Origin of the sequence: Rhizobium sp. WYCCWR 11152, from assembly GCF_013087615.1 — a bacterium.
GTDB classification, from domain to species: domain Bacteria; phylum Pseudomonadota; class Alphaproteobacteria; order Rhizobiales; family Rhizobiaceae; genus Rhizobium; species Rhizobium indicum.
The window spans coordinates 1-55,157 of sequence record NZ_JABFCP010000004.1; the positions used below are offsets into that span (position 1 = coordinate 1).

Annotated in this window: 57 protein-coding genes and 1 pseudogene (1 of these 58 running past the window's edge); 24 read left to right on the forward strand and 34 right to left on the reverse strand. The window is 61.1% G+C overall.

All coding sequences use genetic code 11. The features are described 5' to 3' along the window. Nucleotides 1-361: 361 nt before the first annotated feature. The gene (locus G9X67_RS04650) at nt 362-829 is read right to left on the reverse strand and encodes an Lrp/AsnC family transcriptional regulator (RefSeq protein ID WP_138334738.1); all 468 of its coding nucleotides are present in this window, start codon (nt 827-829) and stop codon (nt 362-364) included. Between the two features lie 124 nt (nt 830-953). Between G9X67_RS04650 and G9X67_RS04655 the strand changes: the two genes are divergently transcribed. Both G9X67_RS04655 and G9X67_RS04660 read left to right on the forward strand, forming a co-directional pair. Beyond that, complete coding sequence (locus G9X67_RS04655) at nt 954-2,165, forward strand: argininosuccinate synthase (RefSeq protein ID WP_171598247.1); 1,212 nt, start codon at nt 954-956, stop codon at nt 2,163-2,165. A 354-nt stretch (nt 2,166-2,519) separates the two neighbouring features. Continuing rightward, complete coding sequence (locus G9X67_RS04660; RefSeq protein WP_003540843.1) at nt 2,520-2,693, forward strand: hypothetical protein; 174 nt, start codon at nt 2,520-2,522, stop codon at nt 2,691-2,693. A 36-nt stretch (nt 2,694-2,729) separates the two neighbouring features. Here the strand turns inward: G9X67_RS04660 and G9X67_RS04665 are convergent, their stop codons facing one another. After that, nucleotides 2,730-3,113, reverse strand: a complete 384-nt coding sequence (locus G9X67_RS04665) for a VOC family protein (protein WP_246705363.1) — start codon at nt 3,111-3,113, stop codon at nt 2,730-2,732. Nucleotides 3,114-3,514: 401 nt separating this feature from the next. Between G9X67_RS04665 and G9X67_RS04670 the strand changes: the two genes are divergently transcribed. Continuing rightward, nucleotides 3,515-4,291, forward strand: a complete 777-nt coding sequence (locus tag G9X67_RS04670; protein WP_171598248.1) for a phosphodiester glycosidase family protein — start codon at nt 3,515-3,517, stop codon at nt 4,289-4,291. 58 nt (nt 4,292-4,349) lie between these two features. Here G9X67_RS04670 and G9X67_RS04675 read toward each other — a convergent pair whose 3' ends face one another. The 3 genes from G9X67_RS04675 to G9X67_RS04685 form a co-directional block, all read right to left on the reverse strand. Next, the gene (locus tag G9X67_RS04675; protein ID WP_171598249.1) at nt 4,350-4,946 is read right to left on the reverse strand and encodes a demethoxyubiquinone hydroxylase family protein; all 597 of its coding nucleotides are present in this window, start codon (nt 4,944-4,946) and stop codon (nt 4,350-4,352) included. Nucleotides 4,947-5,400: 454 nt separating this feature from the next. Continuing rightward, nucleotides 5,401-7,281: an ABC transporter ATP-binding protein gene (locus G9X67_RS04680; RefSeq protein ID WP_171598250.1), complete on the reverse strand. Its 1,881-nt coding sequence runs from the start codon at nt 7,279-7,281 to the stop codon at nt 5,401-5,403. Nucleotides 7,282-7,451: 170 nt separating this feature from the next. After that, on the reverse strand, nt 7,452-8,018 hold the full coding sequence (locus tag G9X67_RS04685; protein WP_171598251.1) for a nuclear transport factor 2 family protein: 567 nt from the start codon (nt 8,016-8,018) through the stop codon (nt 7,452-7,454). An 89-nt stretch (nt 8,019-8,107) separates the two neighbouring features. Between G9X67_RS04685 and G9X67_RS04690 the strand changes: the two genes are divergently transcribed. Next, nucleotides 8,108-9,121, forward strand: a complete 1,014-nt coding sequence (locus tag G9X67_RS04690) for a LysR family transcriptional regulator (protein ID WP_246705364.1) — start codon at nt 8,108-8,110, stop codon at nt 9,119-9,121. 95 nt (nt 9,122-9,216) lie between these two features. Next, a complete protein-coding gene (locus tag G9X67_RS04695) occupies nt 9,217-9,618 on the forward strand; it encodes a GFA family protein (protein WP_171598252.1) in 402 nt (133 codons plus the stop codon). A 78-nt stretch (nt 9,619-9,696) separates the two neighbouring features. Here the strand turns inward: G9X67_RS04695 and G9X67_RS04700 are convergent, their stop codons facing one another. The 3 genes from G9X67_RS04700 to G9X67_RS04710 all read right to left on the reverse strand — a co-directional run bounded on the left by G9X67_RS04700 (nt 9,697) and on the right by G9X67_RS04710 (nt 12,052). Further along, nucleotides 9,697-10,170 carry a VOC family protein gene (locus G9X67_RS04700; RefSeq protein ID WP_138334747.1) on the reverse strand — a complete coding sequence of 158 codons (474 nt, stop codon included), beginning with the start codon at nt 10,168-10,170 and terminating at the stop codon, nt 9,697-9,699. A gap of 266 nt (nt 10,171-10,436) precedes the next feature. After that, nucleotides 10,437-11,441 (reverse strand): carbon-nitrogen hydrolase family protein, encoded by a 1,005-nt coding sequence (locus G9X67_RS04705; RefSeq protein WP_171598253.1) that lies wholly within the window; start codon nt 11,439-11,441, stop codon nt 10,437-10,439. 221 nt (nt 11,442-11,662) lie between these two features. Beyond that, the gene (locus tag G9X67_RS04710) at nt 11,663-12,052 is read right to left on the reverse strand and encodes a VOC family protein (protein WP_171598254.1); all 390 of its coding nucleotides are present in this window, start codon (nt 12,050-12,052) and stop codon (nt 11,663-11,665) included. Nucleotides 12,053-12,245: 193 nt separating this feature from the next. Here G9X67_RS04710 and G9X67_RS04715 point away from each other — a divergent pair, with 193 nt between their 5' ends. Continuing rightward, nucleotides 12,246-12,461, forward strand: a complete 216-nt coding sequence (locus tag G9X67_RS04715; protein WP_171598255.1) for a hypothetical protein — start codon at nt 12,246-12,248, stop codon at nt 12,459-12,461. A 131-nt stretch (nt 12,462-12,592) separates the two neighbouring features. After that, nucleotides 12,593-13,363 carry a 4-hydroxy-tetrahydrodipicolinate reductase gene (dapB, locus tag G9X67_RS04720; RefSeq protein WP_171598256.1) on the forward strand — a complete coding sequence of 257 codons (771 nt, stop codon included), beginning with the start codon at nt 12,593-12,595 and terminating at the stop codon, nt 13,361-13,363. 15 nt (nt 13,364-13,378) lie between these two features. On the opposite strand, the gene G9X67_RS04725 is transcribed toward dapB, so the two are convergent. The 3 genes from G9X67_RS04725 to G9X67_RS04735 form a co-directional block, all read right to left on the reverse strand. Then, a complete protein-coding gene (locus G9X67_RS04725; RefSeq protein ID WP_171598257.1) occupies nt 13,379-14,299 on the reverse strand; it encodes an ornithine cyclodeaminase family protein in 921 nt (306 codons plus the stop codon). Nucleotides 14,300-14,397: 98 nt separating this feature from the next. Continuing rightward, nucleotides 14,398-14,904 (reverse strand): GNAT family N-acetyltransferase, encoded by a 507-nt coding sequence (locus G9X67_RS04730; RefSeq protein WP_171598258.1) that lies wholly within the window; start codon nt 14,902-14,904, stop codon nt 14,398-14,400. Nucleotides 14,905-15,043: 139 nt separating this feature from the next. Continuing rightward, nucleotides 15,044-15,589: a hypothetical protein gene (locus G9X67_RS04735; RefSeq protein ID WP_171598259.1), complete on the reverse strand. Its 546-nt coding sequence runs from the start codon at nt 15,587-15,589 to the stop codon at nt 15,044-15,046. A gap of 312 nt (nt 15,590-15,901) precedes the next feature. Here G9X67_RS04735 and G9X67_RS04740 point away from each other — a divergent pair, with 312 nt between their 5' ends. Then, nucleotides 15,902-17,305, forward strand: a complete 1,404-nt coding sequence (locus G9X67_RS04740; RefSeq protein ID WP_171598260.1) for an aspartate aminotransferase family protein — start codon at nt 15,902-15,904, stop codon at nt 17,303-17,305. Nucleotides 17,306-17,379: 74 nt separating this feature from the next. Continuing rightward, nucleotides 17,380-17,700, forward strand: coding sequence for a low molecular weight protein tyrosine phosphatase family protein (locus tag G9X67_RS04745; protein ID WP_138387352.1), 321 nt, complete (start codon nt 17,380-17,382; stop codon nt 17,698-17,700). A gap of 91 nt (nt 17,701-17,791) precedes the next feature. Here G9X67_RS04745 and G9X67_RS04750 read toward each other — a convergent pair whose 3' ends face one another. Further along, nucleotides 17,792-18,268 (reverse strand): GNAT family N-acetyltransferase, encoded by a 477-nt coding sequence (locus G9X67_RS04750; RefSeq protein WP_171598261.1) that lies wholly within the window; start codon nt 18,266-18,268, stop codon nt 17,792-17,794. Between the two features lie 154 nt (nt 18,269-18,422). Here G9X67_RS04750 and G9X67_RS04755 point away from each other — a divergent pair, with 154 nt between their 5' ends. After that, entirely contained in the window at nt 18,423-19,208 is a 786-nt protein-coding gene (locus tag G9X67_RS04755; protein WP_171598262.1) for a class I SAM-dependent methyltransferase, read from the forward strand. Nucleotides 19,209-19,275: 67 nt separating this feature from the next. Here the strand turns inward: G9X67_RS04755 and G9X67_RS04760 are convergent, their stop codons facing one another. Together G9X67_RS04760 and G9X67_RS04765 are read right to left on the reverse strand one after the other, a co-directional pair. After that, a complete protein-coding gene (locus G9X67_RS04760) occupies nt 19,276-19,698 on the reverse strand; it encodes a TIGR02594 family protein (protein ID WP_138334759.1) in 423 nt (140 codons plus the stop codon). A gap of 501 nt (nt 19,699-20,199) precedes the next feature. Further along, nucleotides 20,200-21,375 carry an MFS transporter gene (locus G9X67_RS04765; RefSeq protein WP_171598263.1) on the reverse strand — a complete coding sequence of 392 codons (1,176 nt, stop codon included), beginning with the start codon at nt 21,373-21,375 and terminating at the stop codon, nt 20,200-20,202. A gap of 432 nt (nt 21,376-21,807) precedes the next feature. Between G9X67_RS04765 and G9X67_RS04770 the strand changes: the two genes are divergently transcribed. Together G9X67_RS04770 and G9X67_RS04775 are read left to right on the forward strand one after the other, a co-directional pair. Beyond that, nucleotides 21,808-22,230, forward strand: a complete 423-nt coding sequence (locus tag G9X67_RS04770) for a hypothetical protein (protein ID WP_171598264.1) — start codon at nt 21,808-21,810, stop codon at nt 22,228-22,230. A 304-nt stretch (nt 22,231-22,534) separates the two neighbouring features. Next, nucleotides 22,535-24,436, forward strand: coding sequence for a potassium transporter Kup (locus G9X67_RS04775; RefSeq protein ID WP_171598265.1), 1,902 nt, complete (start codon nt 22,535-22,537; stop codon nt 24,434-24,436). A 99-nt stretch (nt 24,437-24,535) separates the two neighbouring features. Here G9X67_RS04775 and G9X67_RS04780 read toward each other — a convergent pair whose 3' ends face one another. Then, nucleotides 24,536-26,119 (reverse strand): Na+/H+ antiporter, encoded by a 1,584-nt coding sequence (locus G9X67_RS04780; RefSeq protein ID WP_105006575.1) that lies wholly within the window; start codon nt 26,117-26,119, stop codon nt 24,536-24,538. Nucleotides 26,120-26,686: 567 nt separating this feature from the next. On the opposite strand from G9X67_RS04780, the gene G9X67_RS04785 reads away from it, so the two are divergent. The 5 genes and pseudogenes from G9X67_RS04785 (at nt 26,687) to G9X67_RS04800 (ending at nt 29,889) form a co-directional block, all read left to right on the forward strand. Further along, nucleotides 26,687-27,442, forward strand: coding sequence for an SDR family oxidoreductase (locus G9X67_RS04785; RefSeq protein WP_171598266.1), 756 nt, complete (start codon nt 26,687-26,689; stop codon nt 27,440-27,442). A gap of 51 nt (nt 27,443-27,493) precedes the next feature. After that, complete coding sequence (locus G9X67_RS04790; protein ID WP_171598267.1) at nt 27,494-27,898, forward strand: cupin domain-containing protein; 405 nt, start codon at nt 27,494-27,496, stop codon at nt 27,896-27,898. A gap of 169 nt (nt 27,899-28,067) precedes the next feature. Next, nucleotides 28,068-28,817 (forward strand): SDR family oxidoreductase, encoded by a 750-nt coding sequence (locus G9X67_RS04795; RefSeq protein ID WP_171598268.1) that lies wholly within the window; start codon nt 28,068-28,070, stop codon nt 28,815-28,817. 85 nt (nt 28,818-28,902) lie between these two features. Beyond that, nucleotides 28,903-29,097: pseudogene (locus G9X67_RS34840) on the forward strand (hypothetical protein); the annotation flags it as partial. 15 nt (nt 29,098-29,112) lie between these two features. Beyond that, nucleotides 29,113-29,889 carry a protocatechuate 3,4-dioxygenase gene (locus G9X67_RS04800; RefSeq protein WP_171598269.1) on the forward strand — a complete coding sequence of 259 codons (777 nt, stop codon included), beginning with the start codon at nt 29,113-29,115 and terminating at the stop codon, nt 29,887-29,889. A gap of 42 nt (nt 29,890-29,931) precedes the next feature. Here the strand turns inward: G9X67_RS04800 and G9X67_RS04805 are convergent, their stop codons facing one another. The 3 genes from G9X67_RS04805 to G9X67_RS04815 form a co-directional block, all read right to left on the reverse strand. After that, nucleotides 29,932-30,708: a molybdopterin-binding protein gene (locus tag G9X67_RS04805; protein WP_171598270.1), complete on the reverse strand. Its 777-nt coding sequence runs from the start codon at nt 30,706-30,708 to the stop codon at nt 29,932-29,934. Continuing rightward, nucleotides 30,705-31,547 (reverse strand): cytochrome b/b6 domain-containing protein, encoded by an 843-nt coding sequence (locus G9X67_RS04810; RefSeq protein ID WP_171598271.1) that lies wholly within the window; start codon nt 31,545-31,547, stop codon nt 30,705-30,707. The genes G9X67_RS04805 and G9X67_RS04810 overlap by 4 nt, the downstream gene beginning before the upstream one ends. An 86-nt stretch (nt 31,548-31,633) precedes the next feature. After that, nucleotides 31,634-31,918 carry a pentapeptide MXKDX repeat protein gene (locus tag G9X67_RS04815; protein WP_171598272.1) on the reverse strand — a complete coding sequence of 95 codons (285 nt, stop codon included), beginning with the start codon at nt 31,916-31,918 and terminating at the stop codon, nt 31,634-31,636. A 234-nt stretch (nt 31,919-32,152) separates the two neighbouring features. On the opposite strand from G9X67_RS04815, the gene G9X67_RS04820 reads away from it, so the two are divergent. The 3 genes from G9X67_RS04820 to G9X67_RS04830 all read left to right on the forward strand — a co-directional run bounded on the left by G9X67_RS04820 (nt 32,153) and on the right by G9X67_RS04830 (nt 33,763). After that, nucleotides 32,153-32,701 carry a sigma-70 family RNA polymerase sigma factor gene (locus G9X67_RS04820; RefSeq protein ID WP_171598273.1) on the forward strand — a complete coding sequence of 183 codons (549 nt, stop codon included), beginning with the start codon at nt 32,153-32,155 and terminating at the stop codon, nt 32,699-32,701. Next, nucleotides 32,698-33,342, forward strand: a complete 645-nt coding sequence (locus tag G9X67_RS04825) for an NrsF family protein (RefSeq protein WP_171598274.1) — start codon at nt 32,698-32,700, stop codon at nt 33,340-33,342. Before G9X67_RS04820 ends, G9X67_RS04825 begins: the two co-directional genes overlap by 4 nt. Before the next feature lie 139 nt (nt 33,343-33,481). Next, nucleotides 33,482-33,763, forward strand: a complete 282-nt coding sequence (locus G9X67_RS04830; protein ID WP_138334774.1) for a nodulation protein — start codon at nt 33,482-33,484, stop codon at nt 33,761-33,763. 63 nt (nt 33,764-33,826) lie between these two features. Here the strand turns inward: G9X67_RS04830 and G9X67_RS04835 are convergent, their stop codons facing one another. The 9 genes from G9X67_RS04835 to G9X67_RS04875 form a co-directional block, all read right to left on the reverse strand. Then, nucleotides 33,827-35,320, reverse strand: coding sequence for a right-handed parallel beta-helix repeat-containing protein (locus tag G9X67_RS04835; protein ID WP_171598275.1), 1,494 nt, complete (start codon nt 35,318-35,320; stop codon nt 33,827-33,829). A 467-nt stretch (nt 35,321-35,787) separates the two neighbouring features. Continuing rightward, nucleotides 35,788-37,275, reverse strand: a complete 1,488-nt coding sequence (locus G9X67_RS04840; RefSeq protein WP_171598276.1) for a right-handed parallel beta-helix repeat-containing protein — start codon at nt 37,273-37,275, stop codon at nt 35,788-35,790. 525 nt (nt 37,276-37,800) lie between these two features. Then, nucleotides 37,801-38,772, reverse strand: coding sequence for a DMT family transporter (locus tag G9X67_RS04845; protein WP_138334777.1), 972 nt, complete (start codon nt 38,770-38,772; stop codon nt 37,801-37,803). Between the two features lie 111 nt (nt 38,773-38,883). After that, nucleotides 38,884-40,086, reverse strand: a complete 1,203-nt coding sequence (locus G9X67_RS04850; RefSeq protein ID WP_171598277.1) for an ABC transporter permease — start codon at nt 40,084-40,086, stop codon at nt 38,884-38,886. A gap of 4 nt (nt 40,087-40,090) precedes the next feature. Next, on the reverse strand, nt 40,091-41,230 hold the full coding sequence (locus G9X67_RS04855; RefSeq protein ID WP_171598278.1) for an ABC transporter permease: 1,140 nt from the start codon (nt 41,228-41,230) through the stop codon (nt 40,091-40,093). Beyond that, nucleotides 41,227-41,931 (reverse strand): ABC transporter ATP-binding protein, encoded by a 705-nt coding sequence (locus tag G9X67_RS04860; protein WP_171598279.1) that lies wholly within the window; start codon nt 41,929-41,931, stop codon nt 41,227-41,229. The genes G9X67_RS04855 and G9X67_RS04860 overlap by 4 nt, the downstream gene beginning before the upstream one ends. Continuing rightward, on the reverse strand, nt 41,928-43,175 hold the full coding sequence (locus G9X67_RS04865) for an efflux RND transporter periplasmic adaptor subunit (RefSeq protein WP_171598280.1): 1,248 nt from the start codon (nt 43,173-43,175) through the stop codon (nt 41,928-41,930). Before G9X67_RS04865 ends, G9X67_RS04860 begins: the two co-directional genes overlap by 4 nt. 210 nt (nt 43,176-43,385) lie before the next feature. Continuing rightward, the gene (locus G9X67_RS04870) at nt 43,386-44,459 is read right to left on the reverse strand and encodes an AraC family transcriptional regulator (RefSeq protein ID WP_171598281.1); all 1,074 of its coding nucleotides are present in this window, start codon (nt 44,457-44,459) and stop codon (nt 43,386-43,388) included. 247 nt (nt 44,460-44,706) lie between these two features. Then, nucleotides 44,707-45,687 carry an SDR family oxidoreductase gene (locus G9X67_RS04875; protein WP_171598282.1) on the reverse strand — a complete coding sequence of 327 codons (981 nt, stop codon included), beginning with the start codon at nt 45,685-45,687 and terminating at the stop codon, nt 44,707-44,709. A 265-nt stretch (nt 45,688-45,952) separates the two neighbouring features. On the opposite strand from G9X67_RS04875, the gene G9X67_RS04880 reads away from it, so the two are divergent. Together G9X67_RS04880 and G9X67_RS04885 are read left to right on the forward strand one after the other, a co-directional pair. Then, nucleotides 45,953-46,129, forward strand: a complete 177-nt coding sequence (locus G9X67_RS04880; RefSeq protein WP_171598283.1) for a hypothetical protein — start codon at nt 45,953-45,955, stop codon at nt 46,127-46,129. An 8-nt stretch (nt 46,130-46,137) separates the two neighbouring features. Continuing rightward, nucleotides 46,138-46,512 carry a VOC family protein gene (locus tag G9X67_RS04885; protein WP_171598284.1) on the forward strand — a complete coding sequence of 125 codons (375 nt, stop codon included), beginning with the start codon at nt 46,138-46,140 and terminating at the stop codon, nt 46,510-46,512. A gap of 97 nt (nt 46,513-46,609) precedes the next feature. Here the strand turns inward: G9X67_RS04885 and G9X67_RS04890 are convergent, their stop codons facing one another. Beyond that, on the reverse strand, nt 46,610-47,191 hold the full coding sequence (locus tag G9X67_RS04890) for a dienelactone hydrolase family protein (RefSeq protein ID WP_171598285.1): 582 nt from the start codon (nt 47,189-47,191) through the stop codon (nt 46,610-46,612). A gap of 251 nt (nt 47,192-47,442) precedes the next feature. Beyond that, nucleotides 47,443-48,963, reverse strand: coding sequence for an FAD-dependent monooxygenase (locus G9X67_RS04895; protein ID WP_171598286.1), 1,521 nt, complete (start codon nt 48,961-48,963; stop codon nt 47,443-47,445). Between G9X67_RS04895 and G9X67_RS04900 the strand changes: the two genes are divergently transcribed. Beyond that, nucleotides 48,962-49,210, forward strand: coding sequence for a hypothetical protein (locus G9X67_RS04900; protein ID WP_171598287.1), 249 nt, complete (start codon nt 48,962-48,964; stop codon nt 49,208-49,210). The genes G9X67_RS04895 and G9X67_RS04900 overlap by 2 nt on opposite strands. A 50-nt stretch (nt 49,211-49,260) precedes the next feature. On the opposite strand, the gene G9X67_RS04905 is transcribed toward G9X67_RS04900, so the two are convergent. Genes G9X67_RS04905 through G9X67_RS04915 form a run of 3 tightly spaced genes read right to left on the reverse strand, consistent with a single transcriptional unit; the run spans nt 49,261 to nt 52,931 of the window. Beyond that, nucleotides 49,261-51,249, reverse strand: a complete 1,989-nt coding sequence (locus tag G9X67_RS04905; RefSeq protein WP_171598288.1) for a primary-amine oxidase — start codon at nt 51,247-51,249, stop codon at nt 49,261-49,263. A gap of 60 nt (nt 51,250-51,309) precedes the next feature. Continuing rightward, entirely contained in the window at nt 51,310-51,483 is a 174-nt protein-coding gene (locus tag G9X67_RS04910) for a hypothetical protein (RefSeq protein WP_171598289.1), read from the reverse strand. Continuing rightward, nucleotides 51,480-52,931 carry an APC family permease gene (locus G9X67_RS04915; protein WP_171598290.1) on the reverse strand — a complete coding sequence of 484 codons (1,452 nt, stop codon included), beginning with the start codon at nt 52,929-52,931 and terminating at the stop codon, nt 51,480-51,482. Before G9X67_RS04915 ends, G9X67_RS04910 begins: the two co-directional genes overlap by 4 nt. Nucleotides 52,932-53,052: 121 nt before the next feature. Between G9X67_RS04915 and G9X67_RS04920 the strand changes: the two genes are divergently transcribed. Continuing rightward, on the forward strand, nt 53,053-54,090 hold the full coding sequence (locus G9X67_RS04920) for an AraC family transcriptional regulator (protein WP_138334787.1): 1,038 nt from the start codon (nt 53,053-53,055) through the stop codon (nt 54,088-54,090). A 303-nt stretch (nt 54,091-54,393) separates the two neighbouring features. Here G9X67_RS04920 and G9X67_RS04925 read toward each other — a convergent pair whose 3' ends face one another. After that, nucleotides 54,394-55,086 carry a substrate-binding domain-containing protein gene (locus G9X67_RS04925; RefSeq protein ID WP_171598291.1) on the reverse strand — a complete coding sequence of 231 codons (693 nt, stop codon included), beginning with the start codon at nt 55,084-55,086 and terminating at the stop codon, nt 54,394-54,396. A gap of 43 nt (nt 55,087-55,129) precedes the next feature. After that, nucleotides 55,130-55,157: the 3' portion of a cytochrome C oxidase subunit IV family protein gene (locus G9X67_RS04930; protein WP_138334789.1), read on the reverse strand. 338 nt of this gene lie beyond the right edge of the window; the window shows 28 of its 366 coding nt (coding positions 339-366); the start codon falls outside the window, past its right edge — the gene reads right to left on this strand; the stop codon is at nt 55,130-55,132.

Sequence of the window (55,157 nt, forward strand, 5' to 3'; positions counted from 1 at the left end):
CAGCCCCAACAACACGGTTGCTGAGGCGCGCAGCCCGAAGGGCGAAGCCTCGAAGGACACGCCGCAGCACTGCATCCTGCATCCATCAAACGCCGAAACACCAGCCACGCCGGGTGGCAGGGAAGGTGCAAGTGGCGCTGCATGCCGATATCGCCGGATGAGACGCCGGTGGCCGGCCCCGTCCTTCGAGGCCCCTCCGGGGCACCTCAGGATGAGGCCGGAGGGAGGGCCGTACGACCGCGCAAACCACGCTCGATTACATCACCCATGCCGTGATGATCCTGCTCCTGGTCACAGGCCTCGTCTGGCTGGCAAGGAACCGGAACGCCTCTCCCCTGGGATAGGGATCGAGCTACGACGCCTATCTCAACGGCAGTTCGAAGCTTCGCTTGAGCGTTTCCATCGGCACGTCGGTTTTGACGCTGAGGACACTCGGAATGCGCGTCAGGTGATCGGCCTGAAAACGCCAGTAGCTGTGCAGATCGGCGGTGACGATCCGAAGCACGGCGTCGCACTCCCCTGTCGTTAGGTAGCATTCCATCACCTCGGGAAACCGCCTGACGGCTTGGGCGAACCGGAGCGTGACCTCGGCGTCCTGGGTCTTGAACCACACGCGGGCAAAAACCGTCAGTCCCGCCCCGACCTTTGCAGGGTCCAGTACGGCGACGTAGCGATCGATGATCCCGGCCTCTTCCAGCAGCCGCACGCGACGCAGGCACGGCGACGGTGACAGGCCTACCTCCTTCGCCAGATCGACATTCGAAATACGCCCGTCACGCTGAAGCACGCGCAGAATATGGCGATCGATCGGATCCAAGGCGACTGGCATTTCATAGCTCCTACTCGGGCTGTAATGGCATGACATGCTAAATTTTTGCAATTTTACGGATGCTTCGCAAGCTCATTGCGTAGGACTTGGCCTATCGTTCCAGCATCGAGATGGAGATGGGTTGATGACGAAGATAGAGAAAATTGTGCTTTCCTATTCGGGCGGGCTGGATACCTCGATCATCCTCAAATGGTTGCAGGAGGTCTACGGATGCGAAGTGGTGACGTTCACCGCCGATCTCGGCCAGGGCGAGGAGCTCGAGCCGGCGCGCGCCAAGGCGGAGATGTCAGGGGTCAAGGACATCCGCATCGTCGATCTGCGCGAGGAGTTCGTCAGCGATTTCGTCTTTCCGATGCTACGGGCGAACGTGCTCTATGAGGGGCAATATCTGCTGGGCAGTTCCATTGCACGGCCGCTGATTGCCAAGCGTCTGGTCGGCATAGCCGGGGAGGTTGGCGCGGATGCCATCGCCCACGGCGCGACAGGCAAGGGCAATGACCAGATCCGGTTCGAGCTGGCCATCAATGCGCTCGATCCGTCGCTTAAGGTCATCGCTCCCTGGCGCCAATGGAACATCCGCTCCCGTACGCAGCTTCTGGAATATGCCGAGAAGCATCACATCCCGGTGCCAAGCGACAAGCGCGGCGAGGCGCCGTTCTCGATCGACGCCAACCTGCTGCACACCTCAACCGAAGGCAAGATCCTCGAAAATCCGGCGGAGGTCGCGCCCGATCATGTCTATCAGCGCACGGTTGATCCGCTCGATGCTCCTGACGCCCCCGAGATCATCACCATCGGTTTCGAGGCAGGTGACCCGGTTTCGGTGAATGGCAAGTCCATGACACCGGCCGCATTGCTGAGCGAACTCAATGGACTGGGCGGCCGGCATGGTGTCGGACGCCTCGATCTGGTCGAAAACCGCTTCATCGGCATGAAGTCGAGGGGAATATACGAGACGCCGGGAGGGACGATCCTCCTCGCCGCCCATCGCGGCATTGAATCGATCACGCTCGATCGCGCCGCGGCGCATCTGAAGGACGAGATCATGCCCCGTTACGCCGAGCTCATCTACAACGGCTTCTGGTTCGCGCCGGAGCGGGAAATGCTGCAAGCCTTGATCGACCAAAGCCAGGCTTTCGTCAGCGGCGAAGTGACTGTGAGGCTCTACAAGGGAAGCGCCTCGGTCATCTCGCGCACCTCTCCCTGGTCACTCTACTCCGCCGACCTCGTCACCTTTGAAGAAAGCGCCATCGCCTTCGATCATCACGACGCGGAAGGTTTCATCAGGCTCAACGGCTTGCGGCTCAGGAGCTGGGCCGCCCGCAACGGCAGATGACCGCCCGATCTTACGCAGCCAGCGCACCTAACGCTCACGACGCTCCAAACGCCTTCCCCTCCGCATTTCGACCTGCGGGAGCCGGACGAAACGGGCCGGTTCGGATCTCATAAGCTGCGAGGGTCAATGGTCGGATAGGTCAATGCCCACATTGACGGCATCTACCCTCGCGGCTGGCCGAAGCAGTCAAGGCTTCCATGGAGAAGCCCCGAATCCAATTTCAAACGATTTTTAAAATCGCCACTCCGAAAGCTAATCGATTTTAATTTTATCGTTAAAATTTTCTTGTTGCAGCGCAAAAGAATTTAGACATTAATTTGTGCGGATGCTCAGTTTATTCGTTGGAGAACTCGCATGACTGTGACATTTCCGCTAACCGAAAAGCGCGACGCCGAGACATTGCTGAAACACTTGACGTCGCACAATCTCAGCGTTCCGGGAAACTGCGTCGTGTCGCTTAAGGCGCACGTCGCCCAGGTCTCATCCTCTCATACGACCGCGCTCGGCACCGCCCGTACCGCTTGGTAGTCCCCGAGACGTCGAATTGCGGCAATCAAACTGGCCTCAGCCGTCGTAGACGACAGCAATCTTGTTTCCGGTGGGGTCGCGCACGTAAGCGGAATACCAGTTCGGCCCGTAGTGCGGACGTAGACCGGGCGCGCCGTCGTCCGTTCCGCCGTTTGTCATGGCCGCATCGTAAAAAGCGTCCACCTCGGCATGGGACTTGGCCATGAAACCCACCATCGAGCCATTTCCGGCGCTCGCCGGCTCGCCGTTGATCGGCTTGCAAACCCATAGAACGAAACCGTCACCCTTCCCGCCTTCGGAATAGGCGCTCCATCCGGGAAATTCCCGATGTTTGCTCCATCCGATCGTTGCCAAGGTCGCACCATAAAACCCATTCGATTTGGCGGAATCGATTGCACCGACTGTTGCGTAGACACTCATGATCTTTCCTTCCCTGCTCCAAGATCGGAAGAATCCATATCGCAAGCATGTGAACATAACAAGAACATCAGTTTGCGGTTTGTGCGAAAAATTAGCGGATCGCGACAGCAGGTCAAAACTAACTAGGGCGGCGATAGTGGATCTCTTTGCTATTTGCGGGCTCGAAACCCCTCCCCTCAAGGGGAAGGGGCTGAACCGCAGCGACCGCCTTCCATCCCATCGCCTCAGGGAAATCGTGTGACGAGCGAGCGGCTTGGGTAAGTCCCTCCCCCTTGTGGGGAGGGGTTGGGGAGGGGTTTCAAGCCCGCCACGCCGGTCACTGCCCTGCTCGCCGCACCAAACTATTGCAATCTCACAGATAAACGCTTCATTGGCGATATGAACGAGAGGCCCCGGCAACCATGACCTATCTGAAACACGGCGTGCTCGCCGCCGCCATGATGCTGGCAGCAATAATGACATCCCAGCATCAAGCGCATGCCGCACAGTGTGAGAAGGAGACCTTCGAAGAGGCGAAATACGTCGTCTGCACGCTAAAACCGGGCAAAGCCGACCTGCGATTATTCTGGAAGAACGCCGAAGGCGCACCGTACCGCACTTTTTCAAGCCTTGCCGAAGCCGTTCGTGCCGAGGGTCGAACGCTGACCTTGGCCGTCAACGCCGGGATGTACCGGGCCGATTTTTCGCCGATGGGACTTTATGTCGAGAACGGCAGGGAATTGAAACCCGCCAATACGACAAAGGCCGAAAGCTCCGCCGGTCAGGTGCCGAATTTCTATAAGAAGCCGAACGGCGTGTTCTTTCTGGGTGAAGCAAGCGCCGGCATACTCCCGACCGATGAATTTCTGAAGCGTCGGCTCAACGTGCGGTTCGCCACCCAATCCGGTCCGATGCTTGTCATCGCCAACAAATTGAACCCGATCTTCATCGTCGGCTCGACAGACCGGACCCGCCGCAGCGGTGTCGGAACCTGCGAGCGCGGCGCGGTTCGCTTCGCGATCAGCGAAGACGGGGTGAATTTCCACGATTTCGCACGGCTCTTCCGCGACCATCTGAAATGCTCCGATGCCTTGTTTCTCGATGGCGGACGAGGCGTCGGATTTTACAATCCGGCAATGGGCCGCAACGACTGGTCCTGGCACGGCGGCTACGGCCCTATCTTCGGGCTCGTCGAATAGCGCGCTCGCATTTGGCCAAAGGCCCGACAGCAGCAAGTCACCGTTTGCGCGGTGGAGACTAGCCTCTCCCCACACGCGCCATTTCGGCGCGCATCCAGCTCGAATCTCCCCAGGTCGAGAGCCAGATCATCAGGTCGGTCAAGGCACCAACGACGGGCAGCAACAGGGCGTGGCTCAAGCCTCGTCTTTTCTGGCTGTTTTCGGCCTTCCTGAGATGCGCCAGTTCCTGCTCCTGAATTGACGCGATGAGGGCATGAAGCTCGGGATCGCGTTTCTGAAGGAAAGCCAATTGATCTTCGAGATGGCGATGGACCGTGCTTTCGACCGCCTCGGTACAGATCCAGATCATGTTGCGCCCACTAAGTGCCGTCAGGAGGCCGAGCGCAGAACCGCCGAGGCTCCAGAATGACATGACGCGACAAGGCTTGGCGACCCTTGCAGGCATCGCCTCGCGAAACAGGCGGCAATGGTCGATCTCGTCCCGACGCATCTCTTCAAGCGTCGGCACGATCTCGGGAAACAGCCGCCGGGCCACCAGGATCTGGGCGCCATAGATCCTGATAGCGCCGAACTCGCCCGCATGGTTGACCTTCAGAATGCGACGGATGGTGACATCGGGGTCGCGCGTGCCCGACCTGCTCGACGGATTGATCATGACCACCCTGCCCCGGTTCCCTTGCCGGCAATAGGCAGGACGGCCGCCGCCATCGTCAAGGGGTGCGGCGATGGAGAAGGTGCTGATCCCGTACGCGGATGCATCATGCCTGAGAGGGCGAGCTTTCAAAAACCGCCTGCTTCGCATAGCTCCCGGCCTGCGCATCTCCTCCCCTCCCTCATTCCTGTGCTCGTCACAGGAATCCAGTGCGCTCAAGTCTTGGGCGCGAGAGACTTTTCAACCGTAGCATTGAGTCGTTCACCGCGCGGACGCGCGGTGGCTGGATTCCTGTGACGGGTACAGGAATGAGGGAGAGTAAGTATGGCGGCGCCCGTAGCAACACAGGCGCATGTGGCACCGTCACCCCGCCATCCGGGTACAATGCGGGCATTTCAACCTACAGGGCAAAGGTCTTCCGAAGGGAGGCCTCGCGTCGCCGTCATAGGCCACTCGGTCAGATCACAGGCGAGGCCGGTAAGGGCTCATCGATGTCTTCAGGAATGAAACCACCGGTCTGGCGTTTCCATAGTCGCGCGAACAAGCCGTCTTGTTCGACCAGTTCGTCCGGCCTGCCCTCCTCCACGATGCGCCCGTGATCGATCACTACGATCCGATCCATTCTGGCGATAGTCGACAGGCGGTGGGCGATGGCGATCACCGTCTTTGCCTCCATGACGAGGTTGAGCCTTTCCTGGATGGCGGCTTCGGATTCGCTGTCGAGGGCGGAGGTCGCCTCGTCGAGCACCAGGATCGGCGCGTCCTTCAGGAGAACACGGGCGATGGCTACGCGCTGGCGCTGGCCGCCTGACAGTTTGATGCCGCGGTCGCCGACGAAGGCCTCATAACCGCTGCGGCCTTCGCCGTCGGAAAGATCGGCGATGAAGGCATCGGCGCTTGCCATCTTCGCCACCGCTTCGATCTCGTCCTTCGTCGCCTCCGGCCGACCGTAACGGATATTGTCGCCGACCGAACGGTGCAGCAGCGCGACGTCCTGCGCGATGACCCCGATGGAGCGGCGAAGGCTTGCCTGGGTGACGGCGCGGATATCCTCCCCGTCGATGAAGATCGCGCCGTCCTTGATGTCGTAGAAGCGCAGAAGCAGGTTGGCGAGCGTGGTCTTGCCGGCGCCCGAGAGGCCGACAAGGCCGACCTTTTCACCGGGCAGGACCGTCAGCGACAGATCATCGATGACAGGCTTGCCGGACTTGTAGGCGAAGCGGACATGGTCGAAACGGATCTCGCCGCTGCTGACAGCGAGGTCTGCCGCACCCGGCCGGTCGGTGATGGTGGGCGGTGTCGTCATAACAGGCATGGCATCCTTGATCGTGCCGATTGCCTGGAAGATCTGTTGGCCCATCTGCAGGAAGACGAAGATCTGCGACGACAGTCGGTTGAGAATGTAAACCGAGCCGACGAATTCGCCGATCGTGAGAAAGCCTTTGACGAGGCCGGAAAATCCAATCGCCAGCATGGTCAGCCACAGCAGCGTGTTGAGAACCACGACCGTCAATTCCGACGAACGATAGATGCGCTGTTCGCTGTGCTGCGTCTGCACAGCCTTTCCTATGATGCGGCGGATCGCGCCTGCCTCGCTATCTTCAGCCGCAAACTGCTTGATCATCTGCATGTTGGTATAGAGATCGGTGATGGCGCCGGCGACCAGGCTGCGCTGCTTCGCAGTGCGGCGCGAGCGCTCGACGAAGGTAGGCACGATCCTGGCGGTGAATACGACATTGAGCACGATCCAGATGACGACAGGCAGGGCAAGCTGCCACGCGAGCGCACTCAGCAGGATCACGGAGCCAACCAGCTGCATCAGGAAGCGTGGGATGGACTGGAAGGCGGCGAGGATCTGCTGCTGGACGGCGGAAGAGACCTGCTGCAGCCGTGAGGAAACCTGGCCGGCATAGAGATCATGGAAGAAGGCAAGGTCCTGCCGCTCGACAGCCTTATGGCCCTGCCACTGAATGGCAGCCGGCATGCCGATACCGAGCGTGTGCGAGTTCAGCGTATTGAGCATGAAGGACATGATCGGCATGACCGGAAAAATCAGGAAGCCGAGAATGGTCAGCAGCAGCCATTCATCGCGCAGGAAGGCGGGAGCGCCGTGTTGCGTCACGCCATCGACGATGACCGAAAGTCCCCAGACGATTGTCAGGTTGATCGCCTCGAACACCATAGAGCAAAATGCCAGCGCAATCAGCACACCCCGAAACATCGAGATGAAATGCAGGAGTACCGCCACCGGCCCCTTCGACGGCAGCGGCCGGTAGGGGATATCGAGCGGCCGGATCAGGCTTTCGAAAGGGCGATAGATCGCATCTGAAATCGACATGGGCCACTCGGATTAAAATCGGGAGGAGGCGTGGACTCAGCTACGCAAGGTCGCAGAAAATCATCTCCAGACTGCAATCTCAATTATAAATTTCAGAAAATCTATGAAAGGGGCGTTGCCGCGAGAGCCGAGCCCACGGCAAGGCGATCGTTTTCAAATCCGGACGGACTTCATTCGCCCCGGGCCAGGGCCGCGGCCTGTTCCAGCAAGATCTTCCCAACCAGGGGGTCGGCATGACGGTGGGCGAGCCGCCACTCCGATCCACGCCGGCGATAGACCTGCGTGACGCGCAGCGACCAGTTCTGGTCCGGCAGGCCGCCAACCTCACCGTGCTGGCGCTCGATCATCACCAATACGATCAGGTCAGCGCTGACATAGGACTTTTCCACCTCCAGCGTTCCGCCGCCATTGCGGAAGAACCGGGCGAGTTCGGCCAGATGCTCGGGACTGTCGTCGAAGCCATGGCTGGCGGAACCACCGAAAGGCTGCATCAGGGTGAAATCGTCATCGAGGCGGATGAGGCTCGCCCACCGTGTCATGTCGCCGGCCATGAAAGCCGCCCCCTGTTGTTCTGTTCGGCGGATGATGGCGAGCAATGCCGCATCGGATGCCGGAGCGGCATGCGCGACGCGCCCTGTTGCGGCGACCGCCATTGCCAGGGCGGCTCGCCGGGAAAGGGTTGCGGCCTCGTGCACGGACTTGTCGCCGCGCGCCGTTTTGCTTTTGAAAAAGGACATCGGATCTTCCTATTGGTGACCGGCCGTACCGGAATGGTCATTATCTCCCACTTTCAGGGCAATGAATCTAATGATATGACTTCAGCAATATGCTGAACCAAATTGATCTATCCAGAATCGACCTCAATCTGCTCGTGCTGTTCGAGACTGTCATGGAGGAACGCCATGTCGGGCGTTCGGGGCAGCGGTTGAACCTCTCACCTTCGGCCATCAGTCACGGCCTTGGCCGGCTGCGCATGCTGCTGGGTGACCCGCTATTTCTCAAAACACCGAAGGGCGTCGTTCCGACAGACCGGGCCGAGGAACTTGCAGCACCCATCGCCGATATATTGGCGCGCGTTCGCAGCGTGGTGGCGACAGCGGCGCCATTCGATCCAGCGCGCTCTCAGCGACGATTTACGATCGGCGCGCCCGATGGTGTTTCGTCTGTGTTTCTGCCGCCGTTGCTCGACCTGTTGGCCAAGTCCGCTCCCGGCATCGCAATCAGCATCCGGCAATTGCTGCCCAGACAGGGCGAGCCATCGCCTGATCTGGCTTGGCGCGATGCGTTAGCCGCGTTGGAAGCCCGTGATATGGACATCGCCATCATTCCTCAGGCCGAGTTTCCAATCCGCTTTGCAAGCCTGCTGCTCTACGAAGAGGATTTTGTCATCGCGGCCCGTCAGGGCCACCCTTTTCTGACAGATCAGACCCTGGCCAACTACTGCGCAATGCAGCACCTTGTGGTCTCGCATCTGGGCGATACACATGGCTTTGTCGACAATCTGTTGGCCAGCCATGGATGCTCCAGGCAAGTGGCCCTGACGGTCCCGAACTTCATGTTCGCGCTCGCCGTGCTCGCGGAAACCGACTTTATCTCGGCCTTGCCACGCCGCTTCGTCGAAATGCATGCCGCGCGGTTCGGCGTCGTCAGCGTCAATCCTCCCCTGCCACTCGGACGCTTCGCCATAAACGCGACTGCGCCGAAGGCGGCAATACGTGACGAAGGCGTGGCCTGGCTCGTAAGGCTCCTGCAGGCATCCATGGATAGCGCGATAGATAAAACCCGCGCTGACAGCGGGTCGTCCGGCCCCCATAAAGGCGGGCACTTGAGCCGCCAATAGCATAAGACCTGGCACCCGGATCGCCCAATTGTGGTCATCGCGCGATTGAGGCAGGATGCCGTCCTTGAATAGAAATCAGGATCGAACCGACGCTCATGCTGACGGGCTCATGTCATTGCGGCAAGGCAAGCTGGAAACTCGAAGGTGATCCGGGCTCGATTACCGCCTGCAACTGCACGCTCTGCCGACGCTACGGCACGCTGTGGGCCTATGACTACGAAGGAGAGCGCATCGCTCTCACCGGTGAGACCGCCTCCTACACCCGCGCCGACAGGGACGAGCCGTCACTCGAAATATTGTTCTGCCCTTCCTGCGCCTGTGTCTTGAGTTGGCGCGGCTTGCGGCTTCGAAAGGATGGCCGTCGGCGCATGGCTGTCAATATCCGGCTTGCGCCGCCGGATATCGTTCAGGATCTGACTATCGATCATTTCGATGGCCTGGATACGTTTGAAGACCTTCCGTCCAAGGGGCGCTGCGTACGCGATCTCTGGTTTTGAGCCGACCGCGAAGACGCCACCGCGTCGGATCGCATCAGATGCGAGCCCCTGGTAAAGATCGTTTTGCGCGAAGCTGCCTCAGCCGCGCCGGGCGGCCTCGATCACCGCGACGTCGATCTTCCTCATGGTCATCATCGCGTCAAAAGCACGCTTTGCCTGGCCACCGCCTGCCGCCAGCGCTTCGGAGAGGATGCGCGGCGTAATCTGCCAGGACACACCCCACTTGTCCTTACACCAGCCGCACTCACTTTCCTGGCCGCCATTGCCGACGATGGCGTTCCAGTAACGATCGGTTTCTTCCTGATCGTCGGTTGCGATCTGAAAGGAGAAGGCTTCGTTGTGTTTGAACACGGGACCGCCGTTCAGGCCGATGCAGGGAATACCCGCAACGGTGAATTCCACGACCAGGACGTCTCCCTGCTTGCCGTCAGGATAATCTCCCGGTGCCCGAATAACGGCACCCACGGCGCTGTCGGGAAAAGTCGCGGCATAGAAGCGGGCAGCAGCCTCGGCGTCTTTGTCGTACCATACGCAGATCGTGTTCTTTGCCATTGCGCAGTCCTTTCGCTCTTCGTTTCGCATTGCCCACTGAAATAAGAGGCAAACCGTCTTTCTCCAGCCCGGTCCTAGCGATTTCACGCGGACGATTGCGAACGCTGCTAAATTAGTGGAGCGCCGCCTACCTCCCCTCCTTTCATCCCCGTGCTCTTCACAGGGATCCAGTGCGCCCAGTCCTTGGCGCGGGAGATACTTTTACAAGCGGGAGATTCAGCGTCATCTGCATTTACTTGGCGGGCATGCGGTGGACGCGACGCGATCTAAAACATATTCCGCGCGTCGCTACGCGGATCGCCCGCCACGCGGTGCGGCTCGTAGAGGCCGCTCCGCGCCTTGCGCCGCCACGGCCGGGAAGGATCGCCGGGATTGTCGTCGATATCGGCGAGCGATATAGCAGCCGTTCCTTCCGAAGGGCATTGCGCCGCCCATCGGCCGCCGGGCGCGACGACCCCGGAAGAGGCCGGATCAGCCTGACCGGGATGGGCAAGGGCCGAGAAACTGACCCAGTAGCTGTTGCTCGCCGCATGCCCTTGTGCCTCGGCGGCGAAGGACGGCTCGTTGGCCGGCGAACCGCCTGTTGTCGAGAACAGCACGCAATGGACGTCGAGCCGCTCATATTCGCTAAAAATCTCCGGGTAGTGGCATTCCATACCGAGAGCGCAGCCAAAGCGGATGCCGTCGACCTCGAAGGTCACGGGAATCGAACCCGGCGTGTACATGAAGGAGATCTTGGTGTTCGACAGTAGACGCTCGTCGTAGCGCGTCACCAGTTCGCCGCGGTCGGAGACGACATAGAGGCTGTTGTGCGGCCGGTGCGGCGCCGTCAGCGGATGCACCGAGCCGATGACCGCCCAGAGCCCCAGCTCGTGCGCCAGCCTGCGTGTTGCATCCAACTCCTCGCGAAGCACGGCCCATTCGAACCGCCGCCAATCGGAGGGCCCGATCTCCCTCGGCCCGATTTCCGACATGATGCGCTTGTTCGGCGATGATGTTGTCCCTTCGGGAAAGTGGACGAGCCGCGCGCCAGCCTCTCGTGCCTGCCGCATCAGCAGGCGCATCTCGTGGCCGCTCTGGCGAAGCTTGCCGATATCGCGGGGATCGTCTGCATGAGTGGTCTGCGCCACGGCGAGACGCAAGCGTCTTGCCTCAGGCAGTGCATCGTTCGTCGATCTGGGAAGAACATGCATGCGGGCGGCGGTGTAGGATTCACCCGTCTTGGCGGCGCGCGCACGCACCCGCCGCTTGAAATTTCCATTCTCAGTCATATCAGGGCCTCTCACGTTCCGGACATCGTTCCCCAGCAACAGGCCCGAAACATCAGGACCAAGGATCACGACCCGAGACGAAAGTCCCTTTGCCTCCGGTTGAAGACCCTGCTGGGGAAGGTCTAGGGAGGTTCGGCGTTAGGCCACGCCGAAACAAAGATGCCGAGGCGGCCGCGATTCGTCAATTCGGAGAATGGCCGGGATAGGCAGGCGCCAAGACCCTACTTCGGGCGGTCCACCTTATCCACTCGCCATGGCGGATCGGTGCGATTCGATCCGGCGAAATAAAGGATGATGCGGTTGCCGCCGGGGTCGAACAGCTCGGCCTCACGCCAGAGCCAACTCTTGTCCTCCGGCCCGGTGACGAAACGAAGACCAGCCTCGCTGAGGCTACCGACCATCTCGTCCAGGTTCTCGCACTCGAAATACACCGTGGTTCCGCCACCGCCACTTTCGCCCTGATGCAGGGAGAAGGTGCTGTCCCCGTCCGGGCAGACGAAGCGTGCATAGCGAGGACGAGCGTCGACGATGGGCCTGAGACCGAAAGCGCAGTAGAAGTTCCAGCCCGCATCGAGGTCAGGCATCGTAACTGTTACTTGATTCAGGCGCATGATCTATCTCCTCGGCTGAGTTCGCCCAAAACTGTGCGGCGGCTTGGCACCACGACATTCATAAAAACAAAGACCTGAAGCCGTCGCATGAATCAAATTCTAAGCGAGCAGTTTTAGTGTCATCGACACAAAACTCGTGTCAGACTGTGCAAGCCACGCACACGCCGGCGCACCGATCGAGAGGGCCGAAGCCATGCACAAGTTCACCGTATCAATCACCCGGGAGATCGAGGCCGACACCGCCGAGGAGGCCGCTTTGCTCCTGTATCAGGAACTATCAGCGGGACCGATCCCCGACCGCTACTCGGTCGTCGACGAGACGAAGGCTGCCACGGAGGTGAAGCTGGATCGGCAAAAGGCCGACGAATTCGCCAGCATCGATCACACCGCCGACCCCGGCAACTGGTAAGCCTCAGCTGACCAGAGGAGATCCCTGCTTTGCCGCGGAAGCGCAAGTGCGGTAGTGGCAGATCCCATTCGCCGGCGTAATGCCGATGCAAACAGCCGTCCGTTGGAAATATCGCGAGCCAAGGAAAGTCCGTGACCTCACCAATCAAAATAGCCGTCGCCGGCGCGAACGGCCGCATGGGGCGCGCCATCCTGCCACTGCTGGCGGCCGATCCGGATTTTGCGTTCGTCGGCGGCATCGGCCGCGAGGGCTCCGCGGGCGCCGGGTTGATCGAACGTTCGGCTGCGATCGGAGCGGCCGACGTGATCCTGGATTTCACGACGGGACGTGCTGCTGCCGAACTTGCCGGCCTGTGCGCTTCGGCCGGCGGACCGGCCCTGGTGATCGGAGCGACGGGTTTCGAGCCGGATGAGCTCGACCGGATCGCAGAAGCCGCCCGCGCGATTCCGATCCTGCGCTCCGGCAATTTCTCCATCGGCGTCAACATGCTGGTCGGCCTCGTCGCTCAGGCGGCGCGCGCCCTTCCCGCATATGGCTGGGATATCGAAATCCTCGAAGCCCATCACAACAGGAAGATCGACGCGCCGTCCGGCACGGCGCTGATGCTCGGCGAGGCAGCCGCCGAGGGCCGCGGCGTTTCCCTCGCATCCGTCGAGCGGCGCGGGCGCGACGGCATCACCGGCGAACGCCCGCCCGGCGAGATCGGCTTCGCCGTGCTGCGGGCCGGGGGAATCGTTGGAGAACACAGCGTCCTGTTTGCCGCCGCCGAGGAGGTCGTGACACTCTCGCATTCGGCTCTCGACCGCGGCATGTTCGCCCGCGGCGCGCTTGCCGCCGCCCGCTGGATCGCAGGGCGCACACCCGGCGAATACGCCATGGGAGATGTGCTGGGTCTGCCGTGAATAGGGGAAACAGGCTCACAGCATATCAAGGATTGCCGAGGCGACGACGACCTCGGTTCCAGCCAACCCGACGGAGCAAAACAGCGTCGTATCGCCAGGCGATTCTCGCCCGGCCGCCTTCCCGGCCATGATATCGGCAAGGTCGGCCATGCGATGCTCATTGCCGGAGCCGGCCAGGAAAAAGGGCGAAGCATAGGCACGCGTCTGTTCGGAAGAGTCCGTCGCAATCACGGCTGCGACATTGGCGATATCCAGGCCGAGTTCGTATCCCTCACACGTTTTCGGGCCGACGGTGTTGACGTGCACGCCGGGATTCAAATCCCTGGCATGAATGACGGGCGTTCGGCTCGTCGTCGCGCAGATAACGATGTCGGCGTCATCGACGGCTTCCGAGGCGCTGCCGGCAGGCTCCACTTCAATACCCAAGACCTGCTGCATCTCAGCTGCAAAGGCGGCGCGATTTTTCTCGTCGCGGCTATAGACGTGAGCGCGGTCCAGGTTCCGAACGGCGGCAGCCGCGGCGAGTTGGGTTCGCGCTTGGGCTCCACTGCCGAGTATCCCCAGGGTCCTGGCATCCGGCGCGCTGAGATGGCGGATGGCGAGACCTCCGATCGCACCGGTCCTGAGGTTGCCGAGGCGCTCTCCAAGAATAATGCCCTTGAGCTCCGCGTCGTCGGCCGACCACACCGCGACGATCTGCGAATGCTCCGCCCCGTCGAATGTTTCATAGACCCGGAAGCCCGCAAGCGGTTTCTTGCCGAGGATGCCGCCGACGGTGAAGACGAGATCGCCTCGATCGGGAAATGAGACATGGTGCCGGGGTGGAGAGATCAGTCGATTGCCGGCCCTCGCGAGAAAAGCGGTCTCGAGCGCATCGATCGCGACCACCATCAGCGCGCCGCCGACCAGATCCTCGTCTTTAAGAATTTTCGTCACAGCCAAACCTCCAGCCCATGCCGGCATGCTGCAACCCCAACCCCACTTGAGGTCAACAGGCTGGGCAAGCCGATATGCGCTGAAACATCCGCGTGAGACTAACCGACCAGACGGCGAGCCATCATGACGTCGTCGATCTCCCTGCCCTCCTCCAGAACCCCGCCGGGAATCCTGCCGATCTCGGAGAAGCCTTCCCGCTGATAGAAACGTATTGCCGGCGGGTTTTCTGCACTGACGAAGAGTTCCAGTTGCAGGATGCCGATATCGCGCGCGTGATCGGCCACCGCGCCGAGCAGCTTGCCGGCAAGGCCCGTTCCGCGCAGGCTCCTTCTCACGTAAACCATGATGATCGTCGCGCGATGGGCCATCTTGCTCGACCGCTGCCGAACTAGGCCGGTTATGCCGACGGGTTCGTCACCCTGAAAGGCGATGAAAACCGGCTCATTCAGGCGATTGCGCCATTCCTCGAGAGAAAGAGCCTCCCAGTCCTCGTAGCGGCTTGCAAAGAGGGACGGTTCGGTGCGAAGCGCTTCCAGACGGATGCGCCGGAAAGCCTCCACTTCGTCTGCCCTGACATGCCTGATCGTCGTGCCACTTCCATCCATCGGGACCTCCTGCGAGATGATGAAAGGTACTGTCAATACAGATGGCCTCAGCCGATGCAACCGGTGCCAGGAGGCTTCCTAGTTCAGCATAGGTTCGAAGTTACGAAATCGAACGGAAATCCGTCATCTCAGGCGCCGGTCACTGCGCCGGACTCCCCAGCCGGCCACCCTTCCGGACGACCGGTTCGCCGGGCGGACCGACCACCGATTGATCGGTCGGCCTCGCAGCCGGTTCGCCGGTCGGACCGACCACCGATTGATCGGTCGGCCTCGCAGCCGGTTCGCCAGTTGGCCCGACGACCGGTTCACGGGCTGGCCCGTCGACCGGCTGGCCGGTGGATCGGACGACCAGGGGATCGGCTGGCTGGACGGCGGATTGATCGGTTGTTGGCCCGGGTACCGGCTTGCCGGTTGCCCCCGGCATCGGCTTGTCGGTTGCCCCCGGCACCGGCTTGTCGGTTGCCGCGTTCAACGGCTCGCCGGTTGGTCGGGCCGCCGATTGCTCGGTTGGCCCGGCAACTGGCTCATCAGTTGAGTCGGCCACCGATTGATCGGTTGGCTTGTCGATCGTGAACGGTACAACTTCATGGATGATGAAGAGAAGAACTATCCCGACCAACGTGCATGTCAGCGCGTAGAGAAGGAAATATTTCAGTGCATATCCCTCGCTGATTGGCAGCGCCAACTTGACAATGGCGCAAATGATATTTCCACATCATTGAACGATACTTGAAGCGAAGGCAATCATTTTCAACAAGAGCCGCGAAATTTCAAAAATGCACAGAACGGGATAAGGTAGTTATTGTAGATATTTAGGAAGCGCCTCCCCGATGCTCAATTTGTCTTGAGGTCTCGGCAAGCCCAAGGAAGGCCCCGGAACCCAGATCCGAGATCTGCCAGGCGAAGACAGCCTCGGCGATATGGGCTAGATTGCGTGTGCCGGCAGCCTGCTTCGAGGGTGAGGCCCTCCAGGATCGGTGACGGCAGGGGGATCCGCATGACGGCAATTGCATCTCTGTTTCAGGAAGCCGCCCGCCTTGCGGCAGGATTCCGGCAGGCAGCGCCCGCCCGCCATATGCCCACCCATGACTACGCAGCCTCGCTTGCCTGTTTCGAAGAGCCGCTGCCGGCGGCCGGTTCCGATATGCTTGATGTCATCAGGCGTCTCTCGGACGGCGCCGAACCCGGGCTGCATGCAACCACTGGGCCGCGCTTTTTCGGCTGGGTCATCGGCGGCTCCCATCCGGTCGGCGTCGCGGCCGATTTCCTCACCAGCGCCTGGGGCCAGAATGCCGGAAACCATGCCGCCGCACCGGCCGCAGCCGCCGTCGAGACCGTCGCGGCGAGATGGCTTCTCGATCTCCTGAAGCTGCCGGCCGAAAGCTCGGTCGGCTTCGTCACCGGCGCGACGGTGGCGAACTTCACCTGCCTTGCCGCCGCGCGCGGCGAAGTGCTGCGCCAGGTGGGCTGGGATGCCGATGCCAACGGCCTGTTCGGGGCGCCTGAGATCACCGTTCTGATCGGCGACGATGCCCACACGACGGTATTCTCCGCGCTGCAATTCCTAGGTCTCGGCCATGATCGCGTGCTGCGCGTGCGCACCGATCCGGTAGGCCGGATAGACCGCGCCGCGCTGGCGGGCACGCTCGATACGATCTCTGGACCGGTCATCGCCATTCTCCAGGCGGGGCAGATCAATACTGGCGCCTTCGACGATTTCGCTGCCATCATCCCGCTGTTGAGGGCGAAGCGCGCCTGGGTGCATGTCGACGGAGCCTTTGGTCTCTGGGCGCAGGCTTCAGCGAAGATCAGCCACCTCAGCCGCGGCATCGAAGCGGCCGACAGCTGGGCGACGGACGGCCACAAATGGCTGCAGACGCCCTATGATTGCGGCTATGCGATCGTCCGCAACGAGCTCGCCCATCGCCGCGCCATGACGATCGCCGCGAGCTATCTGCCGCTCGCCGGCGAAGGCGAACGCGATCCTTCCCATTACGTGCCCGAGCTTTCGAGAAGGGCGCGCGGCTTTGCCACTTGGGCGATGCTGAAACATCTCGGTCGCGACGGCATCGCCGCCCTTATCGATCAGTGCTGTGCCTCGGCTCGGCTGGTGGCCGACCTGCTTGCGCGCGAGCCCGGCATCGCCATTCTGAACGAGGTCGCGCTGAACCAGCTCGTCATCCGCTTCGGAGCGGACCTGCCCTCCGAAGAAGGCGACGCGCTGACGCGAAAGACGATCGAAAAGATTCAGGCGGACGGCATGATCTTCGCCGGCGGCGCCAAATGGCGCGGCCGCGACGTCCTGCGCCTCTCGGTCACCAATTTCCAGACGACATCGGATGAGGCACAGCTCGCCGCCCAAAGCATCATCGCCGCGTTCAAGAGTGTGAGCGGCGGCTGACGCAACTACTGCCTTGGTTCGCCCGGGCACGGAATTGTGCTATCGCCGGCTCTGTTCACTTGAAGAGAGAAAACGTGAAAAACGTCCTGTTCGTCTGCAGTCAAAACAAGCTTCGCAGCCCGACGGCCGAACAGGTCTTCGCAAATTGGCCTGATATCGAGGTCTCCTCGGCCGGCACCAACAATGACGCCGAAAATCCGTTATCGAACGAACTGATCGAATGGGCCGATATCGTCTTCGTTATGGAGAAGGCTCACCGTGCGAAAGTCCAGGGCAAGTACCGGTCAGCTCTCAAGGACAAGCGGCTGGTCTGCCTTCATATTCCTGATGATTATGATTTCATGGATCCCGCGCTCGTGCAACTGCTGAAGGCAAAGGTGCCTCGGCATCTCTAAGCTCGGTCATCCGACCGCAGAATCGCCGCCCCGAACAAGAAGGCGGGCGCGCCACTGGTGACAACTTGCGGCCAATCTGTGGGGCCGACAGTCAAACTTGTTGAGAGACATATTCCGGAAACTCGGCCGCACCGCGACTTAGGGCTTTCACCATCAACAGGCCGTCGTCCAAGTAGCCGTTTCTCGCGTAGAACTGGTGCGTACGCTCCCTGCCCAGCACCATGGCGATGCGGATCACCGCGCATTCAATCCGCTCCCCCTCCGCCTCGATCCACGCCATCATCTTGCCGCCGATGCCTTGACCGCGGAGAGCGCTGTCCACCACGACGTTATCCGCCTCGACATACTTGCCGCACCACAACTGAGTGCCGGTCCAGAAACCCGACGCACCCACCATCCGTTCGTCGATGTAGGCTGCTATGCAGCGGTAGTTGCTCTGTGCGAACATGGCTGAAAGTCGTTGGCAAACCACGGCCTCACTCAGGCGACTAACCTGGCTGTACAGCGGGAAAATTGTCATCGTCTGATCGAGGCCGACCAGCTCACGGATGATCACTTCGTCGGACACAGCAGCCCCCTATCCTCTCGATCGCATGATAGTGCACGCGAACTTGGTCATGATCCATAGGCGTGAACAACTTACAGTGGACGGCCTGTCTTCCCATTGTCACCCGCACCGCCTATAGCTCCCCGCCCATCCAGATCGAGCAAGGAGCAGAGCCATGAACGCCAATGATGTCGCCGCCCATTGGGAGAGCAATGCCGAGACCTGGACGATCTATAGCCGCGCCGGTTACGACAAGTATCGCGACGCGCTGAACACGCCGGCCTTTCTGAAGATGCTGCCGCCGGTCGCGGGCCTTGCCGGGCTCGATCTCGGCTGCGGCGAAGGTTCCAACACCCGCGCCGTCGCCCGCCTCGGCGCCCGCATGACCGGGCTCGACATCGCCCCGACCTTCATTCGTTATGCCCGCGAGACCGAGACGCAAGCGCCGCTCGGCATCGACTACGTGCTCGGCGACGGCCAGGGCATCGATTTCCCGGAGGCGAGTTTCGACTTCGTCACTGCCTTCATGTCGATGATGGACATGGCCGACCAGCGCCAGGTGCTGAAGGGCATCCACCGGGTCCTGAAATCGGGCGGCTTCCTGCAGTTTTCGATCCTGCACCCCTGTTTCGTGCCGCCGACGCGCCGCAACATCCGCAATCAGGCCGGCGAGCCCGTCGCCGTTGAGATCGCCGATTATTTCGACGAGAGCGACGGCCGGGTCGAGCGCTGGATTTTTTCCTCCATCCCCGAGAAAGAACGGGCGACGCTGACGCCCTTTGTCGTCCCGCGTTTTCACCGGACGCTGTCGACCTGGGTGTCGATGATCGTCGAAGCGGGACTGACGATCGACGCTTTCGGCGAGCCCATGGCGTCAGTCGAGGTGGCTCTCGCCGAGCCAATGGTCGCCGATACCCGCATCGCGCCGATCTTCCTCCACATCAGGGCGCGCAAGGCGTGAGGCCTGTTTTCCCGCCGCCACCGAGGTTTGGAGGAGGGTGAGTTCTCACCCGGGTTCTCACCCAACATCATCGTCGCACGGCGACCACCGAGCTGGCGCGATAGCGCGACAGCTGGACCCGGTTGGATTGGTTGCCGCCGAACAGGTAGACGTACTGCCGGCGCTGGTCGATGTGATCGAACAGGCTCACATGAAAGCGCCGGCCGGTGCGGATCACCACGACATCCCCTCGCCTGGCGGAGCGGACACCGACCGGTTTGCCAAACTTCCTCCAGGACGCCGCCATGTTGGGGTTGGGCGGCGGTTGCCGCGAAGATCGCTTGGCGACAAAGGCCAGGAACGCCCCGCACCACGATACTCTGCGCGGATTGATGCTGAGGAAGGAGATGGAACGTTCGTGCATGCTTTTGTACTTGGATGCCGTAACGAGCATGTCTGCCTCACAGGGCACGGCAAGCGCCGTGAGGACGATGACGAGAATAACCTTCATAGTTACCCACCATTGTTTGTATAATGTTGAAATTCCAAAATGTGGCGAAGAATAAAACAGGCGCGGCAACGTAGATGCGAATTATGGCGTGATTTAGAAACAACTAATACTGGCATTTTGGCGGCATAAATTTGTCCGAAGCGAGGCGCGGAAGCTCCGTAGGCGAGCCTGCCTTTTGGCCGGACACGACATCGCAAACCCTGCAAAACATATGTTTTGCCAAGCCGAAAGGCTGGAAGTTTCGCCATCCCAACCAGGTCTATTCAGACCACGCGGACTGCGTCCGCAATGCTTGAGCAGCAAAACCATTCGCCAAGGGTTGACGACGGTGCGCGGAATTAGCCCCTCACCTATACGAGCTATATTTACGATGGCCGCTAATAATACTTCGACGCAATGGGAAATACATTGCGCTCGCCCGATTCATCAGCGAAAGCCGGAGGTTGCCCCTCCGGTTGCGGACGTGAACGAGCTTAGGACAGCGGAGGCCGGCGTGGCGTGTCAACCGTGTGGTTGCGCCGGTTCGGGTTGGCCTGTGACCGGGGCAGGATCCGCGGCAAGTGCCCTGGTGACCAGCAGTGCTGCAGCGAGAACAGGGACGACCGCCCAGTACGAAAAGCGGATGCCGAAGTGTTCGGCAACGAAACCGAGCAGTGGCGGCCCGGCGAAAAACACAAGGAACGTCGTCTGCCCGAGCGCTGCAACGTTGACGGGTGCGGGTCGATCCGTGCGTCGGGCCGCAGCCGAGATGGCAAGCGGATAGACCGAAGAACAGCCGATACCTGTCAGGCCAAAGCCTGCGAGCGCGACAACAGGATGTGTCGCCGTCGCAACCATGACGAGACCAATGGCCGCGATCCCGAGGAGAGTGATTGCGACCGGCCGTGGATTGAAGCGGTCGATGACAGGATCCATGCCGAGCCGCCCGATGGCGATGAACGAGGAGAAAATGGCCACGCTGAGCCCGCCGACGAAGGGTTCGACCGCGAATACGTCGCGCATATAGATCGCCGACCAATCGACGCTTGCGCCTTCGGCAAGAAGCGGAGCTGCGGCAACAAGGCAAAGGGGGAGCAGTCCGAGCGTGGGAAAAGCGACGATCGGCGTATCTCCGGGGTGAGCGTCCTGCCGTCGGGGCGCATTCTCGATCCCGGAGAAAACGATCGACCCGGCAATCAAGACCGTCACCAGGACGATGAAGGTATGCAGTTCGATGGAGACGGCAGCCTGCCGCATGCCGGCGGCAACAAGGGCGGTGATGCAGAAGCCGAGGCTCCACATGCCGTGAGCCCGGCTCATGATGCGGTACCCAAGCAGCGCCTCATGGCGATCGGTTTCGATATTGGCGTTGATCTCGAATGCTCCGGTGAAAACGCCGGCAATGAAGAACAACGGCACCGCCAAGAGAGCTGAAGGCATCCAGGGGATCAACGCGAAAAACAGCGACGCACCGAAGACGGTGACGAAGGCGGTGGTGCGCGCACCGAGCCTCTCGATGAACCTCACCGAGAACGTCAATCCGCAGAGAACCCCGGAGGACAGGACGGCGAGCAGAAGGCCAAGCTCGCCTTCCGTCAGGCTAAACTTGAGCTGAAGGTCGGGCAGCCGCGAAACAAACGCGCCTAAGGAAAGGGCCACGGCAAACTGAATGAAGAAAATACGGTGGTGCGGCTTCATCTCGACACTCTGCTCCGATTGGGGCGGGATCGCAGCAGAGCGATCCCGCGGATAGCCGGACTTTCCGACGAAATGGCGCTAGAACAGGGTGATTTTAGGCCGGGTCGGCCCAAAAATCTGAATCCTGTTCTATATTATATAGTTAGAGCATGATGTCGTCCGAAAACCGCTCACACTTTTCGGCATCATGCTCTAGCTCAAAAAGCCGCGCTCTCAGGATCATCAACCACCCTTGCTGACAGCCCCTGTCAGCATCGTACAGCCGCCGCCGACTTCACGGGTGCTTGGCGGCCGCTGGTATTTCTGTGACGCGCAGCTGCTCCGTCCACGTCCACCTCCCCTCCCTCCACAAAATTCGCACTCACCTCAATTTACTTGCCGTTCCGCGATCGGCATATGTTTGTGCCATAGGCAAGTCGCACGAGGGGAACTATGGCGTCGACGCATATAACCAATACGGGTGCACGTGCCGGCTGGAAGGGCTTTGTCGGGTTGCTCGTCGGCGCGGTGATCGGCTTTGCCTTTATGCCGAGCATTGCGCAGGCGGAATCCTTTTCGAAGCTTGAAAAGCAGGGTTATGCCGTCGGGAAACTCACCAAAGGCAAGGCCGGCGGCTACGGCTGGGTCATCTCGAACAGCAATAAGCGGTTCTTCTGCCGGCTGAATGCCAGCCTGGCTTATGTCAGCAAAAAGGAGATGGTGGGCATCACATCGTCAGGACGACTCATCAAGGTCGACCGTGCCAGGTTCGAGGCAGCGATCGGCGGCCCTGACCCGTCGATACCGCAATGGAGCGACCTTCAATCCGGCCGCGTCAAGCCTGATGACGTTGGGAGTTGCACGCCTGTTCGCTGATTGACGTAGAATATCGCGAGGAGCGCGACAAGCTGTTTGGAATTTGCCCGCTCCCCGAATTGAATACACCACGCTAAACCGGCTGAAGAAGGACATGTCGCTCCTGCCGACCGACAGCCGGATCACGCCGTCCTGCAGGGTCGGAGTCGTCAAGCCGCATTGCCTCGTCGTTCACGCTGCCACGCTTCTCACGCCCGCATCCGCCTCCATCCCCACAAAAAATTCACACCCACATCAATTTACTTGCCGTTCTGCAATGCGGCATATGTTTGTGTCCATGGCCAAGTGGCATGAGCGGGGAACCATGACGTCAACACATGCAGACAATACGGGTGAAGGTGCTGGCCGAAAGGGCTTCGTCGGACTGGTCATCGGCGCGGTCGGCGTCGTCTATGGCGATATCGGCACCAGCCCGCTCTATGCCCTTCGCGAGGCGCTGAGGCCCTTTGCCGCCGATGGCGTACACGAAGCCGAGGTAATCGGTCTCATTTCGCTGATGGTCTGGACGCTGACGATCATCGTGACCTTCAAATATGTGCTCTTCCTTCTCAGGGCGGACAATGACGGCGAAGGCGGCACGCTTTCGCTTCTCGCCCTCCTGATGAAGAAGATGGGGCGAAACGTGCCGGTGCTCTTCTTCGCCGGTCTGATCGGCGCGGCTCTGTTCATCGGCGATGCGATGATCACGCCTGCCTTGTCGGTCATGTCGGCGCTGGAAGGCCTGAAACTGGTCACGCCGGCCTTTGCCGAATACGTCCCGCTGGCGTCGGCAGCGATCATGATCGTTCTCTTTGCCGTTCAGTCGAAGGGAACCGCCGCCGTTTCGATCTTTTTCGGGCCGATAACGGTGTTGTGGTTTCTGGCCATGGCCGCGGGCGGCCTGATCCATATCGGCGACGACTGGAGGATTCTGGAAGCGCTCAATCCGATCAATGCATTCCTGTTCCTCACCCATGCCGGCAGCGTCGGCCTCATCGTGCTCGGCGCCGTCTTTCTGACGGTCACGGGCGCCGAAGCGCTCTATGCCGATCTCGGGCATTTTGGGCGCCGGCCAATCCAGATAGCATGGTTCGTGCTCGTCTTTCCGGCATTGCTCTTGAATTATCTCGGCCAAGGCGCGCTGGTTCTTAGCCATCCCGAAACGGCTACCAATCCGTTCTTTCTGATGTATCCCGACTGGGCCTTGCTGCCGGTGGTCATTCTGGCGACGATGGCAACGATCATCGCCAGCCAGGCGGTGATAACAGGCGCATTTTCGCTGGCCCGCTCGGCGGTTCACCTCGGCTTCCTGCCGAGGCTCAGGATCAAGTTCACGTCGGAAACCAACACCGGCCAGATCTACGTGCCGAGCGTCAATCTTCTCCTGCTGGTCGGCGTCTTGATGCTGATCTTTTCCTTCGGCGACTCCGAGTCTCTGGCGACGGCCTATGGCATCTCGGTGACCGGAACCATGGTCATCTCGACCCTGCTGGTCTTCCAGTTTCTCCGAGCCGTCTGGGGCTACTCCCTCGTGCTCGCCGCCGTCCTGCTGCTACCGCTCTTCATCATCGAAGTCCTGTTCCTGGCGGCGAACCTCTTGAAGATCCACGATGGCGGCTGGGTTCCGGTCGCCCTTGCGCTGGCGATCATGATCCTGATGTGGACATGGACGCGAGGACAGGCCTATCTGAAGAGACTGCGCGCCAACAACGAGATCCCACTCGATTCCTTCATCAGATCGATCGAGCGAAAGTCGGACCATTCGCCGGTCACTGTTCCGGGAACGGCAGTCTTCCTGACCAGCGTCCCGGATCGCACGCCGAATGTTCTGCTCCACAATCTCAAGCACAACCACGTGCTCCACGAACAGAACGTCATCCTGACCGTATGGACCGAGGACGAGCCTTATGTTCCCGACAGCCGCCGCATCAAGATCAGCCAGCTCTCGCCGCGTTTCGTGCGCCTCGACATCACCTTCGGCTTCATGGACGACCCAGACGTCACCAGGGCATTGGCTCTCTGCCGGGAGGGCGGCTTCAAGTTCGAGATCATGAGGACCTCCTTCTATCTCGGCCGCCGGAACCTCGTCAGGACACCGAACACCGGGTTGCCCCCCTGGCAGGAGCGCATATTCATGGCGCTGGAGGGCTTGGCGATCGATCCCTCCGACTATTTCAACCTGCCGTCCAACCGCGTCGTCGAACTCGGCGAACAGATCGCCATTTAGGTCAGGACACCGCTCGGCGGCGACATCAGGATCGCGCCGGTATCAGCCTCGATATCGCAATGCGTTGACGATGATGTCGAAAGCGCCAGGCGCTGAACATCACGCCTTGGCCGAGATCGCGCTCAGTTCCTCGAGATCGAGATCCCGTTCCAGCTCCCGTAGCGTCTCGTCATCGATGTCGCCGGCCCGGTGGAGCCGGATGAGTTCCCGGCGTCCAATTGCCACCGCTTCGAGAATGACGTCGAAATGCGCATGCAGCACCGGCATGTATTGCTCGGTTTTCTCGGCATAGTCGACGATCGACGTGGCCCGGCGCTGGTAGCGCTCCAGCAATTGCGGGTGGATGAGTTTTCCCTCCGCGTCATAGGCCAGGCTCTGGACGATCCCGAACTGCGCCTGCGCCATGGCGGCTTCGGCCTGGCTCATCGTCAGGCGCGCTCTTTCCGACTCCGGCTCCACCAGCCGCGCCCAGGCAATCACCCGCCCCAATGTCGTGCCCTGTATGAGCACGGTTCCGAGAATGACGGCGAAGGCCGTGACGAGGATGAAGTCGCGGCCCGGGAATCCCTCGGGCAAGCTCAGCGCCAAGGCGAGCGTCACCACACCCCGCACGCCCGCCCAGCTGAGAACGGTGGCGCCGCCGACGCCGAGCGGCGCGGCGCGTGTGAACCCCAGGGCAGTGCATAACCTGATGACGAAATCGGCGGCGAAGACCCAGGCAAAACGCGCGAGCACGAGCGCCACGAGGATCGCCAGCATCGGCAATCCCATCGTCGCGATCACGGTGGCAAAGCCGCCGCCGCGTTCGACGACATCCCGGAGCGACAGCCCGATCAGGATGAACACCGCCGCTTCCATCAGGAAGATCATCACCGTCCAGAACGAGATGCCGCGCATGCGCATTGCGGCTGAAAGCACGGTGTGCTGGTGCCAGCTCATGATCAGGCCGGCGGTAACCGTGGCGATGACACCGGAAACATGCAGTTGCTCGCCGAGCAGATAGGCAATCCAGCCGAGCAGCACCGAGGCTGCGATGATGAGATATTCGTCGCCGAGACGCCGGACGAGTTTGACCCATGCCGTTCCCACAACGATGCCGACGACGGCGCCGCCGAGCGCCAGCACGAGGAAGCTGCCGGCCGCCTCCCCCGCGCTGAAGGCGCCCGTTGCGGCAGCGGCAACGGCAAAGCGGAAGAGAACCAGACCGCTGGCATCGTTGAGCAGGCTCTCGCCTTCCAGCAGAATCTGAAGCCGCCGCGGCAGCCTGACCCGCTGCAGCACAGCGCGCGCCGCAACCGCATCAGGCGGCGCAACGATCGCGCCAAGGGCAGCGCACGCCGCCCAGGGAAGCGACGGAAAGATGAGGTGGGCCACAACGGCGACGACCGCGCAGGTGAAGAACACCGCGCCTACGGCAAGCGAGGCGATGCCGATCACATGCCGCCGCAACCGCCCGGCGGCAATGGACCAGGCGCCGTCCATCAACAGCGGCGGCAGGAAGATGACCAGCACCAGCCCGGGATCAATTGATATCGCCGGCAGCCCCGGCACAAACGCCAGCGAAGCACCACCCGTCAGCAACGCCACGGACGGCGGCAATCCGAGCCTGTGGGCCGCATAGTGCAGCGCGATGATCGCAAGAAACATCGCGATGACGAGCTCGAACAAGTGGGTTGGTTCCATATGCCTCTGCCCCGGCTCGGAAACGAATCTTGGATGCCTACGGCATTCTTCCTTAAATCGAAATCGATCTAGGGAAGAATGCGGCAATTCAAAGTGTTACAGCGTTCTTGCACATCTGAACAGACGCGTGGCGCTGCAAACGCCGCCGGCCTGGCAACGGCTGCTCCAGAGGCAGCCGGAGACAATTTTTGCTTTGTGCTACCGACGCTAGGTCTACACCTAGCGATTTCCTTGAGGGCTAGCCGTATTGATCTTGCTTGGAACCGCCCTCACCTCAATCACGCCTCAATAACCCACCCGGCGCATGTCATGTGCGACGCTGAATCTCCATGCCCCTCGCCATTTGAGTTGCGCCTGATCGCATTAAGGAGGATTCTCCCCGGCACCGCGAAGCCAGGTTCGGTCTCGGCTGACCTCAGCCATGGCGACGATATACGGCGACTTCGGTTTGTCCAAGCCGCAAACGTCTTTCGCGGCTCATTCCGACTTGCGTGATCTAGATCTGAGACATCTGGCCCAAAAGGGCGTCAACGCCGACCCGAAGGGGCGTCAACAGGGAGGTTCGTCATGAAAATCGTTCTTATCGGCGGCACTGGGCTCATCGGGTCCAAGACCGCGGCGCGTCTGCGCGTTAAAGGCCACGAGGTGCTGGCTGTCTCGCCAAGCACCGGCGTCAATACCATCACCGGCGAGGGCCTGGCAGAAGCGCTGGCTGGCGCCAACGTCGTCGTCGACCTTGCAAACTCACCGTCGTGGGAAGACAAGGCGGTCCTCGATTTCTTCGAAACCTCGGGCCGCAATCTGCTCGCCGCGGAAGCCAAGGCCGGCGTCAAGCACCATATTGCGCTCTCCATCGTCGGAACGGAGCGCCTGCCTGAGAACGGCTACTTCCGGGCCAAACTCGCCCAGGAGAAACTCATCAAGGCATCGCCCATCCCCTACACGATCGTCCACTCCACCCAATTCCTCGAATTCCTGAAGGGCATCGCCGACGAAGCCACCATCGGCACCGTCGCGCGTCTTTCTCCCGCAGCTTTCCAGCCCATCGCATCGGACGACGTTGCCGATGTGATGGCGGATGTCGCGCTTTCAAAGCCGCTTAACGGCACAATCGAGATTGCCGGACCTGAGCGCGGCGCCATGCACGAGATCGTTGCCCGGTATCTGAAAGCGATCAACGATCCGAGGAGGGTCGAGGCAGACGTTCATGCGCGCTACTTCGGGTCTGAACTGGACGATCGCTCGCTTGTGCCCGGCGAGGGCGCGAGGCTCGGCAAGATCGGCTTTGCGGATTGGTTTCGACAGTCCCAACGGCCGACCTAAATCACGGCATCAAACCCACATCCGCATTCAACGAGCAGAAGGATTACGGCAATGAATTCAGCTTTGTTATCGTTATGTGTGTCGGCCACGGTTTGCCTTTTCGGCACTTTGGCGGTTGCCGCCGAAGACGGCGCAGTCGTCACACCGCTCATGAAAAAGGACCTTCCGAATTATCCCGGCAAGGAAGGGCTGATGATATCGGTCGAGTATGGGCCGGGAGGTTCCTCGCCCATTCACAAACATGAGGCGAATGCATTCGTCTACGTTCTGGAGGGCTCGATCGTGATGCAGGTCAAAGGCGAAAAGGAAGTCACCTTATCGCCGGGAGAGACCTTTTACGAAGGTCCTTCCGACATTCATCTGGTCAGCCGCAATGCGAGCACGTCCAAACCGGCGAAGTTCATCGTCGTGCTGCTGAAGAACAAAGGCGCTCCGGTTGTCATGCCGGTGAAGTGAAATGCAGATGCTCGGGCTTGTGCCGAGCATCTGCAGACCGCGCAGCAGATCCTCGGCACATGGCCGAGGATGACGTCGAGTAAAGAGCGGGGTTGTCGGCGACCACCGAGGCGTCCTTGTCAGCCAAGGCGTCCAGATCGCAGTTCGGCACAACAGATGGAGCAAGCAGATGAAAATTACGGTCATGGGAGCGAGCGGGCGCATCGGAACGCGGCTCGTCGAGGATCTTCGACAGGCAGGCATCGAAGTGGTCAGCGCATCCCCGTCTCTCGGCGGAGTCGACAGTGTGACGGGAGAAGGCCTGAGGTCAGCCATATCAAGAGCCGACGTCGTCATCGACGTCACCAACGCCGCGTCATTCGGCGACAGCTCCGCGCTGGCGTTTTTCAAGGCCTCCACCCGGAATCTGCTGGCGGCTTCCGCGGATGCAGGCGTCGGCCACTATATCGCCCTTTCCGTGGTGGGAACGCCTCGCCTTGTCGAAAGCGATTATTTCCACGCGAAGATGGTGCAGGAAAATCTCATCCGGGCAGCGCGGCGGCCCTATACCATCCTCCATTCCACGCAATTCTTCGAGTTTATCGGCGGCGTGGTCGACATGGCGGCGGACGGAGACGGCTTCCGGCTGCCCTCGGCGTCCATACAGCCCATAGCTGCCGATAATGTTGCAGAAATTCTGGCCGTATTGGCGATGGGAGCAGCGGGGAATGACACGATAGAGATATGCGGGCCTGACCAATTCGGCCTCGACGAAATTGCCCGCATGCATCTCACGGCAAACGAAGACATGCGTCAGGTCATGACCGACGAGAGCGCGCGCTACTATGGCGTCGAACTGAACGACAACACATTGCTTCCGCGCAAGGGGGTACGGGCGGGTTCGCTGCGATACACCGACTGGCTGTCTATGTCAGACTGATCGTTGACGCTCGAGGAAATGCCTGCTTCACCGACGCTCCCGGCTTCGATCTCCGGAGCAAGGGCCACAGGAAAGGAAGATCCCATGGCTCGCGGTCAGCGACGATACCGCCGCCAGAACCAGCGGTGGCTACTGGTATCACCGCGAACGGCACAGGCCCGCCGCCGACGTTCTGGACCCGGCCTTCCAGGACCAGCTCGCTGAGCTGACAGGCATAAAGCTTTTCTGCTCAGATTTAATTGGAATTTCTGGTCTACCCTCCTTAAATCCTGCGTCTTGAGGCAAAGGAAGATAGATGAAAAGGCGAACCCTTGTGCTTGGAGGTGCGGCCATTGTCGCATCATCGGTGACTGCGGCGGCAATCTGGCCACGGCGGCATATCACGGTTGCCGCCAGGACATTCGACTGGAAGGGAACGGATTTCGCAAGCGGCGGCACAAAGTCGATCGCCGTGGAAAAGCTGCCCGCGCCGCTCTTTCGCACTCGTCCGAATTGCGTCGTGACTGTCGCCCAGACCCTCGGCCCCTGCCATGTCAACAATATTCCCGCCCGTCAGGACGTCTCGGAAGGAAAGGCTGGGCTGCCTTTGCGGTTGGCCGTTCGGCTCGTCCACGCAACCGACTGCCGGCCGATCGAAAATGCCGATATCGAAATCTGGCATACCGATCATCGCGGCATCTATTCCGGCCGCGAGGCTGCTGAGATGTGCACCTTCGGCGATGCCGAGGCGATCAGCGGGCTCGCCTTCCGCGGCCGCCAGCTGACGAATGCCAAGGGGCAGGCAAGCTTTTTGACGGCCTATCCCGGATGGTACAAGGGCCGCACGCCGCATGTTCATTGCCGCATCCTCGTCGAGGGCAAGGAGCTTCTCGTCAGCCAGATCTATTTCGACGATGTGCTGAGCGACATCATCTACGGCGAGCATCCCGACTATCTCGGGCGCCCTGCCCGCGATACGCGCAACGACGAGGACGGCCTCATCCCGGAGGATGCCGCCGACCACATGTTCGATTTCGAAAAGCTCGACAGCGGCGTGCTGTCCGCCACCATTACGATCGGCCTCGCTGCCTGAGCGAAGGAGCTTCCTGCACCCTCGTCGGTCGGGGCACCCCGCCTATATGCCCGCATACCATTCATAACCGCGATCCTCCCAGAAGCCGCCATTGCCGCCGTAGAGCTGGCCGAGATCGGCGACGGCTTCGATGCCGGTCAGATATTTTGCCTGCTTGTAGCCGAGCTGGCGCTCGACCCGGAGCCGGAGCGGCGCGCCATGGGCGACTTCGAGATCGCGGCCGTTCATGGTGTGGGCAAGGATCGTCTGGGGGTGGAACGCATCGACGAGATCGATGCTTTCGTAATACCAGCCGCTGCCGTCGAGCGTCTTTTCATATTCGTCGGCGCAGTGGAAGACGATGTAGCGGGCTTCGGGTTTCAGGCCCGCCGCCTGCAGCAGCGCGCCGAGCGGCACGCCGGTCCATTTGCCGATCGCGCTCCAGCCCTCGACGCAGTCATGCCTTGTGATCTGCGTGCGGGCCGGCAGGGCTTTCAGCTCCGCCAGCGACAATTGCATCGGCTTGTCGACCAGCCCGCCGACCTCGAGCTTCCAACTCGAAAACCGCTCGTTCATCCAGTCGATATAGCGGGCATTGTCGGGCATGCTCGTGCCGTTGGCGCGGAAGGTCGGCGAGATATCGGCTTCGGTGAATTCGCGGGCGAGCGCGTCGTCGCCGAGCAGCAAGCGTTGCGTCTTCATGCTGAGGCCTTCGGCGATCTTCAACACCGATTTCGTCCGATCGTTTTCGACGAGGGCATCGCAGCCGGCGAGCCCCAGCGCTGATGCCGTCATGGTCGCGCCGATCAGGAAGCGACGCCTGGTGATGATGCGGCTCATGACTTTCCTCCCTGCCCGATGTCGTAATAACCGGTGACCATCGAACGCAAATTGTTGAACACGCCCGAGACCAGCACCATCGCCACATGCACGGCGACGAAGGCGACGAGCGAGAAGGCGGTCAGGAAATGCAGCGTGCGGGCCGATTGCCGGCCGCCGAACAGATCGAGCATCCAGGGCGCGACCGCGTTGAAGCCCGGCGACATGGTAAGCCCTGTCCCGATCATCAGCGGCAACAGCACGAAGATCACGGCGACATAGGCGAGTTTCTGCAGCGTATTGTAGTGGCGGGCCTCGGCCCCCTTGGGAAAGCGCAGCCGGGCATGACTGACGATCTCATGGCCGAGATGCGAAGGCTTCAGCTCTTCGGCCGCCGGCAGCAGATCGCGGCGGAAATGCCGGCTGACGAAACCATAGACGAGATAGATGAAGCCGTTGATGACGAACAGCCAGGCAAAGAAGAAATGCCAGCGCCGGCCCGATGCCAGATCCTGGTAGCTCGGCAAGGTCAGCCAGTTCGGAAAGCCGCGCACCGCGGCCTCGCCGTCGACATTCGAAACCCCGAGAATGCCCGTCGTATCGAAGCTCAATCCGCCCAAGTGCGTCACGCCCTTCAGCGCATCGCCTTGCTGTTCGGCCACCATGGAAATGAAGGACGGATCGTTGTCGGCGCCGTACTGGCCCCAATAGAGCGCCGGATGGGCGTTGAATATCTGCAGGCCGCTGTACAGCAGCACCGTCATGCACAGCACGTTTACCCAGTGCGACAGGCGCACCAGCAGGCCATGGCGGTAGAAGAGCGTGCGTCCGCTCGCCATGCCGGCATCGGTCGTGGCCATTGTAGTTCCTCCGGATCGACATGAAAGGTCTTCGCGAGAAAGGACGCGGCCGCCGGCCAAATAGTTTCAGCGGCCGCGGCTAAAGCTTACTTCATCGCGTCGCAGGCCTTCATCATCGTGTCCTTCTTCATCGTGTCCTTCTCCATGCCGGCATTGTGCATGCAATCGGCCTTGGTGCTGCCGGTCGCCATGGTGTCCTTCTTCATTGCGTCCTTCGACATCGCATCCTTGGACATCGCATCCTTCGACATCGTGTCGGTCTTCATACTGTCTTTCTTCATGGCATCGCTGCTTTGGGCGCTGGCGGCGCCGGCAAGCGACAGGCCGATGACGAAGGTGCAGGCTGCAAGGCTGGAAAGGATCTTGGTCATGAGGGTCTCCTCGGATCGATTGACATGTCCGCCGGCACCCGCCGACGGCTCACAGTCCTGAATTCGATCCCCTTGCCAAGGCGGTTACAGCCTCACGCTTATGTGATAGCGCTACAGCGCCGCGCGTCTTTTGGAGACACGCAGGTGACGCTGTACACTTTGAATTGCTGCCGGAAGATTTTTGAACCCGCCTGTAACCAAAGCGTCATCCACCCGAATGATATTGCAGACGACATGACGAGCGCCCATTCGGAACAAGCACTGAAGATGCTGATGCTTCTTTCCCTCGACGGGGACGAGGCAGCCTATCGGCGTCTGCTCGTGACGTTGCGAACCCTGCTCGTCGGTTATTACAGCGGGCGGATCGGCACTACCGCGAAATCCGACACGGAAGATCTCGTGCAGGAGACGTTGCTGGCGCTGCATTCGCGCCGGGCGACCTATGACAGGGAGCGGCCATTCACCGCGTGGTTCTTCTCGATTGCCCGCTACAAGCTGATCGACCACCACCGGAAGCATGGCGGCCGGTACAAGGCGGAAATGGAACTGGACGAGGAGATCGAAGACGATTTCAGGGAGGATGCGATTGCAGCGCGCATGGATGTCGAACGGCTGTTGAACGGCCTGCCGCAGCACCAGCAGGAGCTTATCCGTCAGGTCAAGCTCGAGGGGCAGTCGGTGGCCGACACGGCAAGCCGCACCGGACAGTCGGAATCGGCGGTCAAGGTCGGCGTTCACAGGGGCATCAAGGCGCTGGCGGCAAGATTGCGAGGTGGGATGTGAGAGAGACTGAGGACGTGATCGACAGCCTTGTTCGGGATCTGAAGCCGGTGCCGAGACATGCGCTCGAACGCCGCTTCGCGCTCGCCATCCTGCCGGCCTTAGCAGTCTCGCTGCTGCTGATGCTTATCGTTCTCGGCCTTCGCACCGATATGGCGCAGGCGCTGATGCTGCCGGTCTTCTGGATCAAGTCCGCCTACAATGCCTTGCTTGCAATCGCCGCCTTCGCAGCCGTTTACCGCCTGTCCCGGCCGGATGGCTCGGAGGGCCGCTTTTTCGGGATTGCCGCGGCCATCATACTTACCCTCGCCGTCCTGGCGGTCATTCAGCTCGCTTTGTCGCCGGCCGCAAGCTACCCCGTGCTGGTGCTCGGCTCCTCCGCCCTGCATTGCCCGCTGCTGATCTTTGCCTTTGCCATGCCGATCCTGATCGCGAATACCTGGGTTCTCCGTGGCGGCGCCCCGAGCAACCTCGGCATTACAGGCTTCATCGCCGGCATTGCCGCCGGCGCATCCGGCGCCTGGGTCTATTCCTGGTTCTGCACGGAAAACGGCCTGCCCTTCGTCACCCTCTGGTATTCGCTCGGCATCCTCTTGACCGGCGCAATCGGCGCGCTGTTCGGCTCCCGCCTCCTGCGCTGGTAGCACCGGCTGTTTGCGGCACTGCGCCACTAAACCTTCATCCGGCATGAAACCAGATGCAGCATTCCTGCGTACTAGTCAGGGGTGGGTGAGTATTGCGTACCCCCTGGATCGGAAAACACAGGCAGCGAGGAATGACGGCATGGTCAGGAAAGAAGGCGTAGCTCACCTCACCCGGCAAGCCGCGGAACAGGGGCTGGCCAGGCTGATGATGAGGCTGCCTGCGACGCGGGCAACGATCAGAGCAGTTGCGGCGAGCCAGCCCCATTTTTACGAATTATGCGGCGCCTACGGCGAAGCCTGCGCCGTCCTCGATCGCATGCGTCGGGATAGATCGGCCGATCCCGCAATCATCAGTGAATACGAGATCATCTGCGCGGAAATCGAGGTCGACGTCATCAGGATCCTGCTCGGCGATCAATGAGACTTCGCAAGCGCTGGGCGGAATGCCCCCGCGATACAACGCCATTTGCTGCCGGCATCCCTGTCAGCTCAGCAGGTCATCCACATGGATGGAGATGCTCAGCGTATCCGTGTCGAAATGTAGCGAAGTCCCATCGGAGATCTTGTAGTGGAACGTGTCGCTCACGTCTCCGCTGAGTCCGGCGAGCTTTGCCGCGTCGGCCGTATAGGTGTAATCGCCGTCACTGTCGACATGGATGGAGCCGTATTGGCCGGTCAGCGTCACGCCGTCCTTGTCGACGAATTCGCCCTCGAAGCGGCGAAGCAGCAGGGTTCCATTGGCCGAGCTGTCGTTTTCGAGGAGATTGCCGTAATGGGCGCCATCCAGATCGGAGGAGATTTTCAGGCTGTCATGGGTTGCGACAAGCGCCGGCGCCGTGTCCGTGTGCGTCGTATCGCCGACCGCGAGACTATCGCTGCTCGCAAGCATCGTCGCCTGGGCCTCGTCGAGCGTCGTGTTGTTGCTGACGGGGAAGGTGTTCGCGGCGATGATGGCGGGAGATATGCTGTAGGGCGTGACATCGCTGGCGATGACATTGTCGTGGAAGGAGCCCGATGCAGGCCTGTCGACCTTCAGCGCTGCCTGCGACAAGTCGTCGAAGACGTTGCCGTAAATATTGATATCTTCGCGAACGTAACTGGTCGTGCCGGCGGCACTGATCGCCACGCCCCATACGCCGTCATGGATGTAATTGCCTGATATATCGTAGTCCCGCGTGTTGCCCTGATCACCGAGGCCGATGGCGTAGGACCAGCTGTAGCCGCCATAACCTGAAATATCGTTGTCGTGAATAGCGACGTTGGTGCCGGCTTGCGCGGCGATCCCGAAGCCGCCACCGATAATCGCGTTGTCCTCGACCAAGGCATTTACGGGCCGAACGAGCGCGATGACACCCTTCGGCGTAGCGGCGCCCGTCTGGTCGAGGTAATTGCCGCTGATCACGATATTGCTGCTGTCATTCATCTGGACGGCATCTGCCGCAGTGCCGTGGGCATTGGTGACGGTGTTGTTGAGAAAATTGACGCCGTTGATCTTCTCGATCCAGACGCCGTCGCCGTTGACGTCGTTGATCGTGCTGTTTTCGATGGTGATGTTCGAGCCGGTCCGGAAGGTGATCGAACCTGACTTGCCTGCCAGTCCGGTGTGATCGACCTCGACGTTGCGGACCGTCCAGTTCGAAACATATCCGCCATAGATGGCTGCCCCGCCGGTGTCCGAGATCTTGATATTCTCGATGACGATGTTCGATGCATAAAGGCTGTGAATACCATCGCCGGGGCTATGGATGACTGGCGCATCGCCGACCCCGTAGCTGCCGATGGTGATCGGGGCACTCACTGTGCCGGAATATTTCAGGTCGAGCTGGTCGTTGAACACGCTTCCGGCGGCGAGCAGCACGCTGTCGCCCGGCTGCAGCTTCAAGTTTTCCACCGCCCAGAACGACGAAAACGGCGTGTCCTCGCTCGTTCCACTGTTGCCGTTGGAGCCTATCGCTGGATTCACATAATAGATTGTCATATCGCCTTGTTCTCGAATTGCCCGCGCAGCCGTCTGAATCGGCTGCGACGCGTGGATCGGATGCGGTCGGGGCTAAAGGCCATGTCAAAAGGCCTTCGATATTGCCCTCACGACGGTTGGCAGACCCTGTGGGCCTGCCTTGGTCCCGAGAACGCCTGGCGGAGGCGGTATTCTGGAGATGACAACTTATACGAAAACAATCTACTAAATAACGACCGAAAGGTGAATGAACGATAATCGTACGCCTCGGCGACGTATGGTCGCAGAGGTGAGACGTCCTGTTTCAGGTCAGTCGCAAGCCGGAAAGGTTGAGGCCGTATTGCAGCCCCTTACCCTCACCCGGCGGCAGCCGGGTGAGGGACACTGCGGAGCCATTTGATGGCGAGGGCAACGCTTCCCCGGGGGGAGTCCACGCCTCCCCGGAAGGAACGCCTCCCGGCATAGCGCCGGCTCCCGGCACACTCACCTCAGCTCAGCAAGCCATCCAGATGGATGAAGACGGTCAGCGTATCCCCGTCGCTATGATGCGAGCTTCCATCGTTGATCCCGTAGCTGAAGGACTCGCTCACATGACCGTCATGGTCGGGGAGCTTCGTTTCATCGAGCGTGTAGGCATAGTTGCCTTCCCGATCCACGTGGATGACGCCGTAGTCGCCGGTCAGCGTCAGGCCGTGCTTGCCGACACTTTCGTCGCCGAAGCGGCGCAGAACCAGGGTGTCGTTGTCAGAACTGTCGTTGTCGAGAAGATTGCCGCGATGGGCCTCGCCATTATCGGTGAAGATCTTCAAATTGTCATGGACGGCGACAACCGCCGAATCCGCGGATACCTCCGTCGCTGCGGTAACCTTGGTATCGGCGGCGGTAAGCGTCGTCTCGACATTGGCTACCGTCTTGTTGCCGCTGACGGTAAAGGTATGCGCGTCGGCAATGGCCGGCGATATGCTGGTGGCCTTGGTGCCGGTCTCGATCGTATTGTTGGTGAAGGAGCCGGATGCCGGCCTGTCGACCTTCAGCGCCGCCTGTGAGAGGTCGTCGAAGACGTTGTCGTGAACCTTGATATTCGTGCGGCTATAGCTGGCACCGATGGGCCCGCTGACGGCAACGCCCCACGCGCCGTCATGAATATGGTTGCCTGAAATATCATAGTCCCGCGCATTGCCCTGGTCGCCGAGACCGACGGCGAAGGACCAGCTGTAACCGTGATATCCGGATATGTCGTTGTCGCGGATGGCAACGTTCTTGCCCGCCTGCGCGCTGATGCCGAAGCCGCCGCCGGTGATCACATTGTCCTCGACAACCGCATTGGTGGGCCTGACGAGCGCGATGACGCCCTTGGGGCTGCTGGCATGCGTCTGGTCGAGATGATTGCCCTTGATCAGAATGTTGCTGCTGTCGTTCATCTGCACGGCATCGGCCGTCGAGCCGCTCGCGCTGGTGACGGTGTTGTTGAGAAGCTTGACGCCGGCGACCTTTTCGATCCAGAAGCCGTCGCCTTTGACGCCCGATATCTTGCTGTCTTCGACCGTGACATTCTTGCTGCTCCGGAAGGTGACGGCGCCTGCGTTTTCCGACAATCCCGTCTTGGCGATCTCGACGTCGCGGACCGTCCAGTTCGTGACACTGCCGCCATAGATGCCCGAACCGCCGGTATTCGATATCTTCAGGTTCTCGATGACGATGTTCGAGGCATAGAGACTGTGGATGCCGTCGCCGCTGCTGTGGATGACGGGTGCCGCACCCGCCCCGTAACTGCCGATCTTGATCGGCGCACTCTCGCTGCCGGAATATTTGATATCGAACTGCTCGTTGAACACGCTCCCCTTGGCAAGAAGCACGCTGTCGCCGGGTTTCAGTTTCAAGGATTCCACTTTGGACAAAGTCGCAAAAGCCGAATTCTGGCCCGTTCCACCGTTGCGGTCGGAGCCAGTCGCTGAGTTCACATAGTAGACTGTCATATCGCCATGTTGCCCTGTTCGTCGGATCGCTAATGTCGCCGCCGGCATCGCCCAGGATCGGCCGATCGGATGCGGCGGGGGCAACCGGCCATGGCAAGAAGGCGATAAGATGTTGTCAATGGGGCAGCGGGCGAGTTCGCGCGCCTCATTCCACAGGCAATTGCCTGGTGTGACCAAAGTTACAACTTGGGCCGAGAAATCGGCGACTTCGAGGTGAATAAATCGCGGCGTGTTTGCGCGAGGCATACGTCGCCTTCGGTCTGTGCGCCATGTGATTCTTGCCTTCGCTTGCGCTCAGGGGGGGAGGAGCGCCAGCGACGAACGCCTTGAGCGTAAGCGAAAGGCGCACTCCAAGGTGAAACCCTACCCCTCGCCCTCAAAGCCGAGGTCAGCGGCAACCATGTCGCAGCGATGGCGAGACTTCAGGCCCTACAGCGCCGCGCGTCTTTTCAGACGCGCAAAGGACGCTGTAGCACTTTGAATTGCTGCATAATTTTATCCTTAAATCGATCCCGATTTAAGGAATTATGCAGTAGCCGCTTCGGCCTTGATCTTCGGCTTCAGCAGGATGATGAGAAGCAAGCCGGCGATGATGAGTGCCGCGCCTTCGAGGTGATAGCGTTGCAACTGCTCGCCGAGGATCAGATAGGCGAGCACGGCTATGAAGATGGTCTGAATGTAGAGGAGGACGCCCGCCCGAGCCGCGCCCAGTGCCTCGATGCTGCGATTGAAGAGGTAGTACATGACCGCCCCGCCGGGGATCGCGACATAGGCGAGCGCGATGAGCCCGCTGCCGTTGAGCGTCGAGCGCTCGTCTGAGAATAGCTCGAACAGGTAGAAGGGCAGCGCCGTCAGCACCGCCGCACCGAGCAGCATCACCAGGAGCGCAAGGCGATTCATGTCGAATTTCGCTCGGCGGAGCAGGACGGTATAAAGACTGAAACAGAACGCGCCGGCGACGATCCACAGTTCACCCCGGTTGAAGTCGAGCCGCATCAGCGCGGCCGGACTGCCCTTGATGATGATGACCACGATCCCGAGAAAGGCCAAGATCGATCCGATCACCTGCCAGCGTCCCATCGGCTCGGCCAGCATCAAACGGGCAAGGATCATGGTGATGATCGGGATCAGGGCGATGATGATGCCGGCGGTGGTGGCATCGGCATGTTCCAGCCCGACAAAAATCATGCCCTGGCAGATCGCCAGTCCCACACCGCCGATGAGAAGCAGTTCGAGGGCGCGAGCCCGCGCGAGCGCGACCATCTCGGCGAAATGCCGGCGCACGATCGGCATCAGGATCGCGAAGGCGATCAGCACGCGCCAGAAGCAGAGCGCCCAGGGCGGCATTTCTGAAGAGACCCATTTCGCAGCGATATAGACGCCGGCCGACAGCAGCCAGCAGAAAATGCCGACGGAATAGGCGGCGGCAAGCGAACTGCCCCCCGCCTGTTCCGTCCCGACCGTGTCGCGATGGACCGCCAAGACATTCATTGCCATGGTTCAGTTATGCCACAATTTCCATGGGCTGCACAGATGAGGCGGCGGCGCTCCTCCTGACGGGTCGCCGTGATGACGTGCCCCACCGGGAAGGTTCAGACAGCAGGCCTCTTACACCCTCGCCCTCAAAGCCGAAGTCAACGGCAGCCGTGTCGCCGCCAGCGCCGGCAACGCCCCGCCGATGATGCCGATTGCAAGCCCCAGCAGCCCGGCGGTCAGCGCGACGTCGGCGGTGACGTCGAGCTGGAAGGCCATCTTGGTATTGTTAGCGCCCATCGTACTGGCCTGCCAGCCGTTGAAGGCGAGCCATGAGGCGAGGATGCCGAGGGCGGCACCCGCGATCGAGAGAAGCACGGCCTCGACCCAGGTGGCAGTGAAGGCCGGCAGGCGGCCGAAGCCGAGCAGGCGCAGCGTGGCGATTTCGACCGTGCGGTCGGAGACCGAACTCATCATCGTGTTCAGCGCGCCAGCGGTGGCGCCGACCGCCATCAACAGCGCCAGCGGCCAACCGAACAGGCGGATGAGGCTCGCGGTACGCTCAGATTGCGCGGCATAGAGATCGGCCTCGGAGACGGCGGTGAGCGGCGGGCCGGGAAATGCGGAGATATGCTCCTGCAACACAGGCAACCCGCCTGCCCCATCGAGACGCACGCGCAGGCTCTGCACCTGCCCCTGCCGGTCGAGGGCCGATTGCACGGCCTCCAGATCCGCCCAGATCTCGGATTCGAAAGCGCTGCCGCCTGACGCGAAATCCCCGACGACCGTCCAGTCGACCGCGCCGAGCCGCACCTTGTCGCCGACGGCGAAGCCGGAGAATTCATCGGCGATGCGCCCACCGACGACGATCTCGCGGGCTCCCGGCGAAAACAACCGCCCTTGGGAGAGCGATACGCGATCGCGCAAACCCGGCCCCGTAGTGTCCATGCCGCGCAACGACAGTGTCTGTTCCGCCCCGTCGCTTGCCCTGAGGACATCGACGGGAACAACGATCTCGCGCGACAGCGCCAGGCCGCCCGCGGCATTCCGCGCCACGCCGATCTCGCCGGTTGCGGCAGTCAGGCTGCGGATTGCCTCGGCAGGCACATCCGAGCCGGTCTCCTGGTTGGTGCCGCCGCCGAGGATGACGGCGATGCCGGTCGAACCCGCGCCTTGAAGCGCTGCCTCAAAGCCCCTGGCCATGGCGAGAAAACCCGCAAGCACCGCCACCACGAGCGCCACCGAGAGTACCATCGACAGCGAGATCCAAAGCCGCCGCGGCAGGCTGCCGAGATTGACTCTGATCATGAAAAAGATCTGCTTGAGCGCTGATGACATTGGACTATCTCGATCTGAAGGCGTTGACGATGGGCAGGCGCATGGCATTGGCGGCAGGGAACAATCCAGTCAGGAGGCCGAGACCGGCGATGATGGCGACGGATTTCAGCAGCACGGACGAGGTGAAGGCGAGGCCGAATTCCGGCCCGGCAAACAGCGTCGCGAGCTTGGCGAGAACGAGCCCGCCCGCCCCGCCGACGGCGAAGACGAACAGTGTCTCGCCGAGGATCAACGCAATGATCCGCCCCCTGGAAAAGCCGAGCACCTTCATGACGCCGATCTCGAAGCTGCGCTCCCTCACGGCAAAGAGCATGGTGTTGACCACGATCATCAGGATCGTCACGAAGGCGGCGCCGACGACGAGGCTGACGATCAGGCCGATATCGGCGAACTGCCGCAAGAAAGCCTCGAGGAACTGCTTTTCCGATTGAGTGCGCGTCGGTGCCGCCGAATTGGCAAACAGCGCGTCGATCCTTGCCGCCAGCACGCCGGATGAAACGCCCGGTCGCGGTCGCACCACGAAGCCATCGACTCTATCCTTGCCGCGGGCGCGCGCCGCATTGACGGCATCATAGCGGGCGATCATGAAATAGGTGTCGGTGCTGGCGTCGGCCCCTTCGAAGATGCCGGCGATCTCAAAACTCCAGTTGCGGCTGCCGTCTTCCCTTGTCAGGTGGCTGGTGACCCCGATGCGCTGGCCGACCGACCAGCCCTGCGCCTCCGCCAGCGCCCGGCCGACCAGCACCCGGTCACGGCCCTCTTCCAGCGCTGATATCAACTGCGGCGTCAGCCCGAGTTCGTCGCCATTGGCCGCGGCGATCAATCGTGGATCGACCGCGCTCGTCATCACGACATTCTTCTCGACATCGACGAAGCCCCGCATGCGCGTCATGTAGGCGACGGCGGCGACATCGCTATCGGCGGCGATCCTGTTGAGATAGGCAAGCGGCAGCGGCTGCGCCCGCCCCGATCTGTTGAAGACGCCGAGCAGCGTATCGCTCGCCCCGGCCGCCCCTTGCGAGCCGCTGAGGAAGCTCGCCGTCAGCCCATAGATCAGGAAGGCGACGCCGACCGAGAACATCAGAAGCGTGGCCCTGAACGGCTTGCGCCAGGCATTGCGGCGCATCAGCTGGAAGAAGGTCATTGGGCCAACCTTTCCTGCTCGACGAATTCGCCCTTGTTGAGATGCAGCGTGCGCCGGGCAAAGGAAGCCGCCTCGGGATCATGCGTCACCATAATGATGGTCTTCTGAAGCTCGCGATTGAGAAAGCCCAGCATCTCAAGGATATCATTGGCGGATTTCCGGTCGAGATCGCCGGTCGGTTCGTCGCAGAGCAAGAGGTCGGGATCGCCGACGATGGCGCGGGCGATGCCGACGCGCTGCTGCTGCCCGCCGGACATGCTGGATGGAAACTGCCGCTGCCGCCCGGAGAGCCCGACCAGATCCATGACGGTCTCGACGCGCGCCCGCCGCTCCTTGCGCTTGAGCGGCTTCAACAGCAGCGGCAGCTCGATATTCTCGCCCGCATTCAGCATCGGCAGCAGGTTGTAGAACTGGAAGACGATGCCCATGCTGTGCGCGCGCCAGGCGGCTCTGGCGCCTTCGCCCATCTGTTCGAGATGGCTGCGGCCGATCCTGATCTCCCCTCCGTCGGGGCTGTCGACGCCGCCGAGCATGTTGAGCAGCGTCGATTTCCCCGAGCCCGATGGGCCCATGACGGCGACGAAATCGCCGCGTGCTATGGAAAGGTCGAGCCCGGAAAAGATCGGGATCGTCTCCGCGCCGATCCTGAATACCTTCCTGACGCCGCGAAGCGCGATATAGGGTTCTTGAGTGTCGGTCATCGCTCTGCTCCTTGCTGATGGTCTGTGCTATCCCCGGCCTCACCCACCAGAAGGCGGATGCGCGCGGCCATGGCGGGGCGCATGTCTGACGGCGGTGAGGAAAGTGACAGGCGAAGCGTCACCGTCCCCTTCTCCCGCGAAATCATCGGCGCGATCTTCGATACTTCGACCGCAAAAGGCCGGTCGGGAAAGCCGTCGAGCACCGCCTCGCCACGCAAGCCCGACCGCATCAAGGCGATATTCGCCTCGGCCACGTCGGCATCGATGACCATGGTTGCCATGTCGGCAACCGCAAGCAGGCTTTCATTCTCCCGGACGCTGTCCTCTCTCGACAGCACGGTGTCGCCGACATGTGCGGTAAGCCGCGTGACGGTGCCCGATATCGGCGCCCGTACGGTCAGCGCTTCCACCTGCTCGCGCGCCCTGTCGATATCGAGATCCGCCTTGGCCACGTCCTGCCGTGCCTGCAGGGCGGCATTCTCGGCAGCGTCGAATGCCGTCTTCGCCTCCTCCAGCGTCTGCGCCGACATCGCATCGCGCCCGGCAAGCCGCTCGGTGCGCTTGAGGGAAGACCGCGCCTGCCCCAATTCAATAGTCTTCGCCGCCAGCGCCAGCTCCGCCGATTGCCGGGCGATCTCGGCGCCCTGAAGCGCAAAGCGGGCGCCCGCATCATCGAGCCGCACCAGCACCTGGCCTGGTACGACCCTGTCGCCCGCCTCGACCTCGACGGCAACGATCCGACCTTCATATTTGGAAAAGACGGTAGCAATATCGGGCGCCACGACGTAGCCGGAGCCGGTGACTTCCCGGGTTGGCAATCCCCTCTTCGTTGGGGTATCTGAGGGCAGAGCCCGAATAGGACTGGCGGCGGGCCTGTCTGTTCCATCGACGGATATTGCGATCTCGTCCTTGCTTATAAGACCCGCAAGCACGGTCTCGATGCGCTCCAGCGTCTCGGGCCGATAGAGAAGCGCCACCGCCAGCGATGCCGTCGCGACAAGGGCCAGTATTGCTCCGGGAATCACCCGCCGCCGGGCCTGACGATCCGGCGGTTCCGTCTTGAAGGCCGCGGGTTCGATCGAAAGCGATCTCAGCTTGGCGGCAAGGTCTCGGTCATGTTCTGATGTCGTGTTCATGCCGCCAGAATGACCAACGGCAGCAAAACCGCGACCTCGAACGCGTTTCCGATAGTCCTCGATCGCGATTGTGTACTTGGCGCGGCAAGCACCCGGGTCAGCCCTCATGGTGAGGGTGAGAAGCGATCCGCGAAGCGGAGCAATCGATCCAGTGAATCGATTGCAGTGACGAACGAAGCGCCGTCTCGAACCGCGAGGGCGGGTGATTGCGTGGGTGCAGCCTCATGCTTGCTGTCTGAAGCGCCGGTGGCCCGCCCCGTCCTTGGAGGCCCCTACCGGGCGTCTCAGGATGAGGCTGGAGAGAGGACAGGCGTCACTTCACGACGAAGCCGAAGAGACGCCGGATCCACCCTTCCTCTCCCGCCAGCCAATCGGCGTCATATCCGTGACCCGGCGGAATTCGCGGTTGAAGTTGGACTTGGTCTGGAAGCCGACCTCGAACATCACCTCGGTCACCGATTTCTGGGTCGCGGCAAGCAGCCGGCAGGCCTCGCCGATCCTGTAGTCATTGACATATTGCGAGACGTTCTTGTCCATCGCCCGGTTGATCGCCGCCGAGATCTGGCGGGCGGGAATGCCGGCCTTGCGGGCCAGCCGGTCGAGATTGAGATTGGCGTCGCGATAGAGTTTTCTTGCCTCCATCAGCGCATCGACCGTGGCGATCATCTCCTTGTCTTCGGTCGTTTCGGACTTCGGCACCGCCTCCACCATCTCGGCCGGCGCCCGGCTTCGGCTGGCGGCGGCTGCCGCAATGCCGAGGATGACGAGAACCGCGAGATTGCTGACGCTGATCAGCGTCAGCGCATGCTCGCCATGCGCCCATGTGAAATCGAAAAAGACGAAGATATCGACCGAGGCCGACAGGCACAGCGCCACCGCCGCGAAGATGATGGCCCGATAGGCCGGCACCGCTCCCTCGAAGGGCGCAAGCCGAAGCGCATCGGCGCCCGGCCGCATCAGAAGCAGGATCGCCAGGGCATAACCGACGAAAACAAGCACCAGCGCAATATCGATCACATCCCGCCGGACCACCATCAACGTGAGGATGACGGCTGCGGGCACGGCATGCAGCGCAATCCGCGCCGCCAGCGGCCGCCGGCTCGTCCTCACCAGCCTGGAAACCCCAGCATAGGCAAGCGGCGGCACCATCGCCGCGGTGACAGGCGCAATCACACCCACCGCCTGCACTCCATACCCCCAGCGCAGGCCGGAGAGGACGGATTGCAGCAGGGCGAGCAGGATCAGTGCCAGAAACGGCAGGTTGGGCTGCGCCTCCTCGTCCCGCCTGAGGACGGTGACGAAGAGGATGAGCAGCAGAAGGGCAACGACGAAGGGAAGCGGAATGAACAGCATGGCCTGATAGGATCGGAGTGGCGAATGGATGGCCATCATTGCCGAGATCCTCAGCCGGCGCGACCTCCATCATGTTTTAGGACGCGTTTTAGGTTGGGATTTTTGTGAGCGATATGCCGTGCCATCCCTCATCCGACGGTCCGGGGCGGCCGTGCAGATTCTGCGTCGAGGACAAGTGGCGGCGATCATTGTGGCGAACCGTGCGCCGGTTGGCATTTGGCAATGCGCGCCCCTACAGGCGAACGCGGATCATAAAATACCCTGCACGCGCTCTACGAGGACCTGCCTAGCCGAGAGCGCTTTGTGCTGCGCAAATCCGATCGACCAAAGCATCGAGATCGCCCCTTGGCGGACGGTTCTTGGCCAGGCGCTGCTTGAGATGCATGATCGGCTCCGCCAGAATTTCATCAAGGCTCTCGGCGCAGGTGAAGTCGCCCGCCACGCGTTTGACCTTTGAATTGTCAAAGATCGCCGACCATGCCTTGTCGCCCCGCAGCGGGCCAAGCCACTCCGGATTGTACCGGACCAGGGTATCCGTCGGCACGTGTACGATCGTGGCCTCGACATCAAGCAATCTGGCGATCGTCTTTTGAATATCGTTCCAGATATGAGCGCGATCGGAGGTGATGTGGAAGATCTCGTTCAACGCCGCCGGCTTGCCGAAAAGCCCGACAAAGGGCACCGCGAAATCAACCGAGCGGGTCAGTGTCCAGGGCGTGTGGCCATCGCCCGCCACGATGGTGGGCTCGCCGTCCAGCATGCGTCTCGCCATGACGTCGCTGTCACCCATCATGATGGGCAGGCCGGTGCGAACAGTGTGACTGGGACGGACGATGGTCCAGGCGAGATTTTGGGAATTCTTGAGCAGCGTCTCGCAGGCAATCTTATCTTGGCTATAGCGCCAGTAGGGGTTGATCGCCGGTGTCTGCTCGGTAATCACATAGTGACGCGGCGGCTTTTCGTAGACCGAAGCCGAAGAGATGAAGATGTACTGGCCGCAGTGCCCGGCAAAGACATCGATGTCACGCGCGACTTGATCCGGCGTAAAGGCAATGAACTGGCACACGACGTCATAATTGGCCTTGGCCAAGTCCGCATAGGTGGGTGCCGCGAGATCGCCGACGATCGCGGTAACCCCCGCAGGCAATGGGTTGCCTCTCAAACTGCGGTTATAGACGCTGACATGGTGGCCCTGAACCACGGCGCGCTCGACGCATGGATATGAAATCTGGCCGGTACCGCCAACAAAAAGGATTTTCAAAGCCATGGGAAGGACCTCAGTGTCGGATGTGGCGGGATATGCGGTCAGTCTTCATAGCGCGAAAGAAATCGGTCGTCTCCTGCAAAACAGGTACACCGGCTCACGTTGTTTAGATCGACCTGTCCCGTAAACCAACGTAGTGCCATTCCGTATAAGCCGATCGGACGACGTGAGGTTCGGCCGCAACCAGCCATTGCCGATACCGCGAAGATCTCTATCTCAAGCCAATAATGCCCCTTCTGTTTGAGATCAGCACAAGACGGAGGTTCTCTTGAAGGATTATCTGCCCTATGCAGCCGGGGCGCTGGCAGGATTGCTGGTCGCCTTTCTCATATCTCGCCTGTTGATGCTGCCGGAGACACCGCAGCTCGTGCTTTTTGCATTGCTGCCGGCGGTCGGCGGCGCGGTCGTCGAACGCGTTTGCCATCGCCGGCCCAACAATTCTTGAAGGGTTCCATGGCAAGGCTGAAAGAAATCGTCATCGATTGCGACATTCCCTCGCGTGTCGCCCGCTTCTGGGCGGAGGCGCTCGATGGCTACGACGTGATGCCATATCAAGACGACGAACTGGCCCGCCTGGCCGCTCTCGGATTGACACCCGAGACTGACCCGACCGTGATGGTCGAAGGTCCCGGAACCCGCCTTTGCTTCCACCTTCGCCCAGGGGAACGTTCCGCCCGCAACCGACTTCATCTCGATATTGCCACCCCCGATCGGGCCAGGGAGGTAGAGCGGCTTCTATCGCTCGGTGCGAACTTCGTCCGGGAAGCGGATGGATACACGGTCTTAAATGATCCCGAAGGCAACAATTTCTGCGTGGTGTCGGAATAGTCCGCTCCGGGCCGAAAGCCCGCCCTGCAGCATGAACGGCACCCATCTCAGGTCGGCTACACCAGCGCCAAACCGGATCTCCCGCGGAATGTCTGGGTCAGACGCGATTCAGGAACTCGATCACGCGGAGGGTCAGCAGCGCGGTCGCTTCCGCGTCATAGGACGGCAGCGAGCTGTCGGCGAAGTAGTGCTGGTGGCCTGGGTACAGGAAAAGCTCCGCGTCCTCGACCTTCTCCACGATCTCACGGGCGGCGTCGATGTCGCCCTCGCGGACGAAAATCGGGTCGTTGTCCATGCCGTGGATCTGCACCGGAACGCCGTCCGGCCACGGTCCGAAGGCCCATTCGCCGCTGATCGGCAGGCAGGAATAGAAGAGCAGAGCCCCGCGGGCGCCGGGCCGCGTCTGCGCCAGCTTCTGCGCCGGCAGCACCCCGAACGAGAACCCGGCATAGACGAGCCCGGCAGGCAGTTCGTCGGCGACGCGCACGCCGCGCTCCCGCATGGCGTCGAATCCGATCTCCCCGATATAGGCGATCCCCGCTTCGATGCTTGGGAATGTGCGCCCGTCAAACAGATCAGGCGTGTGCACGATGTGACCGGCTGCCCTGATATCGTCGGCAAACGAGCGCACACCTGGGGTCAGCCCCTGTGCATGATGGAACAACAGGATCTCAGCCATAAGGAGCCTCCGGGCGGGACGGTCGGGCGCATCGCCACTCTACAGCGTCGCCGCCTTGCCGGGAAGAGTGCGGATACGTTGCCGAAGCAACATCTGTAAACCCGCCGAAAACCGTACATCGATTACTGCATTCCGGCGGCATCCTTCACAGCTCTTCTCCTATGCCTTCATGCGCTCAGTCCGGCATTTTAGAGCGAGAAAAACGGCCAAAGAAACGTCCTTCCAAACCTCAATGGCGGGGCGGCATAGTTTCAGGCTTTGCCGAACCACCGCGATGCGGCCTGCGCGGCTTTCTCATTGTCAGGCATAGCCTCACCAGCCCACGCCACGAAGCCGTCGGGGCGCACGAGCAGCGCGCTCAGTCCCAGCCGATCCCGGGCGTCACTGGCGACATAGGTGATCCCATTCCAGCGACCTGCCAGCGCTTGCAGCGGTGCACCGGCGTCAAAGTCCAAAAGCAGGCCTTTGCCCTGCCTGAGGTGATCGCCGAGCTTCGTACCGTCGGCCAGCTCGAAATCGGGAGCGCTGCGGCCGACCAGCGGGTGACTGCCGCCAAGATCGTAGCGGAGAGACACACCCCAGACGCGCTCGGCAAAGTATGTCGCGCCGTCACGCGTGTCGATCAGATCGCGGATGATGGCTTCGAGCGCGCGCGAACTCCGGCTCGGCCGCATCAGTGCGACCTGGGCGCGCGACCAGTCGAGAATCTGCGCTCCAACTGGATGCCGTTCGCAGAAATAGCTATCGAGCAGGCCCTCCGGCGCATCGCCGCGAATCGTCGTGGCAAGCTTCCATCCAAGATTCATCGCATCGCCGAGCCCGAGGTTCAGACCCTGGCCGCCCAAGGGGGAATGGATGTGCGCAGCGTCACCCGCAAGCAGCACCCTGCCCTTGCGGTAAGCCGTCGCCTGATAGGCGCGATCCGTCCAGGTGGTGGCAAGCTCAAGGCCTGTCACCGTGACATCGGCGCCGGAAATATGCCGCAACACCGATTGCACATGCTCCGGCGTGATCGGCTGCGTTCGGTGAAACGCGCCTCCGTCGAAATCGACCATCGCGATGGTGCCGGGCTTTTGGTAGGTATACATGCCTGTTGGCGTGTAATGGCGGCCCGCGACGAGCTTCTCCGGATCGGCCATCTCGACCTGAACGGAATAGCCGGTGAACTCCGGATCGGTGCCAACGAATTCAAAACCGCCTGCCCTGCGCACGGTGCTGCGCCCGCCGTCACAACCGATGAGCCATCGTCCGCGAAAGATCTGGCCACCCGCGCGAACGGTCACGCCTTCGCCCGACTGATCGAAGCCATCGACACCGAGCCCGCGCCTGATCTCGACACCCATCGCGCTTGCGTGGGCGGCCAGCGCGGATTCGAAGTGCTCCATCTCGACCGCCATGCTGGTACCGGCCGGACCTGGCAGGCGATAGGGCCACGTCGAGGTGTCGATGGTGTCGTGAAAGAACTGAATGCCGGCGAAATGCCCGCCCGGGTGACCCGGCTGCTGCATCCAATGCGCTGAAGTCGATTGATCTTTTTCGCGCTGCGGCGCCATGATGTCATCCAGCAGCCCGCGACGGTAGAAGGCTTCGATGGTCGGTGCGGAAAGGCCGCGCATGCCAAACGGCAGCCGCTTCAACGGCGAATGCGGGTCTTCGGCCTGCTCCAGCACCAACACCGAGAGGCCGGCCAGCCGCAGCTCGCAGGCCAGAAACAGGCCGACCGGACCTGCACCGGAAATCACAACGTCATGAATCATCAGAAAATCGGGCATGAACTACTCCTTTATGGTCGTTCGACCGGAGCAGTTCGTCGTTTTGAGAACCACACGGACGAACAATGGGACGCTTGAACAGCGTCTGTTGTTCGTCGTGGAGAACTCATGCACGAGGCAAGGAACAGAGCTTTCGTTTCCGAAAGGACTTGGGCCAACCACACCAAGTCATGCCTTTTCCGACATCGGCAACATAGCCGCCGAGCGATCGATCGGCAACAGAAGATATCCTCTTCTGAAGGTCTGACCTGACGGGGAAGGCCCCTTCCGGGCGGTTAAAAAGGAACAGCCGTCCAGCTATGTGTGGCAGCAGGAACCATTTCCGGTGTCATCAGGCGAATGTTGCAGGCGATTGTCGACGCTCTGGCTGTTTCCTTCCGGCGGCAGGTCCATGGCGATGTTGGATGCGAAGAAGCCGTTCGGTTTCAGCGTGAAGCCGGCATATTCCACGGGCATGGTCGGAAAATCCTCGGGCTTGCAGACATGGGTATGGCCGAAGGAATGCCAGAGCACGACATCGGCATTCTCGATTTCGCGGTTCTGCTTGACATAACCCGGCAGGCCGTCGCCGCCGGCATGCACGTTCGGATAATCGCCGCTCGCATATTTTTCCCTGGCATCGAAGGCCGTGACCCAGATGTGTTTCTTGGCGAAGCCGCCGCGCTGGGCAACGGTCGAATCCGGCTGGGCAAGCATGACCGGCGACGGCATGACGACAATCTTGTAGCCCGGCGCCTTGCCGACGCTGTTCTTTATGTTGGGGTTGGAGACTTTCCAGTAACGGCCGGTCTCGCCATTGGCGAGTGCCGGGGAATCAAGTTCGCGTTTCAGCACACGGCTCCTGGTATCGAAGACATTGCCATAGGGATTATCCTCACCCCAGGGACGCGGCACGAACTCATGCTCGGTCACGGTATTGTCGCCGCCATCGACATCCATGTGCAGGCGCGCATTGAAGAAATGCTGGTGGGTCGGACCGCCGAGATTGTCATCGACCATGCCGCCCCATGGATAGGTTTCGCCGGTCGCGACCGCCGCCGTCTGGATGATGCCGGTGAGCTTGGCTTCGAGCTGGATCGTGCCGTCCTGATAGAGATACCAGTAGAAGCCGTAATCGTAATTGCCGACGGTTGCGAAGAAGGAGATGACGAGGCGGCGCGAACGGCGCACTTCGAAAATACCGTTGCGGAATTCGTAGTGCTTCCAGAGGATGCCGTAATCCTCCTCATGCATGCAGATGGCGTTCTTCATGGTGAAAGGCTGGCCGAGATCATCCGCCGCCGGCACGTCGAAATAGTGAATATGGCCCAGGCAGTCGCAGCCGAGTTCGAGGCAATTGGCCAGGCGCCCGAGGCCATATTCGCCGGCATCGAAGGCGCTCTTCCAATAGTGGTTGGCGGTCGGATCCGCATAGGGCACGACCATTTCCGTGACACTGGCGCGAAAAACGACGGGCCTGAGCCTGCCCTGATCCTTGATGCCGAGTTCATGCAGAACGAGGCCCTCGCGCGGGGTGAAACCGACACGGAAACTCCAGTTCTGCCATTCGACTTTCCAGCCGTCGACCGTAAAGCTCGGCCCTTGCGGCTGAACGATATGCAGCGGCGTGAGATCGGGCCGCGGTTCCGGGAAGGTTTCGCGGCCATAATTGCGCTTCTTCCTCGGGACCGGAATGATCTTCTCATCGTCGACGAGCTCGACCACCCGGTTGGTGATCAGATCGACCACCGCCACCACGCCCTCGATCGGATGGGCGTAGCCGTTGTCACGGACATCCTCGCGCCAATAGGACACGGCGCGGACGATGCGCTTTCCCTTCTCGAATTCGCGGCCAAAATAGCCCGAGGAAAAAGGATCGATCTGGATGAGCGGAATATCCTCGTCGGTAATGCCGCGCTTCTTGACGGCAGCGATCCAGCGCGGATCGGATTTGACGGTGCCTTCCACGGTTTCGAATTCGCACAGCATGATCGGCGGCTGACCGTAGGGCAGTTCATCGAGAGGCAGCCGGATATAGGAGGACACCGTGTCGGCAGTCAGGTCTACGATGCCTTCGAAGGTTTCGCCATTGCTGATGTCGATTGCCAGGATGAAGGCAAGCCGCGGCAGCCTGTCGCCCAGGCGATAGGCGGCAAGATCGGCCTTGGCCGGCTCCTCCAGCCGGGTGATCGGAAAGCGGAAGGTGGCTGCGAGTGGCTGCCTATCCTTGAGTATGGCAACGGCAGAAGCGATCTCGTCGAGGCTCAGAGGATCGAGGGGATGGGTAACTGCGACAACGGCGTCCATTGGTATACCTCTTGTTTTTGGAAGAGACGACGCAACATGGCGCGTCGCAAGCTGCGGTGATCAGGATCGACCGGAGCAGATCTGTGCCTCGATCATCATCTGGTCTGCATGGATGCAGAACACCGAGCAGAAGGCGTGTGCCTCGACGGCAACCAGCACTGTCGCGCCGGCAAGGATCGCGACCGTGAGAACCAGAAGGCGATCGACGGGTGCAAATTCAGCAACGGCACTCATTCGAAGACCTTTCCAAGGGAGGCATAGAGAACGGGCTTGGATCTCTTGATCCGGATCGCAAACAGCGCGCCAAGAATGCCCACCAGCACCATGGCGTAGGGGAAAGCCTTGACGATCAGGCTTTCGCTGCCGGAAAGGAGTGAAAGATTGGAGCTGACCAGCACCAGCGAACCCATGAGGCCGAGGAGCGCCAGCACTGGCGCGGTCATCGTGGTCCAGGCGCTATAGCTGTTCGGCGTCTTGCGGAAGAACATGATGATCGCGACGGAGACAAGCACCTGCACCAGTAGGATACCGATACCTGCCAGCGCTGCCATCCAGGAGAACACGACAGTGTAGGGATCGGCGCCGAAGATCACGAACAGGGCAAGGACGACAGCCGCGATAAGACTTTGCAGAAGACCTGCAGCATAGGGCGAGCCATGTTTGGTATGAACCTTGCCAAGTACCTTGGCGGCCAGGCCTTCACGGCCAAGGGCGAAGAAATAGCGGTTGAGCGTATTGTGGAAGGACAGGATGCAAGCAAACAGGCTGGTGATCAGCAGCACGTTCATCACCTGGCTCGACCATGGACCAAGCACGGAATTGGCGGCGGTGAAGTAGAAGCTGTCGAGGCTGGCAGCAGCAGAAGCCTGCACCTTGCCCGGACCATAGAATTGCACGATTGCCCAGGTGGAGAAGGCATAGAAGAGGGTAATCAGCAGCACCGCGACATAGGTGGCGCGGGGAATGGTCTTTTCCGGATCTTCGGCTTCCTCGCCGAAAATGGCAGTCGCTTCGAAGCCGATGAAGGAACCGATGACGAAGACCAGCGCCACGCCGAGACCGGGCGCAAAGACCGACGATGGCGCAAAGGAGGAGAAGCTGATGCCTTCCGGTCCGCCGCCTGAAAAGACGATGGCAAGATCCAGAACCAGCAATATGGCGATTTCGGCAATCATGCAGACGCCGAGGATCGCGCCCGAGAAGGCAATGTTGCGCTGACCGCAGACCAGCACGACGACCAGTGCCACGAAGGCGAAGGCCCACCAGGGCAGAACCAGTCCAAGCGGCGCTATGACATTGGCCATGAAGAAACCGAACAGGCCATAGATGGCGATCTGAACCGCGCTATAGGTGACCAGCGCCATGAAGGCGCCACCCACGCCAGCCGGCTTGCCGATGCCATGGGTGATATAGGTGTAGAAGGCTCCTGCCCCGCCCACATGCCGGCTCATGGCGGTGAAGCCGACCGAGAAGAGCAGGTAGAGCAGGCCGGCAAGCACGAAAGCGCCGGGGACGCCCGCGCCATTGCCGAAAGCAAAAGCGGCCGGCGAAGCGCCGACGACGGCCGTCAGCGGCGCGGCCGCGGCAACGACGAAGAACACGATATGGGCGAGGCCCACCGAGTCCTTGGCCAGACGACGCTCCGGCAATGATGGTGCGGGCATGCTTGCTTCCAGTGTCATGGAGAACCCCTCTTTGCTTGTTTGTTGCCAAGAAGGTAGGCGCGGCGATCTGGCCCCGAAATTGCAGTTTATGCCAATGAATCGATAATTCGCGCCACGAAGGTCACCGGAGACGCTGAAAATGGCAGTTGCATCGCATTTGATCAGCCGCATGCCAGCAGTTGCTTCAATTCGAGCCTCCGTCTTGATCCCGCTGGTGCAACAAATCGATAAAAGATCCGGGAAAACCGACCTTCTTCTGGCTTCGCACGGCATTCTGCGCTCGCAACTGGAAGATCCTTACGCTGTCCTGCCCATGGCGCGTTATGTCGCGCTGTTCGAAGATGCCGCGACGATAACAGGCGAACCGGCACTGGGAGCTCGCATGGGCACCGGCTTCAAGCCCGCCGACATCGGCCCCATCGGCATGCTCTTCGCACTCTCGCCGACCATTCGCAGCGCCTTCGAGCGGCTGTCGAAATATGTCAACGCGGTACAAGGCGCGACCAGTTCCGGCGTGTTCGAAGAGAATGGCGATTTTGTCTGGAGCTACCGGATCGTCGATCCCAGCATGTGGCCGCGCCGGCAGGACAGCGAATTCACGATTGCCGCCTCCTGTCAGCTCGTCCGTTCGTGCTTCCGCCGTGGCTGGCGGCCGATCGAAATACAGCTCGAGCATCACGCCCCGCGCGACGCCGGCGTGCTGGAACGCATCTGTGGCGCGCCCATCATGTTCGGCCAATCCGGCAACCGGATCGTCATGAACAAGGCGGAGGCTGACCGTGTGCATCGTGCGGAAGACAAAAGCCTGGTCGAAATCCTGGAGCGGCATATCGGCGATCTGGTCAACGAGCCGGCCGCCGGCGATGCCGTCAAGGAAAAGGTCCAGGCCCTGATCGGCATCTATCTCGGCCGCAAACCGATCACGGTCGCAACGCTTGCCGCCGAACTGAAGATGTCGCCGCGAAGCCTGCAGCGCCGGCTGTCGGAGGAAGGCGTGTCGCTTCGCGATCTCGTTCGCCAGCACCGCCAGACACTCGCCGCCCACTATCTCGGCGACCGACATGCCGCACCGATGTCCGAGATTGCGCGTGTGCTGGGTTATGCAGACAACACGGTGCTCTGGCGTGCGCTGCGATCCTGGGAAAAGAAGGGGAACGACCCATCTTCGACAGGTTGATCGAAGATACACGGCAACGGAGATCGCCCGATTGCTGCCCTACGGACGGAAGCAAAAGCCCGGCATCCTCCAGCGCCCGAGCGCGGCATTCTCCAACGCCCCTATGGTGACAGTGCCTACTTCTCCTCCCTCATTCCTGTGCTCGTCACAGGAATCCAGCCACGGCGCGTCCGCGCCGTGAATGACTCTCATACGACGAGGTCGTTCTCCCGCGCCCAAGGACTTGGGCGCACTGGATTCCTGTGACAAGCACAGGAATGAAGGAGGTTGGGTTGGCGTTCTCGTCGTCAGCCAAGCACGCCTTCAGCAACGCTCGACGCCCTTTGCCGCCAGGATGTCATCAACGGCTGTCGACGTCAGAAATTCCGACAGCTGCCCGGCAGCTTCTGCGTCCGTTGAATCGGCGCTGATGCCAATAGCGAAGTCAATGTAACTTTGGAGTTCTGCCAGAAACCGACCGACAAGCATCACTTCGGGAGCGGCGGCGAGAATCGAAGTCACGGGAACGACGCCCAACTCGGCCTCCCCACGGCCTACGGCCGGCGCTGTCTGCCCTCCTGATATAGCCACCAGCTTGGGCTTCACCTCATCGGCTATTCCCAAGCGTTCCAGCAAACCGGAGAAGTAGCCGCCGCTGCTTCCTTCACTGGCGTAGGCGATCGACCTGGCGCTCTTCAACGCATGTTTGAATGCTTCCACCGACCCGACGTCGAGCGGCCGACCGCCTGCCTTGGCCGCCACCCCCATTGCTATCCGGCCGAACGCGACCTCGCTCCCCGCCTTGACTTTTCCCACGGCGGCCAGATCCTCAACAAGGTTCGGATTGGTGATGACGAGGTCAAAAGGCTCCCCAGCTTCAATCTCCTTCTTGACGACAGGATTGAGCTCCCACTTGACCGCAACTGTGAATCCTGTGGCCGTTTCGAACCGGGATATGACAGCAAGGACGGCGGGCCGAACCGCAACAGCGCCAAAAAGTCGGATCTCCTGATTCATGGCCCAACTCCGCCTCCGATCTGTCGATCCTGTCCAACAGACCCTACGGCCCCGCCCCAAAGAACGCCAGC

Coding starts and splice junctions, on each gene's coding strand:
- G9X67_RS04650 (WP_138334738.1), bottom strand. CDS start 829: ATGCCAGTCGCCTTGGATCCGATCGATCGCCATATTCTGCGCGTGCTT.
- G9X67_RS04655 (WP_171598247.1), top strand. CDS start 954: ATGACGAAGATAGAGAAAATTGTGCTTTCCTATTCGGGCGGGCTGGAT.
- G9X67_RS04660 (WP_003540843.1), top strand. CDS start 2,520: ATGACTGTGACATTTCCGCTAACCGAAAAGCGCGACGCCGAGACATTG.
- G9X67_RS04665 (WP_246705363.1), bottom strand. CDS start 3,113: ATGAGTGTCTACGCAACAGTCGGTGCAATCGATTCCGCCAAATCGAAT.
- G9X67_RS04670 (WP_171598248.1), top strand. CDS start 3,515: ATGACCTATCTGAAACACGGCGTGCTCGCCGCCGCCATGATGCTGGCA.
- G9X67_RS04675 (WP_171598249.1), bottom strand. CDS start 4,946: ATGATCAATCCGTCGAGCAGGTCGGGCACGCGCGACCCCGATGTCACC.
- G9X67_RS04680 (WP_171598250.1), bottom strand. CDS start 7,281: ATGTCGATTTCAGATGCGATCTATCGCCCTTTCGAAAGCCTGATCCGG.
- G9X67_RS04685 (WP_171598251.1), bottom strand. CDS start 8,018: ATGTCCTTTTTCAAAAGCAAAACGGCGCGCGGCGACAAGTCCGTGCAC.
- G9X67_RS04690 (WP_246705364.1), top strand. CDS start 8,108: ATGCTGAACCAAATTGATCTATCCAGAATCGACCTCAATCTGCTCGTG.
- G9X67_RS04695 (WP_171598252.1), top strand. CDS start 9,217: ATGCTGACGGGCTCATGTCATTGCGGCAAGGCAAGCTGGAAACTCGAA.
- G9X67_RS04700 (WP_138334747.1), bottom strand. CDS start 10,170: ATGGCAAAGAACACGATCTGCGTATGGTACGACAAAGACGCCGAGGCT.
- G9X67_RS04705 (WP_171598253.1), bottom strand. CDS start 11,441: ATGACTGAGAATGGAAATTTCAAGCGGCGGGTGCGTGCGCGCGCCGCC.
- G9X67_RS04710 (WP_171598254.1), bottom strand. CDS start 12,052: ATGCGCCTGAATCAAGTAACAGTTACGATGCCTGACCTCGATGCGGGC.
- G9X67_RS04715 (WP_171598255.1), top strand. CDS start 12,246: ATGCACAAGTTCACCGTATCAATCACCCGGGAGATCGAGGCCGACACC.
- G9X67_RS04730 (WP_171598258.1), bottom strand. CDS start 14,904: ATGGATGGAAGTGGCACGACGATCAGGCATGTCAGGGCAGACGAAGTG.
- G9X67_RS04740 (WP_171598260.1), top strand. CDS start 15,902: ATGACGGCAATTGCATCTCTGTTTCAGGAAGCCGCCCGCCTTGCGGCA.
- G9X67_RS04755 (WP_171598262.1), top strand. CDS start 18,423: ATGAACGCCAATGATGTCGCCGCCCATTGGGAGAGCAATGCCGAGACC.
- G9X67_RS04760 (WP_138334759.1), bottom strand. CDS start 19,698: ATGAAGGTTATTCTCGTCATCGTCCTCACGGCGCTTGCCGTGCCCTGT.
- G9X67_RS04765 (WP_171598263.1), bottom strand. CDS start 21,375: ATGAAGCCGCACCACCGTATTTTCTTCATTCAGTTTGCCGTGGCCCTT.
- G9X67_RS04770 (WP_171598264.1), top strand. CDS start 21,808: ATGGCGTCGACGCATATAACCAATACGGGTGCACGTGCCGGCTGGAAG.
- G9X67_RS04775 (WP_171598265.1), top strand. CDS start 22,535: ATGACGTCAACACATGCAGACAATACGGGTGAAGGTGCTGGCCGAAAG.
- G9X67_RS04780 (WP_105006575.1), bottom strand. CDS start 26,119: ATGGAACCAACCCACTTGTTCGAGCTCGTCATCGCGATGTTTCTTGCG.
- G9X67_RS04785 (WP_171598266.1), top strand. CDS start 26,687: ATGAAAATCGTTCTTATCGGCGGCACTGGGCTCATCGGGTCCAAGACC.
- G9X67_RS04790 (WP_171598267.1), top strand. CDS start 27,494: ATGAATTCAGCTTTGTTATCGTTATGTGTGTCGGCCACGGTTTGCCTT.
- G9X67_RS04795 (WP_171598268.1), top strand. CDS start 28,068: ATGAAAATTACGGTCATGGGAGCGAGCGGGCGCATCGGAACGCGGCTC.
- G9X67_RS04800 (WP_171598269.1), top strand. CDS start 29,113: ATGAAAAGGCGAACCCTTGTGCTTGGAGGTGCGGCCATTGTCGCATCA.
- G9X67_RS04805 (WP_171598270.1), bottom strand. CDS start 30,708: ATGAGCCGCATCATCACCAGGCGTCGCTTCCTGATCGGCGCGACCATG.
- G9X67_RS04810 (WP_171598271.1), bottom strand. CDS start 31,547: ATGGCCACGACCGATGCCGGCATGGCGAGCGGACGCACGCTCTTCTAC.
- G9X67_RS04815 (WP_171598272.1), bottom strand. CDS start 31,918: ATGACCAAGATCCTTTCCAGCCTTGCAGCCTGCACCTTCGTCATCGGC.
- G9X67_RS04820 (WP_171598273.1), top strand. CDS start 32,153: ATGACGAGCGCCCATTCGGAACAAGCACTGAAGATGCTGATGCTTCTT.
- G9X67_RS04830 (WP_138334774.1), top strand. CDS start 33,482: ATGGTCAGGAAAGAAGGCGTAGCTCACCTCACCCGGCAAGCCGCGGAA.
- G9X67_RS04835 (WP_171598275.1), bottom strand. CDS start 35,320: ATGACAATCTATTATGTGAATCCAGCGATAGGCTCCAACGGCAACAGT.
- G9X67_RS04840 (WP_171598276.1), bottom strand. CDS start 37,275: ATGACAGTCTACTATGTGAACTCAGCGACTGGCTCCGACCGCAACGGT.
- G9X67_RS04845 (WP_138334777.1), bottom strand. CDS start 38,772: ATGGCAATGAATGTCTTGGCGGTCCATCGCGACACGGTCGGGACGGAA.
- G9X67_RS04850 (WP_171598277.1), bottom strand. CDS start 40,086: ATGTCATCAGCGCTCAAGCAGATCTTTTTCATGATCAGAGTCAATCTC.
- G9X67_RS04855 (WP_171598278.1), bottom strand. CDS start 41,230: ATGACCTTCTTCCAGCTGATGCGCCGCAATGCCTGGCGCAAGCCGTTC.
- G9X67_RS04860 (WP_171598279.1), bottom strand. CDS start 41,931: ATGACCGACACTCAAGAACCCTATATCGCGCTTCGCGGCGTCAGGAAG.
- G9X67_RS04865 (WP_171598280.1), bottom strand. CDS start 43,175: ATGAGGGCTGACCCGGGTGCTTGCCGCGCCAAGTACACAATCGCGATC.
- G9X67_RS04870 (WP_171598281.1), bottom strand. CDS start 44,459: ATGATGGCCATCCATTCGCCACTCCGATCCTATCAGGCCATGCTGTTC.
- G9X67_RS04875 (WP_171598282.1), bottom strand. CDS start 45,687: ATGGCTTTGAAAATCCTTTTTGTTGGCGGTACCGGCCAGATTTCATAT.
- G9X67_RS04885 (WP_171598284.1), top strand. CDS start 46,138: ATGGCAAGGCTGAAAGAAATCGTCATCGATTGCGACATTCCCTCGCGT.
- G9X67_RS04890 (WP_171598285.1), bottom strand. CDS start 47,191: ATGGCTGAGATCCTGTTGTTCCATCATGCACAGGGGCTGACCCCAGGT.
- G9X67_RS04900 (WP_171598287.1), top strand. CDS start 48,962: ATGAACTACTCCTTTATGGTCGTTCGACCGGAGCAGTTCGTCGTTTTG.
- G9X67_RS04895 (WP_171598286.1), bottom strand. CDS start 48,963: ATGCCCGATTTTCTGATGATTCATGACGTTGTGATTTCCGGTGCAGGT.
- G9X67_RS04905 (WP_171598288.1), bottom strand. CDS start 51,249: ATGGACGCCGTTGTCGCAGTTACCCATCCCCTCGATCCTCTGAGCCTC.
- G9X67_RS04910 (WP_171598289.1), bottom strand. CDS start 51,483: ATGAGTGCCGTTGCTGAATTTGCACCCGTCGATCGCCTTCTGGTTCTC.
- G9X67_RS04915 (WP_171598290.1), bottom strand. CDS start 52,931: ATGACACTGGAAGCAAGCATGCCCGCACCATCATTGCCGGAGCGTCGT.
- G9X67_RS04920 (WP_138334787.1), top strand. CDS start 53,053: ATGGCAGTTGCATCGCATTTGATCAGCCGCATGCCAGCAGTTGCTTCA.
- G9X67_RS04925 (WP_171598291.1), bottom strand. CDS start 55,086: ATGAATCAGGAGATCCGACTTTTTGGCGCTGTTGCGGTTCGGCCCGCC.